This is a genomic window from Actinomadura craniellae (genome assembly GCF_003289645.1).
GTDB classification, from domain to species: domain Bacteria; phylum Actinomycetota; class Actinomycetes; order Streptosporangiales; family Streptosporangiaceae; genus Actinomadura_D; species Actinomadura_D craniellae.
Genome location: NZ_QLYX01000022.1, coordinates 57,672 through 103,633, shown reverse-complemented (window position 1 = coordinate 103,633; position 45,962 = coordinate 57,672). Strand labels below are relative to the sequence as shown.

General features: G+C 71.0%; 46 protein-coding genes and 1 riboswitch (1 of these 47 only partly in view). Of the genes, 26 read left to right on the top strand and 20 right to left on the bottom strand.

The features are described 5' to 3' along the window. Nucleotides 1-148: 148 nt before the first annotated feature. Both DPM19_RS32715 and DPM19_RS32710 read right to left on the bottom strand, forming a co-directional pair. Nucleotides 149-334, bottom strand: a complete 186-nt coding sequence (locus tag DPM19_RS32715; RefSeq protein ID WP_111871962.1) for a DUF397 domain-containing protein — start codon at nucleotides 332-334, stop codon at nucleotides 149-151. Between the two features lie 26 nt (nucleotides 335-360). Further along, on the bottom strand, nucleotides 361-1,197 hold the full coding sequence (locus DPM19_RS32710) for a helix-turn-helix domain-containing protein (RefSeq protein ID WP_111871961.1): 837 nt from the start codon (nucleotides 1,195-1,197) through the stop codon (nucleotides 361-363). Between the two features lie 196 nt (nucleotides 1,198-1,393). On the opposite strand from DPM19_RS32710, the gene DPM19_RS32705 reads away from it, so the two are divergent. Next, on the top strand, nucleotides 1,394-2,212 hold the full coding sequence (locus DPM19_RS32705) for an ATP-binding protein (RefSeq protein WP_111871960.1): 819 nt from the start codon (nucleotides 1,394-1,396) through the stop codon (nucleotides 2,210-2,212). 51 nt (nucleotides 2,213-2,263) lie between these two features. Here DPM19_RS32705 and DPM19_RS32700 read toward each other — a convergent pair whose 3' ends face one another. Continuing rightward, nucleotides 2,264-3,310, bottom strand: a complete 1,047-nt coding sequence (locus DPM19_RS32700; protein WP_111871959.1) for a hypothetical protein — start codon at nucleotides 3,308-3,310, stop codon at nucleotides 2,264-2,266. 448 nt (nucleotides 3,311-3,758) lie between these two features. After that, a complete protein-coding gene (locus DPM19_RS32695) occupies nucleotides 3,759-4,454 on the bottom strand; it encodes a Mut7-C RNAse domain-containing protein (RefSeq protein ID WP_111871958.1) in 696 nt (231 codons plus the stop codon). 117 nt (nucleotides 4,455-4,571) lie between these two features. On the opposite strand from DPM19_RS32695, the gene DPM19_RS32690 reads away from it, so the two are divergent. After that, the gene (locus tag DPM19_RS32690; protein WP_111871957.1) at nucleotides 4,572-5,372 is read left to right on the top strand and encodes an MOSC domain-containing protein; all 801 of its coding nucleotides are present in this window, start codon (nucleotides 4,572-4,574) and stop codon (nucleotides 5,370-5,372) included. 3 nt (nucleotides 5,373-5,375) lie between these two features. On the opposite strand, the gene DPM19_RS32685 is transcribed toward DPM19_RS32690, so the two are convergent. The 3 genes from DPM19_RS32685 to DPM19_RS32675 form a co-directional block, all read right to left on the bottom strand. Continuing rightward, on the bottom strand, nucleotides 5,376-5,840 hold the full coding sequence (locus DPM19_RS32685; RefSeq protein WP_146779081.1) for a hypothetical protein: 465 nt from the start codon (nucleotides 5,838-5,840) through the stop codon (nucleotides 5,376-5,378). A 203-nt stretch (nucleotides 5,841-6,043) separates the two neighbouring features. Then, nucleotides 6,044-6,715: a DUF7919 family protein gene (locus DPM19_RS35070; protein WP_146779080.1), complete on the bottom strand. Its 672-nt coding sequence runs from the start codon at nucleotides 6,713-6,715 to the stop codon at nucleotides 6,044-6,046. Between the two features lie 100 nt (nucleotides 6,716-6,815). After that, nucleotides 6,816-7,313 carry a hypothetical protein gene (locus DPM19_RS32675; protein WP_111871954.1) on the bottom strand — a complete coding sequence of 166 codons (498 nt, stop codon included), beginning with the start codon at nucleotides 7,311-7,313 and terminating at the stop codon, nucleotides 6,816-6,818. 203 nt (nucleotides 7,314-7,516) lie between these two features. Here DPM19_RS32675 and DPM19_RS32670 point away from each other — a divergent pair, with 203 nt between their 5' ends. Continuing rightward, nucleotides 7,517-8,248 carry an SMI1/KNR4 family protein gene (locus tag DPM19_RS32670; RefSeq protein WP_111871953.1) on the top strand — a complete coding sequence of 244 codons (732 nt, stop codon included), beginning with the start codon at nucleotides 7,517-7,519 and terminating at the stop codon, nucleotides 8,246-8,248. Between the two features lie 225 nt (nucleotides 8,249-8,473). On the opposite strand, the gene DPM19_RS32665 is transcribed toward DPM19_RS32670, so the two are convergent. The 3 genes from DPM19_RS32665 to DPM19_RS32655 form a co-directional block, all read right to left on the bottom strand. Next, on the bottom strand, nucleotides 8,474-8,971 hold the full coding sequence (locus DPM19_RS32665; RefSeq protein ID WP_146779079.1) for a hypothetical protein: 498 nt from the start codon (nucleotides 8,969-8,971) through the stop codon (nucleotides 8,474-8,476). 138 nt (nucleotides 8,972-9,109) lie between these two features. Further along, a complete protein-coding gene (locus tag DPM19_RS32660; RefSeq protein ID WP_111871951.1) occupies nucleotides 9,110-9,871 on the bottom strand; it encodes a hypothetical protein in 762 nt (253 codons plus the stop codon). A 2-nt stretch (nucleotides 9,872-9,873) separates the two neighbouring features. Continuing rightward, nucleotides 9,874-10,149 carry a hypothetical protein gene (locus tag DPM19_RS32655; protein ID WP_111871950.1) on the bottom strand — a complete coding sequence of 92 codons (276 nt, stop codon included), beginning with the start codon at nucleotides 10,147-10,149 and terminating at the stop codon, nucleotides 9,874-9,876. Between the two features lie 285 nt (nucleotides 10,150-10,434). After that, a riboswitch (TPP riboswitch) is annotated at nucleotides 10,435-10,548 on the top strand. Between DPM19_RS32655 and thiC the strand changes: the two genes are divergently transcribed. Next, complete coding sequence (thiC, locus tag DPM19_RS32650) at nucleotides 10,542-12,263, top strand: phosphomethylpyrimidine synthase ThiC (protein WP_111871972.1); 1,722 nt, start codon at nucleotides 10,542-10,544, stop codon at nucleotides 12,261-12,263. (Overlaps the previous riboswitch by 7 nt.) A 44-nt stretch (nucleotides 12,264-12,307) precedes the next feature. Here the strand turns inward: thiC and DPM19_RS32645 are convergent, their stop codons facing one another. Together DPM19_RS32645 and DPM19_RS32640 are read right to left on the bottom strand one after the other, a co-directional pair. Beyond that, on the bottom strand, nucleotides 12,308-12,814 hold the full coding sequence (locus DPM19_RS32645; protein WP_111871949.1) for a pyridoxamine 5'-phosphate oxidase family protein: 507 nt from the start codon (nucleotides 12,812-12,814) through the stop codon (nucleotides 12,308-12,310). Continuing rightward, on the bottom strand, nucleotides 12,814-13,869 hold the full coding sequence (locus DPM19_RS32640; protein WP_111871948.1) for a tetratricopeptide repeat protein: 1,056 nt from the start codon (nucleotides 13,867-13,869) through the stop codon (nucleotides 12,814-12,816). Before DPM19_RS32640 ends, DPM19_RS32645 begins: the two co-directional genes overlap by 1 nt. Nucleotides 13,870-13,908: 39 nt before the next feature. On the opposite strand from DPM19_RS32640, the gene DPM19_RS32635 reads away from it, so the two are divergent. Continuing rightward, nucleotides 13,909-15,759: a M48 family metallopeptidase gene (locus DPM19_RS32635; protein WP_111871947.1), complete on the top strand. Its 1,851-nt coding sequence runs from the start codon at nucleotides 13,909-13,911 to the stop codon at nucleotides 15,757-15,759. A gap of 67 nt (nucleotides 15,760-15,826) precedes the next feature. Here the strand turns inward: DPM19_RS32635 and DPM19_RS32630 are convergent, their stop codons facing one another. Together DPM19_RS32630 and DPM19_RS32625 are read right to left on the bottom strand one after the other, a co-directional pair. Then, a complete protein-coding gene (locus DPM19_RS32630) occupies nucleotides 15,827-17,092 on the bottom strand; it encodes a hypothetical protein (RefSeq protein ID WP_111871946.1) in 1,266 nt (421 codons plus the stop codon). A gap of 56 nt (nucleotides 17,093-17,148) precedes the next feature. Next, on the bottom strand, nucleotides 17,149-17,670 hold the full coding sequence (locus tag DPM19_RS32625) for a SigE family RNA polymerase sigma factor (protein ID WP_199485409.1): 522 nt from the start codon (nucleotides 17,668-17,670) through the stop codon (nucleotides 17,149-17,151). Nucleotides 17,671-17,797: 127 nt separating this feature from the next. Between DPM19_RS32625 and DPM19_RS32620 the strand changes: the two genes are divergently transcribed. Together DPM19_RS32620 and DPM19_RS36875 are read left to right on the top strand one after the other, a co-directional pair. Next, nucleotides 17,798-18,859, top strand: coding sequence for a type III polyketide synthase (locus DPM19_RS32620; protein ID WP_111871944.1), 1,062 nt, complete (start codon nucleotides 17,798-17,800; stop codon nucleotides 18,857-18,859). A 42-nt stretch (nucleotides 18,860-18,901) separates the two neighbouring features. Continuing rightward, nucleotides 18,902-19,849 (top strand): DMT family transporter, encoded by a 948-nt coding sequence (locus DPM19_RS36875; RefSeq protein WP_111871943.1) that lies wholly within the window; start codon nucleotides 18,902-18,904, stop codon nucleotides 19,847-19,849. An 18-nt stretch (nucleotides 19,850-19,867) separates the two neighbouring features. Here DPM19_RS36875 and DPM19_RS32610 read toward each other — a convergent pair whose 3' ends face one another. The 3 genes from DPM19_RS32610 to DPM19_RS32600 form a co-directional block, all read right to left on the bottom strand. Next, nucleotides 19,868-20,518: an ATP-dependent Clp protease proteolytic subunit gene (locus DPM19_RS32610; RefSeq protein WP_233511057.1), complete on the bottom strand. Its 651-nt coding sequence runs from the start codon at nucleotides 20,516-20,518 to the stop codon at nucleotides 19,868-19,870. A gap of 221 nt (nucleotides 20,519-20,739) precedes the next feature. Then, complete coding sequence (locus tag DPM19_RS32605; protein WP_111871941.1) at nucleotides 20,740-22,098, bottom strand: hypothetical protein; 1,359 nt, start codon at nucleotides 22,096-22,098, stop codon at nucleotides 20,740-20,742. Between the two features lie 162 nt (nucleotides 22,099-22,260). Further along, complete coding sequence (locus tag DPM19_RS32600; protein WP_111871940.1) at nucleotides 22,261-23,499, bottom strand: PucR family transcriptional regulator; 1,239 nt, start codon at nucleotides 23,497-23,499, stop codon at nucleotides 22,261-22,263. A 428-nt stretch (nucleotides 23,500-23,927) separates the two neighbouring features. On the opposite strand from DPM19_RS32600, the gene DPM19_RS32595 reads away from it, so the two are divergent. From DPM19_RS32595 to DPM19_RS32505, 17 genes are all read left to right on the top strand, one after another. Next, nucleotides 23,928-25,511: a fibronectin type III domain-containing protein gene (locus DPM19_RS32595; RefSeq protein ID WP_199485408.1), complete on the top strand. Its 1,584-nt coding sequence runs from the start codon at nucleotides 23,928-23,930 to the stop codon at nucleotides 25,509-25,511. Between the two features lie 467 nt (nucleotides 25,512-25,978). Further along, nucleotides 25,979-27,280: a DUF6801 domain-containing protein gene (locus DPM19_RS35065; protein WP_146779078.1), complete on the top strand. Its 1,302-nt coding sequence runs from the start codon at nucleotides 25,979-25,981 to the stop codon at nucleotides 27,278-27,280. Between the two features lie 111 nt (nucleotides 27,281-27,391). Further along, nucleotides 27,392-28,639, top strand: coding sequence for a lipase family protein (locus DPM19_RS32575; RefSeq protein ID WP_111871935.1), 1,248 nt, complete (start codon nucleotides 27,392-27,394; stop codon nucleotides 28,637-28,639). Nucleotides 28,640-28,682: 43 nt separating this feature from the next. Beyond that, the gene (locus tag DPM19_RS32570) at nucleotides 28,683-29,228 is read left to right on the top strand and encodes a hypothetical protein (protein ID WP_111871934.1); all 546 of its coding nucleotides are present in this window, start codon (nucleotides 28,683-28,685) and stop codon (nucleotides 29,226-29,228) included. A 3-nt stretch (nucleotides 29,229-29,231) separates the two neighbouring features. Continuing rightward, nucleotides 29,232-30,020 (top strand): MlaE family ABC transporter permease, encoded by a 789-nt coding sequence (locus DPM19_RS32565; protein WP_111871933.1) that lies wholly within the window; start codon nucleotides 29,232-29,234, stop codon nucleotides 30,018-30,020. A gap of 2 nt (nucleotides 30,021-30,022) precedes the next feature. Next, on the top strand, nucleotides 30,023-30,853 hold the full coding sequence (locus DPM19_RS32560; protein ID WP_233511051.1) for an MlaE family ABC transporter permease: 831 nt from the start codon (nucleotides 30,023-30,025) through the stop codon (nucleotides 30,851-30,853). Then, complete coding sequence (locus DPM19_RS32555; RefSeq protein ID WP_111871931.1) at nucleotides 30,850-32,118, top strand: MCE family protein; 1,269 nt, start codon at nucleotides 30,850-30,852, stop codon at nucleotides 32,116-32,118. The genes DPM19_RS32560 and DPM19_RS32555 overlap by 4 nt, the downstream gene beginning before the upstream one ends. Then, nucleotides 32,115-33,155, top strand: a complete 1,041-nt coding sequence (locus DPM19_RS32550) for an MCE family protein (protein ID WP_111871930.1) — start codon at nucleotides 32,115-32,117, stop codon at nucleotides 33,153-33,155. The genes DPM19_RS32555 and DPM19_RS32550 overlap by 4 nt, the downstream gene beginning before the upstream one ends. Then, complete coding sequence (locus DPM19_RS32545; RefSeq protein ID WP_111871929.1) at nucleotides 33,152-34,177, top strand: MCE family protein; 1,026 nt, start codon at nucleotides 33,152-33,154, stop codon at nucleotides 34,175-34,177. Before DPM19_RS32550 ends, DPM19_RS32545 begins: the two co-directional genes overlap by 4 nt. Further along, nucleotides 34,177-35,202: an MCE family protein gene (locus tag DPM19_RS32540; RefSeq protein WP_111871928.1), complete on the top strand. Its 1,026-nt coding sequence runs from the start codon at nucleotides 34,177-34,179 to the stop codon at nucleotides 35,200-35,202. Before DPM19_RS32545 ends, DPM19_RS32540 begins: the two co-directional genes overlap by 1 nt. After that, entirely contained in the window at nucleotides 35,199-36,350 is a 1,152-nt protein-coding gene (locus DPM19_RS32535; protein ID WP_111871927.1) for an MCE family protein, read from the top strand. Before DPM19_RS32540 ends, DPM19_RS32535 begins: the two co-directional genes overlap by 4 nt. After that, the gene (locus tag DPM19_RS32530) at nucleotides 36,350-37,606 is read left to right on the top strand and encodes an MCE family protein (RefSeq protein WP_111871926.1); all 1,257 of its coding nucleotides are present in this window, start codon (nucleotides 36,350-36,352) and stop codon (nucleotides 37,604-37,606) included. Before DPM19_RS32535 ends, DPM19_RS32530 begins: the two co-directional genes overlap by 1 nt. Before the next feature lie 14 nt (nucleotides 37,607-37,620). After that, nucleotides 37,621-38,127 (top strand): hypothetical protein, encoded by a 507-nt coding sequence (locus tag DPM19_RS32525; RefSeq protein WP_111871925.1) that lies wholly within the window; start codon nucleotides 37,621-37,623, stop codon nucleotides 38,125-38,127. 31 nt (nucleotides 38,128-38,158) lie between these two features. Continuing rightward, the gene (locus DPM19_RS36615) at nucleotides 38,159-38,980 is read left to right on the top strand and encodes a hypothetical protein (RefSeq protein WP_233511048.1); all 822 of its coding nucleotides are present in this window, start codon (nucleotides 38,159-38,161) and stop codon (nucleotides 38,978-38,980) included. 31 nt (nucleotides 38,981-39,011) lie between these two features. Continuing rightward, a complete protein-coding gene (locus tag DPM19_RS36610) occupies nucleotides 39,012-40,361 on the top strand; it encodes a hypothetical protein (RefSeq protein ID WP_233511033.1) in 1,350 nt (449 codons plus the stop codon). A gap of 35 nt (nucleotides 40,362-40,396) precedes the next feature. Further along, nucleotides 40,397-40,927: a hypothetical protein gene (locus DPM19_RS32510; RefSeq protein ID WP_111871924.1), complete on the top strand. Its 531-nt coding sequence runs from the start codon at nucleotides 40,397-40,399 to the stop codon at nucleotides 40,925-40,927. Between the two features lie 356 nt (nucleotides 40,928-41,283). Next, nucleotides 41,284-42,522, top strand: a complete 1,239-nt coding sequence (locus tag DPM19_RS32505) for a YcaO-like family protein (RefSeq protein ID WP_111871923.1) — start codon at nucleotides 41,284-41,286, stop codon at nucleotides 42,520-42,522. 16 nt (nucleotides 42,523-42,538) lie between these two features. Here the strand turns inward: DPM19_RS32505 and DPM19_RS35960 are convergent, their stop codons facing one another. Together DPM19_RS35960 and DPM19_RS32495 are read right to left on the bottom strand one after the other, a co-directional pair. Further along, on the bottom strand, nucleotides 42,539-42,691 hold the full coding sequence (locus DPM19_RS35960) for a hypothetical protein (RefSeq protein WP_199485407.1): 153 nt from the start codon (nucleotides 42,689-42,691) through the stop codon (nucleotides 42,539-42,541). A gap of 219 nt (nucleotides 42,692-42,910) precedes the next feature. Then, entirely contained in the window at nucleotides 42,911-44,044 is a 1,134-nt protein-coding gene (locus DPM19_RS32495; protein WP_111871922.1) for a serine hydrolase domain-containing protein, read from the bottom strand. A 135-nt stretch (nucleotides 44,045-44,179) separates the two neighbouring features. On the opposite strand from DPM19_RS32495, the gene DPM19_RS32490 reads away from it, so the two are divergent. Continuing rightward, on the top strand, nucleotides 44,180-44,719 hold the full coding sequence (locus tag DPM19_RS32490; protein WP_111871921.1) for a PadR family transcriptional regulator: 540 nt from the start codon (nucleotides 44,180-44,182) through the stop codon (nucleotides 44,717-44,719). A gap of 292 nt (nucleotides 44,720-45,011) precedes the next feature. On the opposite strand, the gene DPM19_RS32485 is transcribed toward DPM19_RS32490, so the two are convergent. Then, the gene (locus DPM19_RS32485; RefSeq protein WP_111871920.1) at nucleotides 45,012-45,407 is read right to left on the bottom strand and encodes a RidA family protein; all 396 of its coding nucleotides are present in this window, start codon (nucleotides 45,405-45,407) and stop codon (nucleotides 45,012-45,014) included. Nucleotides 45,408-45,534: 127 nt separating this feature from the next. On the opposite strand from DPM19_RS32485, the gene DPM19_RS32480 reads away from it, so the two are divergent. Next, a protein-coding gene (locus DPM19_RS32480) for a helix-turn-helix transcriptional regulator (RefSeq protein ID WP_111871919.1) crosses the window boundary here: on the top strand, nucleotides 45,535-45,962 show its start. It continues 595 nt past the right edge of the window; 428 of the gene's 1,023 nt are visible here — the first part of the coding sequence; it begins with the start codon at nucleotides 45,535-45,537; its stop codon lies off the right edge, out of view.

Below are 45,962 nucleotides of genomic sequence, written 5' to 3'. Positions count from 1 at the left end.
ACCCACGCGTGATCAAACGAGGTCGCCACAACGCTTATATCGTCAAGAAACCCCATCATCGCGGAACTCGACACAATGAGCCGCCTACCATCCGCGTCCTCGCAACATGCCTAACTTAGTGGCATTGTCCTCTAAGTGGGTGGGGCCCTCAGGTTTTTTTTAGTGTTTCGGTGAAGATGCGGAAGATTTCTCTAGTAAGAATGAGGGTTCCGCCCTGGGGATTCTTGCTGTCGCGGATGGCTACGACGCCGGGGAGGGCGGCTAGTTCGACGCAGTTGTCGCCGGTGCCGCTGTGGTGAGACTTACGCCAGATGGCGTGTGACAAGTCGATCATGTTGGCGGCACTCCTTGGGGCCGGGGTTATCTTCCGGTGAGTGTGGCGATGAGGCGTAGTGACTCGTCCGGGGGCAGCGCGGTGTCGTGGACGGACTTGAGTGCCAGCCTAATGCGGGTCACCTCTTCTGTACTTTCGAGGTAGATGTCGCCCATCGGTCCTTCGGCGTAGGCGACGTCCAGTTCGGCGTCGTCGGCGAAGCAGAGCAGTTCCATCGCTCCTTCGATGCCCAGATGAGCGCCCGCGTCGAACGGTACGACCTGGATGGTGATGTTGGGTCGGTCGGCGGCCTCGAGGAGCGCGGTCAGTTGCTTGCGCATCACCTTGGTGCCGCCGATGTTCCGGCGGAGTACGGATTCATCGAGGGTGGCGTGGAATCTTGGGGCGTTCGGGCGGCGTAGGAGCATGCCGCGGTTCATGCGGGCGACGATGCGCCGGTGGGTGGCGGCGGGATCCTCGTTGCGCAGGTTCATGATTTCGCGGGCGTAGTCCTCGGTTTGGAGGAGGCCGGGGATGAGTTGGGGTTCCCAGGCGGTGATCTGGGCGGCTTCGTCTTCGAGGGCGACGATGCTGCCGGCGAAGACGTCGGCGTAGGCGGTCCACCAGCCGCGTCGCCAGGAGTCCTTGCCGAGTTGGACGAGTGAGGCGTGGGTGGCGCTGTCGGCCCCGTACAGGGCGAGGGCGGCGGTGATGTCGGTGCTCTTGGGCTGGGTCTGGGCCTTCTCGATCCGGGTGAGTTTGCTCAGCGACCAGCCGAGTTGGCGGGCGGCCTGGGTGGGGGTCAGCCCGGTCTGCTCGCGCAGCCTGCGGAGTTCGAAGGCCAGGCGACGGCCTCGGGTGGTGGGGCTGGAGACGACCGCCATGAAAGTGATGCCTCCTATGTAGGCATTAGTCCGAGTTGCTGGCCGAATTCGTTCAGGCAATCATGCAAATCCCATTGAGGTCATGCGACTTGCACGCTCATCATGTCAGTGGCCGGATGCGCACACAGCGTAGATCTCTGGTCACGGCAACGGGCGGAGAACCGGGAGGTTCCCGCCCGGGGATGGAGGCGGGTCCATGGTCGAAGAAGATCTGCGGCATCTGGGTGCGGGTGCGTTTCCGGTGTGGGCGTTGCCGCCGGATGAGTCCGGGGCGGGGTTCGCGCGGGCGGTGGTCAGGTCGGTGTTCGGTGGGCTGGGGTTTCCCGCCGAGGTGACCTATGACGTGGCGGTGGTCGCCTCGGAGTTGGCGACCAACGTCCACCGCCACGCCTACGCAGGGCGGGCGCCGGCCGGGGAGCGCGGGCCGGGGTGGCCGGAGGTGTGGGCGTACCTGCGGTGGAAGCCGTGCCCCCAGGTGGTGGTGAAGGTGTTCGACGCCGCACCGTGGCTGGCCTACCGCTCCTACACACCGGTACGCCCGCCGGCACAGGCCGAGGGCGGGCGGGGACTGGAACTGGTGGACGCCCTGACCGCCGAACACGGCGGCCAATGGGGCGTGCACCGCACCCGCTCCCGCCTGGGCGACCGGCCTGTACCAGGCAAAGCGGTCTATCTGACCCTGCCCCTACCAACCCACCGGCTGCCACCGGCCCACCCGCCCGCGCTCCAGGCCACCACCCAGACCGCCACCCGGATGCACACCTTGCTGTCAGCCCGGGGACTGGGCCGCATCCACGGCGCCCACCACCCACAGATGGCCGTGCTGTGCGTCCGGCCGGGTGTGCACGTGTGGATCCGCCCAGACGCCCTGACCTACCGCACCCCCGGCCACAGCACCCACACCCACCCGCCGCACGACACCGTGGAAGTCACCGAACAGATCGTCCGCCACTGCACCGAACACGACGACCACCAGCCCCGCCCGGGCTCCTCGCCCAAGGCGGGTGATCCTTGAGGATCCAGGGGGCCATGGCACTTCGAATCCTCAAGGATCACCGGGTGGTGCTCACAGCGGCGGGCCGCCCGGGATGTGGCCGGAGCGGATGGCCGCCGACTGTTCGGGGGTGAAGGGGGGCTGGTGCAGGCAGGGGTCCTGTTGCCAGAGGCGGAACAGGTCGGCGAGGTAGTTCAGCCGCTCGGCCAGGACGGTCCAGTCGGTCGCGGCGCTGCCCAGCAGGCTGTCGGGGGTGCGGTCAAGGTCGTACAGCAGGGCCTTGAGTTCGACGTCGTCGAGTTCGGCCAGGTCGGCGGGGTAGTCGGTGGAGCCGTGCGCGCCGCCCACGTCCCGGCCCAGGCGCAGCGGGATCAGGACGCGGCTGGTGGTGAAGTCCGCCGCGGGCATGTTCAGGTCCATCAGCAGGCCGGTGGCGAACCGGCTCCAGACGCGCGCCGCCAGGGCCTTCACCGGGGCGGGGGTGAAGGGGGCGCGCAGCGGCGGGGCGAGCGAACCGGCGATCGCCTCCTGGAGGCGGGTCTGCTCGTGCAGGCTGATCTGCAGGTTGGCCAGTAGCACTGCCTGCGCCCGCGCCGCGGGGCCGGGGGCCGACAGCGCCCGGTGGTAGGAGCGCATCCCGGCGATCAGCAGGTCCTGGCCGCCGGTCTCGATCGGGCCGGGGGTCAGCGTCTCCAGGACGCGGGCCAGCGCCCGTTCCCGGTCGGTCTCCTCGGCGTACGCGGTGATCGTCGTGTGGAACAGCGGGCCCAGTTCCGCGAAGACCAGCCGGTTGCCCTCGGCCACGTTGGCGCCCACGTGTGGGGCGACGGTGTGCAGCAGCCAGCGGCCCGCCCAGGCCGGGAGCGGGCCGGGCAGCGGCCGGATCCCGCCCAGGCCCAGCTCGCCGCGGATGAACCGGCCGGCCGTCCGGGACGCCCACGTGCCGAAGAGGCCCCAGGTTGCGTCCCGGCCGCCCAGGACCCCGGCCATTCCCACGGCGAGCAGGTGGTAGGCGTGGGTGATCCGCAGGTTCCGCAGCGCCGGGTCGGCGGTGCGCTGGATCTGCACGATCTCCTCGGCCGACAGCGGGCTCTCCCGCTCCTCGTGGGGGTGCGCCATGCGCCAAGAATCGCACGGGACGCCCGCGTGGCCACGGGGTTTCCGCGTCCGGCTACGGCCAGGGCGCGCGGCCGGCTACGGCATGTCCCATGGCGGCTCTCCCGGGACGGAGGCGGCCACGGCCTCCTGCCCGCGCGGACCGGAGGCACTGCGGGGGACACCGCGCCGACCCGCCCGTGCGAACCGGGGTCAGGCCCGGCGGCCGGTCCTCGTCGTTGGAGTCCGGCGCCCCGCCCGCACGGACCGGAACGCCGGCACGCCGCCCGCCCGCGACACGTCGTCTCCGGAGCCCCGCCCGCGCGGACCGGAATCGCGGCGGAGGACGGACGCCGCGCCGGGCGGCCGGGTGCCGCGCCTTCGTGGACCGGAGCCGTTCCACCGGGCGCCGCGCCGTCCGGTGCCGGTGTCCCCGGCGACCGGTGCGCGGGCGGAGCCGCGGGACGCCCCGTCAGGAACCGGTGCGGCGGGCCGCGGCGATGATCGACTCCAGGTGTTCGCTGTGCGCGCCGGGCCAGTAGACCTGGTCGCAGTCGCGGCAGCGGGCGAACTCGTCCTGGGTGCGGCGGGTTCCCTCGGGGACCAGGTGCGCGACGTCGGCCTTGGCGACCGGGTCGAGCAGGCCGTTGCAGGCGGTGCAGCGGGTGCGCGGGGCCAGCGGCGGGGCGAACCGGTCGAGCACGTCGGCGAACTGGTCGTCGGGGCGGGAGCCGCGCACGTACGCGCCGAACCACAGGGCCCGGCGCCGCAGCAGGCCGCGGTCCTGGGTGAGCAGCACCCGCCGCTCGGTGTTGGCCTGGACGACCAACTCGGGGTCGTCCATGTCGTTGTGGTAGGCGGTGTCCAGGCCGACCAGGCGCATCCGGCGGGCCAGCGTGCCCAGGTGCACGTCCAGCAGGAACCGGGGCGGGGCGGGCTGCGGGCGGGTCACCGCGTGCACGTGGACGATCTCCGCGGCGGCCGGGCGGTGGCCGGCCGTGACCTCCGTCCCGTCCACGACCAGGCGGCCCACCTCGGGCAGCGGCACCCCCAGCGCCTCGACCACGTGCCCCAGGGAGGACGTGCCGTCGGCGTCCACCCGCACAGGGCCGTTCCGGTCCCGGGCGGGCAGGAACAGCGTGAGCTCCGGAGCGAGCCTGATCTCCATACCGCCGATCATCCTCCTCGGGCGGGCGGGACGCACCCCGATTGATACCTGACGGGATCGTGTCAGGTAACGCCGCTTTCCCTGGCCTTCCCTGGGAGGTGGCCGTACGGTGCGGTCATGGGCCCGCTGCCAACGATCACCGTCGCCGAGCTGACCGCCTACCCGCTGAAGGGCGCGGCCGGCACGTCATTGACCGCCGCCGGGCTGACGCCGGCCGGGTTCCGCCACGACCGCGAGTTCATGCTGGTCAGGCCCGACCGGCGGCACCTGTCGCAGCGAGAGGTCCCCCGGCTGGCGACGCTCGAACCGGCCCGCGACGAGGCGAAGCTCACCGTCCACGCCCCGGGCGAGGTCACGCCCCTGGTCCACGAGGTGGTGGACGGTCCGCCGCTCGACGTCACCGTGCACGGCCGGCCCTGCCGGGGGACGGACCAGGGCGACGAGGCCGCCGGCTGGTTCTCCGCGTTCCTCGGCCGCCCCTGCCGCCTGGTCAGGTTCACCGGGACGCGGCCCACCACGCGCCGCGACGGCACCCTGCGGTTCGCCGACGGGTACCCGCTGTCGGTGCTGTCCCGAGCCTCCCTGGACGACCTGAACGGGCGGCTGGCCGAGCCCGTCCCGATGGACCGCTTCCGGCCCAACCTGGTGCTGAGCGGCCTGGACCCCTACGGCGAGGACGGCATCACCACCCTGCGCGTCGGCACCGCCGTGATCGACCTGGTCGCCCCCTGCGCCAGGTGCATCGTCACCACCGTCGACCAGCGCACCGGCGAGCAGACCCGCCGCGACCCGCTGCGCACCCTCGCCCGCTACCGGACCCGGGCCTTCGAAGGCGGCTGCGGGGTCATGTTCGGCCGCCTCGCCGTGCCCCGCGTCCCGGGGACGGTCGCGGTGGGCGATCCGGTCGACGCCCGCTGAACCTCACTGCGGGGCGTCAGATACCGGGCGGGTGCGGCGGCCGATCTCGCCCTCGACGGCCGCCACCTTCTCGGCGAACCGGGCGTCCGGCTCCAGCCCGCCGTCCCGCGGGGCGCCGAGCACCACCCGGCGTCCGTCGGTCAGGTGCAGCGCCAGCCGGGACGACCCCAGCCGGCGGAACACCTCGGTGTGCGAGATCTCCTCGTACGCCAGCGTCCTGGCGCCGGCCCAGCCCGTCACGGTGACGCCCGCGCCGTCCATCACGATGCCGCGCCGACGGTCCACCGCGAACGCCCACAGGGACCCGCCGGCGAGCGCCAGTTCGACGGCCGCGACCAGCAACCCCAGGCCGAGGTGGTAGCGCGCCACGACGAGGTACCCGACCACGGCGTACACCACCAGCAGCCCGGTCGACACCGGCCACAGCGCCGCCTGCCGGGACACCGGCCGGATCACCACGTCCCCCACGGCCACCCCCTCCGCCGCGGTACCCGATGGGGCCGGAGCATAGCCCCGAACATCCTGCCAGGACGTCAAGCCGAAAGATCTGGGTCTTGGTGCGGGTCGAGCCCGACCGGCCAAGTCTGTTCTGGAGAACGGGCCACGGGCCGGTTGGGTGAATGCCTCGCCCCTGCGCAGGCGGCTGGTATCGCAGGTCCAGCGCGCCGGTATCAGCAGACTCCAGGCTGACCTGGAACAGTCGCCTCGCGACGGGTTTGGCTGATTCCGAACCTGACAAAGTCGGAAAAGTCTTCGATGTGAAGATCGGCCGCAAACTCACAGTCCAGAAGCAGCCCCAAGGAGCGGCCGATTTCGTCTCCCGCGATATCGGCCAGCTCTTCGTCCTGGGCTGCACGTTTCAATGCGTCTAGAGTTCGGGAGTCCTTCCAGTTTGCGAGATCAACAATGCCACGGGATCGAGAGATCAGATCCTCGGACTCGTCTAGCAGTATCTTGGCAAGACGCTCCGCACGCCAATCCCAGTCCAATTCGCCGATTTCCTTCAATTGCTCCATAAATTCCACTGGTGGTCGGTATGCATGCTCCTCGACGTAATGCGTAATCATCATCGGGGCGGAGTAAACATCGCCGTTTTTCATATAGTAATGATATTCTCCATTTCCTTTGAATGTTGAACCTTTGGGGCAGAACTCGCACTCGTGCCAACCGAGAGTAAGGCTCACCTCGGGCCAGGAAGCGGCTTTGAGCTGCTCCAGATCCGTGGCCGCCGGAGGGGGTGCACCGGCGTCTTGCACGCCATGTTCGTGACCCAGCCAGCCGATGGAGCACATTGGAATCGGAAACTCCAAGTACTCGTAAGACGAGAGATCGAGGTATTCCATGTTGCGCCGCATTTCCTGGATCGGCCAGAGTTTCTTTTCGAAGTGGTCGATCGGGATCGTTGCGGGCCCTGTCCTCGCGTTCTCGGGAACGGCGTCCGGTTCAGCCCGCGCTGACCGTCGTGGTGCCGCCCGGCCGGGCATGCCGGCCGAGTTGCCCTTCGATGACCGCGAGTTTCTCGGCGAAGCGGGCGTCCGGCATCAGCCGCCCGTGCTTGGGGGCGGCGAGCAGCACCTTGCGCCCGTTCGTCAGGTGCAACAGCACCTGGTCCGTCCCGAGCTTGCGGCGCACCTCGGCGTGCGAGATCTCCTCGTACGCCAGCCTCCTGGTGCCGGCCCAGCCCATCACGGTGACACCCGCGTCGTCCATCGCGATCCCGCGCCGCTGGTCGGCCCGGAACGCCAGGAGGAAGGCCGCCAGGACCGCCAGGTCGAAGAGCAGGCTGTCCGGGCTGAACCCGAGATCCTCCATGCTCGTCGCCCCGTCGAGGAGGACGGCGCTCGCCACGGCGTGGAGCACGGCACCGCCCACCCAGATCCCCGCCGCGACCAGCCAGGCCGCGGTCTGCGCACTCGTCGGCCGGAACACCACATCGTTCATTCCCAGTCCCTTCCTCCTGCCGCCTCCGGGCATCGGCGGTCCTGGAAGTCCACCACCGGAAGATCCCACCCCAGTGCCGTCCGGATAACCGTTTGGTGATCGTTCGGACAGGTGTCACGGCCTCCGCCTGATCGTCGAGTGCCGCGCGGTGGGGAGAAGCCGGCCACCACGGGTCTGTCGCCGGAGGCCGGTACCTTCCCGGCATGGCGCAGAAGTTCGATCTTGTGCAGGAGGTGTCCGCGGGCGTCGAGGACCGTGCCGCCGCCTGGCGGTTCGTCCGGGGGTTCGCCCGCGACTGGGCGTCGCCCCTGACGGACGGGGACGGCTGGAGCGAGGAGGACCTGGCGGCGGCCGAGGAGAGGTTGGGCGTCCGGCTGCCGGTGGCCCTGCGCGAGGCGTACCTGCTGCTGGGGCGCCGCGAGGATCTCACCAGCAACCACGACACCCTGCTGAGCCCCGCGGAGCTCTACCTGGACGACCGCAAGGAGGCCCTGGTCTTCCGGCAGGAGAACCAGGGCGCCGCCTCCTGGGGCGTTCTCGTCGCCGACCTGGGTGAGGCCGACCCCGCCGTGTTCGTCCGCATGGACCTGGCAGACAAGCGGAGCGAGATCTGGGAGCGCTGGCTTGACCGGCTCTCCCTGACCTTCATCGAGATCGTTTTGTCGGAGTCGGTCCAGGCCCCAGGGGAGCTCACCGACTTCCTCGGCGAACTCGAGGAAGAGGACCTCGAGACGCTGGAGCGGGACTGCACGCGGCTGCCCTTCCCCGAGTACCCGCTCTGCCAGCAACCCCCGGGCACCCGCTGGTTCACCGGCCCCGGCGTGCTCCTCCGCGAGGACGACCGCGCGGTCCTCTACGCGAGGGGACGGACGCCGGAAGCCCTCGACGAGGTCCGCGACCAGATCGCGGGCGACTGGCTCAACGACTACCGCTGAACACGCGCGGCTCACGTGGCCGCGGTCCCCAGCAGCGGATATCCGATCCGGTTCAGCGGTGCGCGAGCTGTCGGCACCGGGCCCGATGCGGGTGACGCGACGCAGATGCGCCCGCAACTCGCCTTGGTCCCGGGTCTCGAAAATCACTTCCCAGCGCCTGCCCTCGGGGGGCGTGGCCGAGCGGCATCGGTCGACCCGCTCTCGGTGTCAGGAGAGGCCCTGGTCTCAACTCGTGCCAAGTATCGGCGTGCCGCCGGGGCGGGTGTGGCGGCCGAGTTCTCCCTCGATGGCGGCGACCTTCTCGGTGAACCGGGCGTCCGGCTCCAGCCCGCCGTGCCGTGGAGCGCCGAGCACCACCCGGCGTCCGTTCGCCAGATGCAGTGCCAGCCGGGACGACCCCAGCCGGCGGAATACCTCGGTGTGCGAGATCTCCTCGTACGCCAGGGACTTCGTGCCGAAACAGCCCGTCACCACCATGTTCCCGTCCCGCATCGTGATGCCGCGCCGACGATCGACCCGGAACCCCACGAGATAGAGCGCCGCCATCGCCATGGCAGGCAGGAAGATCGGCGGGCGGAATCCGAGCAGCATGGTGCCCGTCTCCCGGCTGAGAACGAGGGAACTGGACACCACGTCGAGAACGCCTATGCCTGCGAAGACCGCCGCCCCGATCGGCCAGGCTATGGTCTGGATGCTCGTCGGCCGGATCGTTGTGCAGTTCATCTCGACCACTCCCGTCCACCGGTCCGCGTCCGGGCGCCGATGATCCCGAAAGCCCACCATCGGAAGGTTCCATCCGGATGCCATCCGGATAACCGTTTGGTGATCATTCCGGCCGGTGTCACGACACAGTGGGAGATTTCAGGAATCCTCGTCCAGGAGCTTGGCCGCCATGGTGGGGTCCATGATGTTGGACCAGATCTGCTCTTCGGGTGCCATGGCCCGCTCCGGCATGGCGTAATCCGACATCCAGCCGCCGGGGTCACAGCCGGGAACCAGGCTGATGATGGTGGCGACGAGGTGCTTGGGGACAGAACCGATGATGCGGATCGCGACGTAGGTCTCGTGGCCCTGATCGGCCAGGACGTGGATGCCGAGGGCCGCTCCATCGAGCATGGTCGCGTGCTCGTGCCCGTTGAGCAGGGAATGGCGGGTCAGTTCCCGGACGACTAAAGCCAGTCGGCGCTCGGCACGAGCTGCGCTCTCGGCTCGATATCGCAGGTCGTCCTCCTCACGGGGCAGCAAGTGTCCGCAGTGGGTCGCGGTGACGAGCGGCGGGGAGTGGTCGGCGTTATAACGGGCACGTGCCGCCTTTGCGCCGTTCTCCAACGTGGCGTAGAAGTCGTCCAGCGAGCCGTCTTCACGAAGCCCGCAGGCCACCAGCCATGGCAGGTCAACATCCACCCACACCGCTCCGCGCCATCGTTGTGCCTTGACCTTGAACAACACCTGGTCGTCGATGGAGCGGATTCGCTCGTGTGGTGTTCCTTCCTCGGCGAAACGCTCGGTGGCCTTGGTCAGTAACGGGTGCTCGAGTTCGTCGAGTGGACGGGTCACCGGCGGTATTGCGATCCGCAGGTCTTCACGCAGGCAGCGCAAGGTAGGCCGAACGGGTTTGGTCACGGTCAGTCGTCCTCCTCGACCCCGCCGACCGAATCGAGCTCTTCGCGAGTCATCCCGGCCAGCAGGGCTACCCGGGAGGCTCGTGTGCCGTCGAGTTGGCTCAACAGCTCTCGCATCCCGGCCTGCATCTCCTCGCGACGTGCGTCCAGATAGAACTGGACCGCCGCCTCGACCAGATCCTTTTTGCTCATGTGCAGGTAGTGCGCACCACTGGTGATCAGTTTGTCGGCTTCGGGAGAAATCTTGACCGCTACCTGCCGACGTGCATCATCCGTCATGGCTATGGGTCACCCCTTCGAGTGGAGCGGACCTTCATACGGTACCTCAGGTACCTCTAGTGCCTCGATTGGTTTCGCCCATGGATCTCTGCGCTGTGGCCGGAGGGACGAGGTTCTTGACTCGTGTTCATGTTCGCCCCCTTGGGTTGGCCCGTTCGGGGCCTGGCGCTGGGGAGCCGGTGCCTCGGGCGGTACGGATCGGTGTCTCGAAGGAAACGGGACGCTGCGTCCCATACCCCGACATAGGCGGTTGCGGCAAGCCCGGGGCGGCGGGTTAACGTCGGGGCGACAGCACGCGGGAGCCCGGCCGGTACCGGGCTGAGAGGGCGGCATCAGGGGCCGCCGACCGCTCGAACCTGACCGGGTAATGCCGGCGTAGGGAGCAGTTCGCCATGAGCGATGCCGTGATTTCCGCTGCCCACAAGACGTACCTGACGGGGACCCGTCCGGACCTGCGCGTCCCGATGCGGGAGATCCCGCTGACCAACGGCGAGTCCGTGGTGTTGTACGACACCTCGGGGCCGTACACCGACCCGGCGTACGAGGCGGACGTGCGGCGCGGCCTGCCCGCGCTGCGCGCCGCGTGGATCGCCGGGCGGGGGGACACCGCCGAGTACGCCGGGCGGCCCGCCCGGCCGGAGGACGACGGGCGGAAGGGGGTGGCGCGGGCGGCGTTCTCGGACCGGCGGCCCCGGCGGGCGAGCGGCGGGGCGGTGACGCAGCGCGCGTACGCCCGGCGCGGTGAGGTCACCGCCGAGATGGAGTACGTGGCGTTGCGCGAGGGGGTGGCCCCGGAGTTCGTCCGGGACGAGATCGCCGCGGGGCGGGCGGTGCTGCCGGCCAACGTCAACCACCCCGAGATCGAGCCGATGATCATCGGGCGGAACTTCCTGGTGAAGGTCAACGCCAACATCGGCAACTCCGTGGTGGCGTCCTCCATCGAGGAGGAGGTCGACAAGATGACTTGGGCCACCCGCTGGGGCGCCGACACGATCATGGACCTGTCGACCGGGCGGGACATCCACACCACCCGGGAGTGGATCCTGCGCAACTCGCCGGTCCCGGTCGGCACCGTGCCGATCTACCAGGCGCTGGAGAAGGTCGGCGGGAACCCGGCCGAGCTGACCTTCGACGTCTTCCGCGACACCGTGATCGAGCAGGCCGAGCAGGGCGTGGACTACATGACGATCCACGCGGGGGTGCGGCTGGCGTACGTGCCGCTGACCGCGCGGCGCAAGACCGGCATCGTCTCACGCGGCGGGTCGATCATGGCGGCGTGGTGCCTGGCGCACCACCGCGAGAGCTTCCTGTACGAGAACTTCCGGGAGCTGTGCGAGATCTTCGCCGCCTACGACATCACCTGGTCGATGGGGGACGGGCTGCGGCCGGGCTCCATCTACGACGCCAACGACGAGGCCCAGTTCGCCGAGCTGCGCACGCTGGGCGAGCTCACGAAGATCGCCACGGAGTACGACAACCAGGTCATGATCGAGGGGCCGGGGCACGTCCCCATGCACAAGATCAAGGAGAACGTCGACCTGCAGATGGAGCTCTGCGACGAGGCGCCGTTCTACACCCTCGGCCCGCTGACCACCGACATCGCGCCCGGCTACGACCACATCACCTCGGCCATCGGCGCCGCGATGATCGGCTGGTACGGCACCGCGATGCTCTGCTACGTCACGCCCAAGGAGCACCTGGGCCTGCCGAACCGGGACGACGTCAAGGCCGGCGTGATCGCCTACAAGATCGCCGCGCATGCCGCCGACCTGGCCAAGGGGCACCCGGGCGCGCAGGCGTGGGACGACGCGCTGTCCGACGCCCGGTTCGAGTTCCGCTGGGAGGACCAGTTCAACCTGTCCCTGGACCCCGACACCGCCCGCGCCTTCCACGACGAGACCCTGCCCGCCGCCCCGGCCAAGACCGCGCACTTCTGCTCCATGTGCGGCCCGCACTTCTGCTCCATGAAGATCACCCAGGACGTCCGCAGGTACGCCGACGAGCACGGGATCGACGCCGAGCAGGCGCTGGCCGAGGGGATGCGGGAGAAGGCAGAGGAGTTCGCCGCCGCCGGCGGCCGGGTCTACCTGCCCGTGGTCGCCGACGAGTCCTGAAAGCGGGTCCGGGCGGGCGGCGCCGGGGCCGCCCGCCCGGGACCTCAGGCCCGGGGCAGGTACTGGGCGGTGGAGCCGCCCAGCGGCAGGGCGGGCATGCCCAGCTTGCGGTGGTCCCAGGAGCGGACGCGCTCGGCGTCGACCCGGACGGCGACGCGCTTGTGGAGCATGGCCTCCACCATCGGGCGGGCCTCCTCGGTGTACTCGCCGGAGTAGCGCTCCCAGACGCTCACCCCGACCTGCCACAGCGCCTCGGGGTCGTCCACGATCACGCCGTGCCCCTCGACGGAGACGCCGCGCAGCGCGTCGTAGGTCCAGCCGTCCTCCATGCTCACGGTGATGCGGGGGTCGCGGCGCAGGTTCACCGCCTTCTGCGAGCGGGCCTTGGTCTCGAACCAGATCTGGCCGTCGATCACGGCGTACCACATGGCGACCAGGTGCGGGGTGCCGGTGGGGCCGAGCGTGGCCATCGTCGCGGTGCGGTTCCGCTCGATGAACTCGGTGACCTCGGCTTCGGTCATGGTGATGAGGGCGCGTTGGTTGGTTCCCATCAGGACTTCTCCCCGGACACGTGGGCTTCGATGTTGTCGCGCAGTTCCACGAATGCTTTCACGGGGTCGTCGGAGTTCAGAAGGTTCCACGGATAGCGGGTGACGTGTTTGCCGATGACCTCGTACTGTTCCATGGCGATGTGGACCTGGCCGGCCACGGCGAAGAAGAACAGGAACTTGTTGTGCAGGATCGGCCAGTCCCATGGCGGCCGGTAGTCGGGATCGCCGATCGAGAGGTCGTAGCCGATTTTCACTTCCACGAGTGTTCGCGGGGTGCGGAAATACGCTATCTGTTCCTCGGCGGGCACAGAGCGCAACTGCTCGAAGTGGGCGTCCAGCATGAGGACCCCGAGTGCGCTGCCGGGCGGTACGGATTGTATCGACTCGCGGGCGAAGTCGAACATCTCCTCGTGGCTGCCGTGCCACTTCTTGGTGAGGTACTCCTGCATCTGCGAGTGCGCCAGCATGTTCTCGGGGTCGCACCGGACGGCCGCGTCGAACCGGCGCTGCGCCTCGGCCCGGTCGACCCCACGGCCGCGGGCGGACATGACCAGGAAACTCCACGCCGTGGCGTCGCCGGGATCGCGCGCGACGACCTCGTCGAGGCAGTCCTCGGCGAGTTTGAGCCGCCGACGGAAGACCCTGAACTGCTCGTCGGAGGTCTGGGAAGCCACGGCGCCGCCGCGCGCCTCCCACGCCCAGTGGACGGCGTGGGCGCCACGGACCAGCAGCGGCAGGGTCGAGCGGGGCTCCGCGTCGATCCATTCCTGAATCCAGTCCTGCAGGCCGGAGACTTCCGCGCAGAGGGACACATAGAACCCTCGTTTGTCGAAGTCGTCCAGGGAATGCAGGAAGTCCCTGGCCTCCTTCCAGTCACCCTTTTCCATGGCTTCGTACAGCCAGGGCGCGTCGGGGTCGTAGTCGAAGGGGTCGAGCTGGATCGTGGCTCGGTTAACAGCCCGTTTCCGCCGGTTGAACAGCCCCATCCTGCGCTCCTCATCTGTGAGTGAGGTGATCATAGTGGCTTGCGAATAACGGTTGTCGGTCTTGATCATCACGGATAGGGTTCCTCCGCTCTCGGTGGAAGGAGCCCCATGACCAGCGCGTTCCGCGCCTTGATCTGTGCCTGCATGCTCGCGGGTTTCTACCTCGTCGGCCTCGTCGAACTCTCGCTGGTGATCGGGCTGATCGTGTGGGTCAGCATCGCCACCAGCCCGTTCGTCGCCAAGCTCTTCGCCGGGGCGCTGCTCGGCGCCTTCGGCGCCATGGCGGTGGCCGCCTGGCGGGCGATGCGGGCGAAGCCGGAGCCCCCGCAGGGGCTGCCGGTCGGCCGGGCCGACGCCCCGCTGCTGTGGTCCACGGTGGAGGACCTGGCCCGCGAGGCGGGCACTCGCGCGCCGGACGAGATCAGGCTCGTCCCCGACGTCAACGCCGCGGTGACGGAGGACTCCCGGCTGCTCGGCCTGGTCGGCGGGCGCCGCTACCTCTACCTCGGGCTGCCGCTGCTCCAGGCGATGCGCGTCGACCAACTGCGCTCGGTGATCGCGCACGAGCTGGGGCACTACTCCGGGCAGCACACCCGGCTGGGCGGGGTCGCCTACCGCGGCCGGCTGGCGATCGCCGGCACCGTGGGCGGCATCGGGGGCGCCAACCCGATCGGCTGGGGCTTCAAGGCCTACGCCAACCTCTACCTGCTGGTCGACAACGCGCTGACCCGCCGGCAGGAGCACGAGGCCGACCGCACGGCGGTGCGCGTCGCCGGCCGGACGGCCGCCGCGAGCGCCCTGCACGACATCCCCGTGCTGGACGCCGCCTGGGGCTTCTTCTTCGACTCCTACGTCGCCGCCGGCTGGGAGTACGGCTACCTCCCCGACGACCTCTTCGGCGGGTTCGCGCAACTGGTGGCGGCCCGGCAGGAGGAGATCGCGGCACTGCGGGAGAAGGCGCCCCCGGGCGAGCGGTCCAAGTGGGACACCCACCCGCCGGTGGCCGAGCGGATCGCGGCGATCATGGCTGCCCCCGAGGCGCCCGAGGCCGCCGACCCGCGCCCCGCCGGCGTACTGCTCACCGACCCCGTGGCGGCCGGTCGGGCGATGCAGCAGACGATGGTGGAGGTGGGTGACCGTACCGTGCTGCCCTGGCCGGAGTTCACCCACGCGGCCCTCACCGCGCGCATGCAGCGCGGAGCCGACCGGATCCTCCGTTCGGCCACCCGGACCGCCGGCGTCACGGAGCCGGGACTGCCCGGGATCCTCGCCGCCGTCGCGGCCGGCCGCTCTACCGATCTTGCCGCGCCGTTCTTCCCCGACGCGACCCGGCGCGAGCTGGGGGCGCGCTTCGCCGAGCCGCTGGCGGCGCTGCTGGAGCTCGCCGCCGTCCGGTCCGGCGTCGCCCGCTGGCGGCACTCGTGGTCGGCACCGGCCGAGCTGCTGTACCGGGACGGGACCCCGCTGGAGCTCGGGGAGATCGCCGATCGGGCGGTCGCGCCCGGCGGGCTCGACGAGGCGCTGCGCCGGCTCGCCGCGCTCGGGATCGACCCGGGCACGGTCACCCAGGTCGACCGGTCCGAGAGCGCGATCGGCGCCCGGATCATCGCGGGGATCGCCAACTGCAAGGTGGACGACGTCCCCCACGACGTCTTCGCCCTCACCAACGGGTTCGTCTTCGTCGCCGACCCCGGTGACGCGGACGAGGGGAAGCGGCGGCTGCGGGAACTCGCGTCGGCGGCGCCGGCGGCGGAGCTCGCCGCGCGGAACCGGTTCCTCCCCTACGAGGAGATCGCCACGGCGCGGGTCATCAAGGAGGTTCCGCTGCGGGCGGAGCTCACCCTGCACGGCGGGACCACGGTCGTCGTCCGCGAGCAGTGGTCCAGCGAGACGATCAGCAAGAAGTGCCAGGACGCCTTCGCCGAGATCATCGAGGGGCTGGCTGAGGAAACGCGCTGACCCGGGGCGGGGCACGGCCCCGGTCGCCCGGCGCGCGGAGCAGGGGACGCGCGCCGGGCGACCGGGGTCAGGACCGCCAGACCGGGGCGGTGGCGATGGTGAGGAGCTGGTCGAGGGCGAGGATCGGTTCGGGGCGGGTCCTGGGCCCGCTCTTCAAGGTCTTCCCGTTCGATACCCGGATCGCGACGCGCCGGCCGTCGGGGTAGAGGACGTCGACGACCCGTTCCGTCGCGCCCCGGTCGTCGATTTCCAGGGGTCCCTCTTCGAGGTGGACGACGGCCCCGTTCGGGCCCGACGACCTGCCGCAGGTGCGCTCGCCGGGGCCGTGCAGGCGGCGCTGGTCGCAGGTGATGCCGATGACGGACTGGTACATGCCGTTCTGGACGCTGATGGAGAGCAGGGACGTCCCGCGGCGGTCGGCGAGCAGCATTTCGCCGCCGTTGTCGTGATCGACGACGCGGACGTTCCGCGGCAGCAGGCCGGTCAGCAGGCTCACGATCTTCCCGTCCGGCATCGCCACGAACGGCGCCCCTCTGGCGCCCTCCGGCTTCTTGGGACCCGGCTGCTCGCGCGCGGGAGGGGGGAACGGGATCGCGGCCAGGGCCCGGTTCCACTGGGGGCTGGTCACCACGGCCGACATCTGGGCGGGCGTCAGCACCGGCTCGGGCCGGGTGGGCCCGGCGGCGCTCTTCTCCTCGGCGGAGTTGAACTGATCCAGCCTGACCTGGCGGCCGTCCTTGTGGGTCAGCACGGCGTACCAGAACTTCTCCCCGGTGTTGGTCTGCGGCCGGGTGTAACCCTGGTTGACCAGCAGGACCGAGCCGTCCGCGCGGGGCGTGGCCGAGCAGCGGTCGTAGGGCTGGGTGAACTTCGGGGGGCAGGAGGCATCGCCGCGGGAGTTGGAGGGCGGCAGCCGGTACAGGCTGAGGGTGATCCGGGACGGGCCCGCGCCGTCGTCGTAGCGGACCGAGACCATCGCGTTCCGGGGCTTGTCGGCGTGTTCGGTGCCCTTGGCCTCCGTCACCTTGATCTGCCCGCCCCGGGGGAGCAGCCCGGTCAGCGTCCGGGTCAGCTCCTGCGCGCTCACCGGGGCCGGGCTGGGCGGCGCGACCACCCGGTCGGGAGAATCCGGGCCGTCGAGCACGGCCGGGCCGAGCGTCGCGGCGGCCACGGCGAGCGCCGTGGCGGCGGCCGTGGCCCCGGCGGTCCGCAGCCGGTGCCGGCGGCGCATCCGCCGGCCGCGGGCCGCGCCGGCCTCGGCCAGGTCGGGCGGCGGCTGGAGGTCCGCCACCGCCTGGCGCATCGCGCCGGACAGCTGGTCTTCGATGGACATGGCTGATCACCGCTTTCGTGCAGAGCAGAGAGGTGTGAGGTCGTCGCCGGGCCGGGTCAGCCGAGCCGTCTTCGGATGAGGTCGGGGGAGTGGTCGCCGAGGACTCCGCGCAGCCGGTCCAGCGCCCGCGCCGACCGGTTGCGGACCGCGCCGGGGCTGACCCGCATCGCCTGGGCGGTCTCCTCGACGCTGCGGTCCTCCCAGTAGCGCAGTACCAGCACCGCCCGGTCCTGCACGGGCAGCCGCGCCAGCCCGTCCAGCAGTGTCAGCCGCAGCGCGGCGCCGGAGATCGGGTCGGCGGTGTCGGGGACGTCCGGCAGCACGGCCGCGGGGCGCTCACCCGAGCTGCGCCGCCGCCGGTACGACAGGAACGTGCGCACCAGGACCGTGTCGGCGTACGCGGCCGGGTTGTCGACGTCGCGGACCCGGCGCCAGGACCGGAACAGCTTCCCGAGGGTCTCCTGGACCAGGTCCTCGGCGAGGTGCCGGTCCCCGGTCAGCAGGAACGCCGTGCGGAACAGGTGCGGGCCGCGGGCCGACGCGAACTCCAGGTAGTCCGCGTGCGATCTTCCTGTCACCGTTCCTCCGTTCGCCTGCCTCCACCCCTCATGACGCCGCGGGGCCGGGGTCTTGTCACGCTTTTCCGGTCGGACGTTCCGCCGGCGGGTAGGGCAGGGACGACGACCGGCCGGACCCGGGAGGGCCATGACCGTTCTCCTGAGCGTCGAGAAGGTCCTGCCGCCGTACCGCTACACGCAGGAGGAACTGGCCGCGGAGCTGGCCGCGGCGATGCGGCTGACCGGGCCGCGGCGCGAGCTGTTCCTGCGGCTGTCGCGGAACGTGCGGGTGCGGACCCGGCACACGGCGCTGCCCAAGGCCGAGTACCACCGGTTGCGCGACTTCGGCGCGACCAACGACGCCCACCTGCGGGCCGCGGCCGACTACGCCACCCGGGCCGTGGACGGGGCGCTGCGCGCGGCGGGGGTCGCCGCCGCGGAGGTGGACCTGCTGCTCACCCAGTCGGTGACCGGCATCGCCGTCCCGCCGTTCGACGTGGACGTGATCGAGCGGCTGGGCCTGCGCCCGGACGTCCGGCGGCTGCCGCTGTTCGGGCTGGGCTGCGGGGGCGGCGGGGCGGCGCTGGCCCGGGTGCACGACCATCTGCGCGGGCATCCCGACCAGGTGGCCGTCGCGGTCTCGGCCGAGCTGTGCTCGCTGACGGCGCAGCGCGACACGCACACGGCGCAGATGCTGCTGGGGTCGGCGCTGTGCGGGGACGCGGTCGCCGCGGTGGTGGCGTGCGGCTCCCGGCGGGCGGGCGCGCTGGGCGCGACCGGCCCGCGGATCGTCGGCAGCCGGTCCCGGCTGTACCCCGGCAGCCGGCACATGGCGGGCTGGGAGATCGGCGCGAGCGGCCTGCGCATCGTGCTGGCCCCGGACGTCGCCGAGGCGTTCGGGGCGCGGATCGGCGCGGACGTGCGGGCCTTCCTGCGCGACCACGGGCACACCGTGGACGAGGTCACCGGCTGGCCGTGCCATCCCGGCGGGCCCAAGGTGCTGGAGGGGGTGGCCGCGGCGGTCGGCCTGCCCGCCGGCGCCCTCGACCGGAGCTGGGAGCATCTGGCGGCCTGCGGTAACTGCTCGTCGGCGTCGGTGCTGCACATCCTCGCCGACACGATCGCCGGCGGGCCGCCCGCCGGAACGCCGGGGCTGCTGCTGTCGTTCGGCCCCGGCCTGTTCAGCGAGCTCGTCCTGCTCAACTGGTGATACTCGCTTTCCGGGGCGACATGGACTAAATAGGGTTCGCTCATGACGGAAACGAAGGCGGGGCGGCCCGACCGGCGGGCGCTGGCGGCGGTGGGCGTGACGGTGGTGCTGTGGGCGTCGGCGTTCGTGTCGATCCGCAGCGCCGGGCGGCACTACACGCCGGACGCGCTGGCGCTGGGACGGCTGCTGGCGGGCACGGCGGCGCTGGTACTGATCCTGCTGATCCGGCGGGAGGGGTTCCCGCCCCGGGCCGCGTGGCCGGGCATCGCGGTCTCCGGGGTGCTCTGGTTCGGGGTCTACATGGTGGCGCTGAACTGGGGCGAGCAGGAGGTCGACGCGGGCACGGCGGCGATGGTCGTCAACGTGGGCCCGATCCTGATCGCCCTGCTGGGCGGGTGGCTGCTGAAGGAGGGGTTCCCGCCCCGGCTGCTGGCGGGGCTGGCGGTGTCCTTCGCCGGTGCCGCGGTGGTGGGCCTGTCCATGTCGGGGGAGGGGCGGGCGTCGGTGGTCGGCGTGCTGCTGTGCCTGGTCGCCGCCGTGACGTACGCGGCGGGCGTCGTCGCCCAGAAACCCGCGCTGCGGCACGCCTCGGCGCTCCAGGCGACCACCTTCGGCTGCGCCATCGGGGCGCTGGCCTGCCTGCCGTTCGCGGGCCGGCTGGCTGCGCAGCTTCCGGACGCGCCGCTGCCGGCGACGCTGAACATGGTCTACCTGGGGGTCTTCCCGACCGCGCTGGCCTTCACCACCTGGGCCTACGCGCTGGCCCGCACCTCCGCCGGCCGGATGGGCGCCACGACCTACGTCGTCCCGGCCCTGGTGGTGGTGATGTCGTGGGTGGCGCTGGACGAGGTGCCCGGCGTGCTGGCCTTCGCCGGCGGGCTGCTGTGCCTGGTGGGCGTGGCGGTCTCGCGGGGCCGCCGCCCGGCGGGCCCGGCGGGCGAGGCGGGCGCCGCTCCCCGGGCACTCCTCCGGCAGGGCGCGGAGGAGTGAGCCCGGGCCGGGGCCGGCTCAGCGCCGCTTGATGCTGGTGAAGACGTCGTCGATCAGGCCGTACTCCTTGGCGTCGGCGGCCGTGAGGAACTTGTCGCGCTCGATGTCCCGGCTGACCTCGTCGATGGGGCGGCCGGTGTGCTCGGCGAGGATCTGCTCCATCCGCTCGCGGATCCGCAGGATCTCGCGGGCCTGGATCTCCAGGTCGCTGCCGGTGCCCCGGCCGCCCTGCGTGGCGGGCTGGTGGATCAGGATCCGCGCGTTGGGCAGCGCCGCCCGCTTGCCCGGGGTGCCGGCCGCCAGCAGCCAGGCCGCGGCCGAGGCCGCCTCGCCGATGCACACCGTCTGGATGTCGGGCTTGACGAACTGCATCGTGTCGTAGATCGCGGCCATCGCGGTGACGGAGCCGCCGGGGGAGTTGATGTAGATGCTGATGTCACGGTCGGGGTCGATCGACTCCAGCGTGATCAGCTGGGCCATCACGTCGTTGGCGGACGCGTCGTCGATCTGCACTCCGAGGAAGATGATGCGCTCCTCGAAGAGCTTGTTGTACGGGTTCATCTCCTTGACCCCGTACGTCGTCCGCTCCACGAACGAGGGAAGGACGTAGCGGCCCTGCGGGGCGAAACCGGAGGAGTCGGGGGAACCGGGCGAGTAGCGCGTGCTCACTGGATGCCTGCCTCTGCTGGACGGCCGCTGGACGGCCTGGGTGGCCTGGACGGCATGGTCGTGCACTCGATCACCTGCGACGTTAACCCGGTACGGCCGGTGATCCGGCATCGTTTCGCCGCCAGCACATTTCGCTGTCGGCGCAGCCCGCCCGGCGGGCCGGCATCCGCGCGCCCGCGCCGGCGGCGGTGCGAGCACACCGCCGCCGGCGTTCGCCCTCGTCAGGAGCGGGCGGACGACGGCAGCCACACCACCTGGACCAGGGGCGCGGCCGGGGGCCGCTCCAGCGCGGCGGGCCGGGGGGCGGAACTCGGCCTGCGGGCCCGGCTCGCGGGGCCGGCGGCGGACGGCCGGGGCCTGCCTGAAGCCGCGACCGCGGCCCGGCGCCCGGCCGCGGGGGCGGTGCGCTTGGCGGCGGGGACGGTGCGTTCGGCCGCAGGAACGGGACGCCCGCCCGCAGAGGCAGCGCGCTTGGCCGCTGGGGCGATGCGCTCCACGGCGGGAGCGGGACGCCGACCCGCGGCGGCGGGACGCCCGCCCATGGCGGCGGGCCGGCGGCCGGCGGTCACGGTGCCGGAGACGGAACGGAAGGCGGTCGCCATGCCGGCCGCGCGCGGCCGGACCACCAGCGAGGGAGCCCCGCGGCGCCGGGCGGTGCGCGAGGCCCGGCGGGCCGCCCGCAACCGGAGCAGCAGCAGCCCGTTGCCGGTCAGCAGGGCCGCCAGCCAGCCGGCCTGCAGGGCGGACAGGTCCTCCAGCTTGAGCGTCTGGGCGGCCCCGCCGTCCCCGTGCAGCAACGTGACAGGGGCGATCTTCGGCGCGGTGCCGGGGGCGACGACGGGAGCGATCGGCGGCGGCACGGCCTGCGGCAGCGCCGGGAGCTGCCCGGCGGGCAGGCCCGGGGGGAGCAGGGCGCCGCCCGGCGGCAGGAGGGCCCCGGGCAGGGCCGGGACGGCCGGGATCGGCATCACGGTGATCGTGGTGGTGGCGGTCTTCGCGGCGGCCCCGGTGGCGGCGACCTTGGCGGTCACGGTGATGGGGCCCGCCGGGGCGTTCAGCGGGACGGTCACGGTGGCGGACGCCGAGGTGTCCGTGGCGGTGACGTCGCCCAGCGTGCGGTCGCGCGGGGCCACCACGGCGGATCCGGCCGTCACGCGCAGCCGGGCGCCGCGCGCCACCGCCCGGGCCGCGCGCACGGTGGCCGTGACGGTCACCGCCCCGCCGGGGGTCACCACCGCGTTGGAGGCCGCGACGCGCAGGCCGAGGACGGGCCGCTCGGCGGGCTTCGTCGGGGTCGGCGTGGGCGTCGGGGTGGCGGTCGGTGTCGGGGTGGGCGTCGGCTCCGGGGACGGGTCGGGGGACGGCTCCGGGTCCGGTGACGGCTGCGGGTCCGGTGAGGGCTGCGGGTCCGGGGAGGAGGGGGCCGGGTCGCCGGTCCCGCCACCCGAGGTGGGGCTCGGGGTGGGCGGCTCGGGCGTGGGTGTCGGGTCGGCGGCCAGCGCCGCCACCGGACCGGTGGTGACGATCACCACCGCGCCGAGCATCGCGATGAGCGGGGTTCCCGCCGATCGGAACGTCATTGCCTTGCACCTCCGCCGTGTCGCCGTTCCCGACCGAGGTTTCATAAACCTCAGGAATTTGTCGGCGACGATCGGATCATGAGTCGGTCGGTTGTCACAAGCCATACGGTCGAACGCTATTCGGAAGAGCGCGTTCCCCGTTCGGCCCGGCCCTCGGATTTATCAGGTTCCATGCATCGGCCCCGCATCGTCCGAAGCGGCCTTCATACGGTCGTGCAACTGCATTGCGCGGAGCGCGATTTCTATCTCGAATCGCGCGTCCGGGTCCTCGAGTTGTTCGCCGAGGGCTTCCTGGATCTTGCGCATCCGGTAACGCACGGTCTGCGGGTGGACGTGCAGCCGGTCGGCCATTTCGGTCGCCGTGCCCCGGGCGATCATCCAGGCCCGCAGCGTCTCGGTGAGCCGGTCCCGCCGGCCCGGGGTCAGGCCGTCCAGGACGTCGAGCCGCCGCCGGGCGAGCTGCTCGATCAGTGCGGGGTCCGAGAGCAGCCAGAGCTTCACCAGGTGGTCCTCGCAGTCGACCAGCCGGCCGTCGCCCAGGACGCCGGTGCGGGTGAGGGCCAGCGCCTGGCGGGCCCAGCGCAGGGAGTCCGCGGCCTGGTCGATCGGCACGGTCAGCCCCACGGCGATCCGGTGGTCGGGGATCGCGGTGCGGAGCATGTCCCGCCGGACGGTGTCCGCCGGGCCGGGCATCAGCAGGTGCGGCTCGGGGGACTTGAAGTCGAGCAGCAGGTCGGGGGCGAGGGCGGTGACCGAGTACCGGGCGCCGGGCTCGGCCGCCACGAGGGTCACCTCCCGGGGCGGCGGCCAGCCGGCGGACTCCGCCAGTTCGGCGACCGCCCGCGGCTGCGCGGTGGGGCCGCCCAGCAGGAGGCGGAGCAGCCGCCGGCGCCGCTCGTCCAGCGCGGCGACCGACCCGGCCTTGGCCTCCAGGTAGCCGTCCAGGGAGAGCGCGGCCAGCCGGTCGAGGTAGTGGAACAGGGCGTCGGCCAGCCGGGACATGACCGCGGAGGAGACGTCGTACCTGGGGGCGACCTTCATGATGCGCCGCCAGGCGACCTGGCCGCCGATCCGGTAGGCGGCCTGGAGGTAGTCCAGGCTCCGGCCCTCCTCGGCCTCGAACCGGCCGAGCCGCCGGAAGATGTCGTCGGTGCCCTCGCGGTTGGTCGGGACCCCCGCGATCTGGTCGACGAAGGCGGCGAGGCTGCCGCCCACGCCCAGCCGCAGCGCCTGGCCGTAGGGGCCCTCGACCGACCGGGCGTACTCGGGGATGGCGCGGCGGATCTCGGCGATGATCTCCTCCGCGAGGGAGGGCAGTTCCGCCCGCATGAGCGGTGCGAACTGCCGGGTGACCGAGCACGCCGGATCCGCGACGTCCCTGGGCTGGAAGGTCCGCGTCATGAACACCTCCGTACACGGTGGGCGGCGGCGCGGGGATCACGGCCGGGACAACCGAAAGTTATATGATCCGCGACTTGAAAAGGACTCGGCTGAAAACAAATCCGCGGAGCCGTTGCTCACCTGGTGACAGGTATACGGCCGGAACGGGCCTGGAGCCGGCTTTGCCGAATCCCATTCCAGTGTGGTGCTCCGCCATTGATAACGGGCGGATGGGTGCTTGTCACTTGAGTGATAAGTGGATTTGTTTGAAGTCAAGTGACAAATCCGCGGCCAGTGCGACTCAATCGGCCTAGAAATCCGAAGATTTCTTTGACCCCGGGGAAGTCGCTGAGTAGCTTACGGGCTCGAACCGCAGTCTCCCCATGTCCTCACGAGCAAGCCGACGATCCCGGCCGGCCGTGCTGAAGCCGCTCATCGAGGTGCGCCACGTGAAAGCCAGCTCAGGAAAGATCAGGGCGATCGCGGCCTCGGCCGTCCTCGCCGGGAGCCTCGTCGGCATCACGGGATCCGGCGCGGCCCAGGCCGCTCCGGCGTCGTTGACGCTGAACTACACGTGCCCGTTCCCGCTGATCGGGACGCAGCAGATCAGCGTGCGGATCCAGACGGACATCCCGCCCACCATCGGCGTCGGCGAGCAGACACCGGAGATCATCGTCAACACGGTGACGACGGTGCCCGACACCGCCACGCAGGGCATGGCCCTGGTGGGCGCCAAGACGCTGGAGGGCGACGCCCTCGCCGACTCGACGATCGCCGCGCCGGGCATCACGCTCCCGGTGAAGGTGCCGGCCCCGCTGGAGAAGACGAACGTCCCCGCGTCCGGGACGTTCGAGGTGAAGGCGACGGGCAAGGCCCCCGCGCTGACCTTCACCCAGCCGGGCTCGGCCAAGATCACCGTGGGGAACATCCTGCTGAAGCTGGCGCCCAAGGACGCGGCCGGCGGGCTGACCGGCCTGGGCGAGTTCGACGCGCCGTGCACCCAGGTGCCCGGCCAGAACAACCTGCTGGCCACCTTCCAGATCACCGACGGCTCGTCCGGCGGCGACACCCAGGCGCCGAGCGCGCCCGGCACGCCGAGCGTGACCGCCAAGACCGCCAACAGCGTGTCCCTGACCTGGGGGGCGTCGACCGACAACGTCGGCGTCGCCGGCTACGACGTCTACTCGGGCACCACCCTGGTCGCCAGCGCCACCGGCACCAGCACCCAGGTCGCCAACCTGACCCCGGGCACCCAGTACTCCTTCACGGTCAAGGCCAAGGACGCGGCGGGCAACGCCTCGCCGGCGAGTCCGCCGGTCGCCGTGACCACCGAGCAGGGCACCACCGAGCCACCGCCCGGAAACCCGCCGCCGCCCGAGTGCGGAAAGATCGACTCACCGGGCGCGACGACCTACGCCTGCACGTACATGTCCGGTTTCGCGAATGCCGCGAAGCTCGGCGGTGCGGCGATCGTCAACGATCCCGAGCAGCGCCCGGTGCTCACGAACGTCGCGATCCGGGTCAGGTCGGAGCCCCCGCTCATCACCACGGACACCGACTTCCAGTTCGTGGCGCCCCTGCGGACCAGATCGACGTTCCTCACCTTCGGCTTCATGCCCACCGTCGCGACGATGGAGATGACGCAGGTGGGAACAGGAAAGCTGACGGCGAGCAGCAACACCGGTAATGGCGAAATGAAGGTCACCGCCACGACGAAGATGAATGTGCGTATCTATGACGCCATAGTCAACGGAACCCCGCTGGACGTGGGGGAGAACTGCCGGATGTCCCAGCCGATCGAGCTGACGGTGGGTGGCGGTCCTCCCGATTACACCAACGTTCTCGGTGGCGGAGTGCTACGCGGGTCGATCACCTATCCTCCGTTCCGCGGTTGTGGGGTGACGGAGAATCTTGATCCCGTTTTCACGGCTGCTATCTCCGGTAAGGGAAACGACATAAAAATGACTCAGGGAGCGGTGTGCATGCCGGGTGCGTCGACTCCTCCGTGCGTGCCGCCGACGCCACGGCGTTGAGCGGTTGACGGCCGTGCCGGCACCGCTAGGCGGTGCCGGCCTCTCGGCATGCTCGCAGCTCAGAAGGCTGTTTCGGGGAGCTTCCGCAGGGTTGCGGGCCGGTGAGCGGCGGGCCGGCGAGGACTTTGTAAGGCGCTGACAAACCACTTCGAACAAAAGCTTCCCGGGTGACAACCGATCACTTGTGTCGGACGTGTAGCCTCGGTTTTCCCGAAGGGCCGATTCGGTGAGGAATGACAAACGTCTGACCCGCTTGCTCATCCCCGCTCAATAATTTGATAAATCCAGAGAACCGTTGACTCCCGAGATACCGGTGAGTAGTTTACGCATCCGAAACCTAGTCGATTCGGTTTCAGAGAAGCCGACTGGTCATTCGTGGCGGAGGTGAACTGAGTTCTCTGGTCGCGCGAGAAGCACTGGCGCGGTGAGATGCGCCAGGACCGGTTCCGCAACATGAGAGGTAAGCGGTGAAAACCAAGACAGGCAAGATCAAGGCGACTCTGGTGACGGCTGCCGTCACCGGACTCGCGGCCGGTGGTATCGGCATTCTCGGTGCCGGTACTGCTTCGGCGGCCCCGGTGTCGCTGACGCTGAACTACACCTGCCCGTTCCCGCTGATCGGGACGCAGCAGGTGACCGTGAAGATCGACTCGGACTTCCCGACGTCGATCGCGGTGGGCGAGGCCAGCCCGGCGATCGTGATCAACACGACGTCGACCGTGCCCGAGACCGCCACCCAGGGGCTGACCCTGGTCGGCGCCAAGACCATCGAGGGCACCGCCCTGGCCGACTCGCAGGTGGCCGCCCCCGGCATCACCCTGCCGGTCAAGGTCCCGGCCCCGATCCCCTCCACCCCCGTCCCCGCCTCCGGCGCCTTCCAGGTGCCGGCCACCGGCAACGCCCCCAGCCTGACCTTCACCCAGCCGGGCACCGCCACGGTCACGGTGGGCAACATCCTGCTGACGCTGTCCCCCAAGGACGCCAACGGCAACCTGACCGGCCTGGGCACCTTCGAGTCCCCGTGCACCCTCGTCCCCGGCCAGAACACCACCCTGGCCACCTTCGAGATCACCGGCAGCAGCCCGAGCCCCAGCCAGAGCCCGAGCCCCAGCCAGAGCCCGAGCCCGAGCCAGAGCCCGAGCCCCAGCGAGAGCCCGAGCCCCAGCGAGAGCCCGAGCCCGAGCCAGAGCCCGAGCCCCAGCGAGAGCCCGAGCCCCAGCCCCAGCCCGACGAGCAGCCCGACCGGCGGCCCCGGTGGCGTGAACTACAGCTACGGCCTGTCCGGCCAGACGGTCATCAAGGCCGCCAACGGCACGGTCCCGCTGACCGGTGGGATCGACGCCAACCTGGACCTGGCCAGCGGTAACTTCACCGCCGACCTGACGCTGAACCCGACCTCGGGCAGCTTCAAGCTGCTGGGCTTCCTGCCCTCCAGCGCCGACATCGCCTTCGCCCCGCAGGGCAAGGCGACCGGATCGCTGAAGGACGGCGTCCTGACCGCGAACTCCAAGGTCGCGGTGAAGCTCCCCTCGATCAAGCTGTTCGGCCTCGGCATCGCCGGCGGTGCGAACTGCGCGACCTCCACCCCGGCCGACATCAACCTGAAGTCGACCGACCCCTTCTTCAACCCGCTGTCCGGTGGCAACGTGACCGGCACCTACACGCTGGCCAGCCTCAACAACCAGTGTGGCTTCCTCGGCGGCATCGCCAGCATCTTCATGGCGGGCCCCGGCAACACCATCGCGCTGAAGCTCACCCCTAAGAGCTAAGGCGGATTTCCCGCACCAGGTCGGTCCCCGTCGCGGGCGCGGCGGGGACCGACTCTGATGCACCGATCGCACGCCACCGGAAGCCAACGCAAGCCAGTGGAAGCAGGAGAGATGCGCGCACTGTCCCCCCTCCCGCCCGGCGGGCGCCGGCCACGGTCCGGCACGGTCCTCGCGCCGGTCGCGGCGGCCCTCCTGCTGCTCGGCACCGCGGCTCCGGCCTCGGCGGCCCCGGCCGCTCCCGCGGCCCCCGCGGCCGCCCCGGCCCCCGACGACTTCTACGTCCCGCCGTCCCCGCTGCCCGCGGGGGCGCCCGGTGACGTGATCCGGGCCCGCCGCTCGGACGCGGGCACGCCCACCGCCACCCGCCTCGCCGACGCGTGGCAGGTGATGTACCTGTCCACCAACGCGACGGGCCAGCGGATGGCGACCACCGGCACGGTCCTGGTGCCCAAGGGCGTGGACCGGACGAAGGCGCCGATCATCGGGTTCGGCCCGGGCACGCAGGGCCCGGCGTTCCGGTGCGCGCCGTCGAAGATGATCGAGTCCTCGGCGTTCTACGACCAGTCGGCCCTCAACGACCTGCTGACCAAGGGGTACGCGGTGACGGTCCCCGACTACGAGGGGTACCGGCAGCAGCCGAAGTCCACCTACGTGGTGGGCCGGTCGATGGGCCCGGCGATGCTCGACCTCGTGCGCGCCGCGCAGCGGATGCCCGACACCTCGCTGGCGCCGGGCGCCAAGGTCGTGTTCCGCGGCTACTCCCAGGGCGGCGGCGCCGCCCTGTGGGCCGGCGAGCTCCAGCCGGCCTACGCGCCGGAACTGAACCTGGTGGGCGTGTCCGCGGGCGGCGTCCCGGCGGACCTGGTCCAGGTGTCGCTCCCGCTGGAGGGCAAGGCCGGGTTCGGCGTGCTGGCGTACGCCCTGAAGGGGCTGGACAACGCCTACCCGGAACTGAAGCTGGACACCTTCCTCAACGACGCCGGCCGCGCCATGTACTCCCGCATGGAGAGCGGCGAGTGCCTGCTGGAACTGCTGCTCGGCTACCAGGGCAAGCGGATCCAGGACTACATGACCAGGAGCCCGGTCCTGGACCCGCCCTGGCTGGCGCGCATCGCCGAGAACAAGCTGGGCGCGACCCCGCCGAAGGTTCCGGTGTTCCAGTACCACGCCGACCAGGACGAGCTCGTGGCGTTCCCCCAGGCCCAGGCCCTGCGCACCACCTACTGCGCCGCCGGCGTCCAGCTGACCTGGAAGGCCTACAACAGCGGCCACATCTCCCTCGTCTACCACGGCAATGCCGACTCGCTGGCGTTCATCGCCGACCGCCTGGCCGGCACGCCCGCAACGACCAACTGCTGAGATCCCACCGGCCCCCAAGGCGCGAAGAGCAAGGAGTAACACCATGGTCCGACACCTCATCCTCGGAGCCGTGTTGACCGCGATCACCGGCACCGCCCTCACCGGCTGCGGCGGCGGCGACTCCGACGAGCCACCCGTCCCCCCGGAGGTCGCCTGGGCCGGACGCTTCTGCACCACCATCGGGGAGAACACCCAGCTCAGCCTCCCGCAGGTCGACCTGAACAAGCCGGCGGAGGCCAAGGACGCCCTGGTCGCGTTCCTGGACAGCGTCTCCACCAAGCTCAAGGCCCAGGCCGGCCGGCTGCAGAGCGCCGGGGCGCCCCCGGTCAGCGGCGGCCAGACCGCGATGGACCAGGCGCTCAAGAAGCTCAACGACACCCAGGCCGCCGTGAACGCCGCCAACACCAAGCTGCGCGCCACCAAGGTGACCAACCAGGCCGGTCTCAAGACCGCGTTCACCCGCGCCGGCCAGGACATGGCCAAGTTCGGCTCCTACCAGGGCCCGGTCCGCGACCTCGGCGCCAGCAACCCCACCCTCGGCCAGGCCTTCAGCAAGGCGCCCGCCTGCAAGTCCCAGGTCAGCGGGTAGGGCATGGCCGCCCAGGAGATCTCCTTCCCCGGCGCCGGCGGGCTGCGGCAGACCGGCCGGCTGTTCGCGCTCGCCGCCACCGTGCTGGGCATGATGTTCCGCCGGCCGTTCCAGGTGCGCGAGTTCGTCGAGCAGTTCTGGTTCATCGCCGCGGTGACGATCCTGCCGACCGCGCTGGTGTCCATCCCGTTCGGCGCGGTGATCGCGCTGCAGGTCGGCTCGCTCACCCAGCAGCTCGGCGCGCAGTCCTTCACCGGCGGCGCGAGCGTGCTCGCGATCCTCCAGCAGGCCAGCCCCCTGATCGTGGCGCTGCTGATCTCGGGGGTGGCGGGGTCGGCGATCTGCGCGGACATCGGTTCCCGGACGATCCGGGAGGAGATGGACGCGATGGAGGTCCTGGGCATCTCCCCGATCCAGCGGCTGGTCGTGCCGCGGGTGCTCGCGTGCATGGCCGTCGCGGTGCTGCTGAACGGGCTGGTGTCGGTGGTCGGGGTGGCGGGCGGCTACTTCTTCAACGTGGTCATGCAGAGCGGCACGCCGGGCGCGTACCTGGCGAGCTTCTCCGCGCTGGCCCAGCTCCCCGACCTCTACATCAGCGAGTTCAAGGCACTGATCTTCGGCTTCATCGCCGGGGTCGTCGCCGCGTACCGGGGGCTGAACCCCGGGAGCGGCCCGAAGGGCGTCGGCGACGCGGTCAACCAGTCGGTCGTCATCACCTTCCTGCTGCTGTTCTTCGTCAACCTCGTGGTCACCGGGATCTACCTGCAGGTCGTCCCGCCGAAGGGAGGATGATCGTGGGTCTCGTCTCCGGCGCGCGGAAGGTCGGCGGGTTCACCTGGCTGGACCGGCCGGGCGACCAGCTGATCTTCTACATCCGCGCCCTGCTGTGGATCCCGCGGGTGGTCCGCCGCTACCTCAAGGAGGTGCAGCGGCTGCTGGCCGAGGTCGCCTTCGGCAGCGGCGGGCTGGGCGTCATCGGCGGCACGATCGGCGTGATGATCGCCATGACGCTGTTCACCGGGACGGTCGTCGGCCTGCAGGGCTACTCGGCCCTGCAGCAGATCGGCACCTCGGCGTTCACCGGGTTCGCCTCGGCGTACATCAATACACGGGAGATCGCCCCGCTGGTGTCGGGGCTGGCGCTGTCGGCCACCGTCGGCGCCGGGTTCACCGCCCAGCTCGGCGCCATGCGGATCAACGAGGAGGTCGACGCCCTGGAGGTCATGGGCATCCCCAGCCTCCCCTACCTGGTCACCACGCGGATCGTGGCCGGGGCCGTGGCGATCATCCCGCTGTACGGGATCGGGCTGCTGAGCTCGTACATGTCCTCGCGGGCGGTCACGGTGTACTTCAACGGGCAGTCGGCGGGCACCTACGACCACTACTTCGGGCTGTTCCTGGCCCCCACGGACGTGTTGCTGTCCTTCATGAAGGTGCTGATCTTCAGCGTGATGGTGATCCTCGCGCACTGCTACCACGGTTTCCGGGCCGCCGGCGGGCCGGCCGGGGTGGGCGCGGCGGTCGGCCGCGGGGTGCGCACCTCGATCGTGCTGATCAGCGTCACCGACTTCTTCCTGAGCCTGGCGATCTGGGGCACCACGACGACGGTGAAGGTGGCGGGATGAACGAGGGCGTTTTCCGGCGACGGGCCGCGGGAGTCGTGTTCCTGCTGCTCCCGGTGCTGCTGATCTGGCTGTCGGTGGCCATGTACGACAAGCGGTTCACCGAGATCTCCAAGGTGACCCTGCACACCGCCAGCGTCGGCAACGAAATGCACCTGCACGCCGACGTCAAGCTGCGCGGCGTGGTGGTCGGCGAGGTGCGGAAGATCTCCGCCAGCGGCAGCGGCGCCACCCTCGAGCTGGCGATCCAGCCCGAGAAGGTGCGCCTGCTGCCGGCGAACGTGTCCGCGCAGATGCTGCCCACCACGCTGTTCGGGCAGCGGTACGTGGCGCTGATCCCGCCGGACCAGCCCAGCCCGCAGCGCCTGGTCGCGGGCAGCGTCATCCGCCAGGACCGCTCGACCAACGCGATCGAGATCCAGCAGGTGCTGGACAACCTGCTGCCGATGCTGAACGCGGTGCAGCCCGCCAAGCTCGCCGCCACGCTCACCGCGCTCTCCCAGGCGGTGGACGGGCGCGGCACCAAGATCGGCACGACCCTGGTGGAGCTGGACGCGTACCTGAAGAAGGTCAACCCGAACCTGCCCCAGTTCAACCGCACCGTGCGGGAACTGGCCGAGGTCAGCCACCACTACAGCGCCGCCGCGCCCGACATCCTGCAGGCGCTCAACGACCTCACCTACACCAGCCGGACGCTGGCCGAGCAGCAGGCCAACCTGAGCAGGCTGTACTCCTCGGTGACCGGCGGGTCGCAGCGGCTGTCGGACTTCCTGCGGGAGAACTCCGGCAACATCATCCGGCTGTCGTCCAGTAGCCGGCCCAACCTGCGGCTGCTGGCGAAGTACTCGCCGGAGTACCCCTGCGTGCTGGAGATGCTGGCCGACTTCGTCCCGGTGATGGACAAGGTCCTCGGCAAGGGCACCCGGGAGCCCGGCCTGCACGTCCAGGTCAGGTCGGTGCCCGCGCGCGGCAAGTACGTCCCCGGCCGGGACCGCCCGGCGTACGGGAAGGGTGGCGGCCCGCACTGCTACCCCGTCCCGTACCGCGGCGGCGCCGGCCCGGCGTCCGTCAGGGTGGCGCCGGCGAACGCGGCCACCCCGGTCGCCGTGTCGCCGGGCGGGCTCGGCCTGCCCAACTCCCCGCAGGAGAACGGGCTGGTCAACGAGCTGCTGGCGCCCGGTCTCCAGGAGGTCCCGGAGGCCCTGCCCGACTGGAGCACCGTGCTGGTCGGCCCGATCTACCGGGGTACGGAGGTGAGGATCAAGTGAAGCAGCGCAGCCTCGCCGGACCGCTGGTCAAGTCGGCCATCTTCGTGGTGGTGACGATTCTGGCCACCGCGGTCCTGGTGGCCAGCATCGCGCAGAGCGGCGTCGGCGACACCGCCGACTACCGGGCCCGGTTCACCGACGCGTCCGGGCTGCGCGAGGGCGACAGCATCCGGATCTCCGGCGTCCAGGTCGGCCGGGTCGAGAAGATCAAGGTGGTGGACCGGCGGCTCGCCGAGGTGGAGTTCACCGTCGAGCGGGACCGGCGGCTGCCCGCCTCGACCACCGCCACGATCAAGTACCTCAACCTGGTCGGGCAGCGCTTCGTCGAGCTGGGCCAGGGCACCGGCACGGTCGGCACGATGCGGCCCGGCGCCACCATCCCGACCGAGCGCACCGTTCCGGCGCTGAACCTGACCCAGCTGTTCAACGGCTTCCAGCCGCTGTTCCAGGCTTTGTCGCCCAAGGACGTCAACCAGCTCGCCGGCCAGATCATCCAGGTGATGCAGGGCGAGGGCACCACGATGGAGAGCCTGCTCGCCACCGTCGGATCGCTGACCAGCACCCTCGCCGGCAAGGACCAGGTGATCGGCCAGGTGATCGACAACCTGAACGAGGTGCTCGACACCGTCAACGCGCGCGGCGACGAGCTCGGCGACCTGATCAACACGCTGAGCCGGCTGGTCTCCGGGCTGGCGGCCGACCGCACGTCGATCGGCAACGCGATCGGCGCGCTGGACGACCTCACCCACACCACCGCCGGCTTCCTGAAGCAGGGGCGCGACCCGCTCAAGCGGGACATCGCCCAGCTCGGCCGGCTCTCCGACAACCTGGCCGACGAGTCGGGGACGATCGACCGGTTCCTGCGGAACCTGCCGATCAAGATGGAGGGCATCGCCCGGCTCGGCTCGTACGGATCGTGGATGAACTTCTACCTCTGCGAGGCCACCGTGACAGGTGCGACCTACCGGCAGTTCCCCGGCGAGAACCACCCCGCGCCGAAGGGGATCCCGAACACGGCGGCGAGGTGCAAGCGATGAGACGGCCCCGGCTGAAGCCGGTCCGCGAACGCAACCCGATCATCGTCGCCGTGGTCGGCGTCGTCGCCATCCTGGTGTCGTCGCTGGTCGCCTACTCCGCCGACGACCTGCCCGTCATCGGCGGCGGCACCACCTACACCGCCGAGTTCACCGAGGCGGCCGGGCTGCGGTCCGGCAACGAGGTGCGGGTCGCCGGGGTGAAGGTCGGCAAGGTCACCGGGGTGGAACTCGACCGGGCCAAGGTGAAGGTGTCCTTCCGGGTCAAGGACGCCTGGATCGGCAACGCCAGCACCGCCGCGATCGCGATCAAGACGCTGCTCGGCGACAAGTACCTGGCCGTCGATCCGCTCGGCCCCGCCGCGCAGAACCCCGACGCCCGGATCCCGATCTCGCGCACCACGTCCCCCTACGACGTGACCAAGGCGTTCGACGACCTGGCCGGGACCGTCGGGCAACTCGACGCCCAGCAGCTCGCGCTGAGCCTGGACACGATCTCCACCACGTTCGCCAACACCGGGCCGAGCGTCCGCACCACGCTGGACGGCCTGTCGGCGCTGTCGAAGACCATCGCCTCCCGGGACGACCAGCTCGCCTCACTGCTGGCCAACACCCGGAAGGTCTCCGGCACCCTGGCCGGGCAGAACGCCCAGTTCGAGGCGCTGCTGCGGGACGGCAACCTGCTGCTGGGCGAGCTGCGCCGGCGCCGGGACGCCATCCACGGGATGCTGGTCGGCACCCAGACGCTCTCCGTCCAGCTCTCCGGCCTGGTCAACGACAACCAGCGGCAGATGGAGCCCATGCTGCGGGCGCTGGACCGGGTCACCGCGCTACTCGAACGCAACAAGCGCAGCCTCGACCGGGCGATGGCCCTGACCGGCCCCTACACCCGGCTGGTGGGCAACGCGCTGGGCAACGGGCGGTGGATGGACGGCTACCTGTGCGGCCTCGTCCCCAAGAGCTACCTGCCGGCCGGCACGGGACCGAAGACCGGATGCATGCCTCCGAAGGGAGGGGGACGCTGATGCTCACCAAGTCGCTGCGGCGCCGCGGCACCCTGGCCGCGGTGCCCATCGCCCTGGCCCTGGCCGCGGCCGGGTCCCTGGCCGCCGGATGGGGCCCGGGCGGCACCCGCGTCACCGCCCACTTCACCGCGGCGATCGGCGTCTACCCGGGCTCGGACGTGCGGGTGCTCGGCGTCAAGGTCGGCACGATCGACTCCGTCGAGCCGGAGGGCACCGGGGTCAGGACGACCATGACGGTGGACCACGGGGTGGACGTCCCGGCCGGGGCGCGGGCCATCGTGGTCGCGCCCAGCCTCGTCGCCGACCGGTACATCCAGCTCACCCCCGCCTACACCGGCGGGCCCAAGCTCGCCGGCGGCACGGTGATCCCGGTCCAGCGCACCGCCACCCCGATGGAGCTCGACAAGCTCTACGACAGCGTCAAGAACCTCTCCACCCAGCTCGGCCCGGAGGGGGTCAACAAGAACGGGGCGCTGTCGCGGGTGCTGGACACCGGCGCGGCGAACCTGCGCGGCAACGGGCAGGCGCTGCGCACCACGATCGAGCAGTTCGGCCAGGTCGCCAGGACGCTCACCGACTCCAAGGACGACCTGTTCGGCACCATCACCGACCTGCAGAAGTTCATGACGATGCTCAAGAACAACGACGGGCAGGTCCGGACGGCCGAACGGCAGCTCGCCGACGTCACCGGCTTCCTGGCCGAGGACAAGGAGAACCTGGAGGCCGCGCTGCGGGAGCTGGCCCGGGCCCTGGTCCTGGTGAAGGACTTCATCGAGGACAACCGGGCGCTGCTCAGCGCCAACATCAACAAGCTGGCCTCGATCACCCAGGTGCTCGTCGACCAGCGGAGGGCGCTGGCCGAGGCGCTGGACGTGCAGCCGCTCAACGTGGGCAACGTCCTCAACGCCTACGACCCGGCCACCCGGACCCTGATGGGCCGCGGCAACCTCAACGAGCTGACCCCGACCGGCCCGCCGCTGCCGCTGCCGGCGGCGGGCCCGACACAGCCCGGGAGTGGCGGATGACGCGCAGGACGTTCCAGACCGGGATGCTCGCCGCCGTGGCCGCGGTGACGGCGGCCGGCTGCGGGCTCGGCGTGCAGGACATGACCCTGCCCGGCGGCGCCGACGTGGGCGACGACCCCTACACCGTGACGGCGCAGTTCGCCAACGTGCTCAACCTGGTGCCGCAGTCGGCGGTGAAGGTCAACGACGTCGCGGTCGGCCGGGTCACCAAGGTCACCCTGCCCAGCAACGGCTGGACGGCCACCGTCACCATGATCGTCCACGGCGATGTGCGGCTGCCCGCCAACGCGTCGGCCCGGCTGCAGCAGTCGAGCCTGCTCGGCGAGAAGTACATCGAGCTGGCCGCCCCGCCGCCCGGGCAGGCCGCCGGCAGGCTGGCCGACGGCGCCACGATCCCGGTGGCCCGCACCAACCGCAACACCGAGGTCGAAGAGGTCTTCGGCGCGCTGTCGATGCTGCTCAACGGCGGCGGCCTGGCCCAGCTGCGCACCATCACCACCGAGCTGAACAGCGCGCTGGAGGGCAACACACCGCAGATCAAGTCGCTGTTTCAGCAGATCAACAAGCTGACCACCGACCTCAACACCAACCGCCAGGGCATCGTGGACGCGCTGGACGGGATGAACCGGCTGTCGGCCACGCTGAGCGACCGCAAGGGGCAGCTCGCCACCGTGATGGACGACCTCGGCCCCGGCCTGAAGACGCTGGAGAGCCAGCGCAGTTCGCTGGTCAGGATGCTGGAGTCGCTGGACACCCTGTCGGACGTCGCGGTCAAGACCATCGACCGCAGCCAGGACGACATGATCGCCGCGCTCCGGGAGCTGGAACCCACGCTGCGCAAGCTCTCCGACGCCGGGCGGGACCTGCCCCGGTCGCTGGAGGTGCTGTTCACCTACCCGTTCACCGACGCGGTGCTGCCGGCGATCAAGGGTGACTACCTCAACGCCTACCTGACGGTGACGGCACCCGCCGGCACCGAGATCATCCCGCCGATCAAGCCGGGCGAGGCGCCGAAGCCGCCGGCTCCGGCCCCGTCCTCCGCGCCACCGCTGCCGCTGCCCCCGACCAGCGCGCCCCCCGGGCCCACCCCGTCGGGCGTCCCGTCACCGCCGCCGACCTCGGCGCCGCCCACCGGAGGGGGGAACTGATGCTGACCCTCGGCACCAGGCTGAAGAACCTCGCATTCGTGATCATCGGTACCATCACCCTCTTCTACATCGGTACCAACTACGCGAACCTCGGCCGGTACGTCGGGCTGAGCGGCTACTACGTGGTCAAGGTGGACCTGCCCCAGGCCGGCGGCCTCACCACCAACGCCGACGTCACCTACCGGGGGATCTCGGTCGGCCGGGTCGGGCCGCTGGAACTGACCTCCGACGGCGTGCTGGCGAACCTGCACATCGACAACTCCGCGCCGAAGATCCCGGCCAACACCCAGGCGGTGGTCGCCAACCGGTCCGCGGTCGGCGAGCAGTACATCGACCTGCGCCCGGCGACCCGCGGCGGGCCGTACCTGGCCGCCGGCACGGTGATCCCGCGATCGGCCACGCAGACCCCCGCACCGGTGACCGACCTGCTCGCCAGCGTGGACGGCATGGTCTCCTCGGTCCCGCTGGAGTCGCTGCGGGTCGTGGTGGACGAGCTCGGCCGGGCGTTCTCCGGGCAGGGCCAGAACCTGGGCGCGCTGCTGGACAACGGCGCCGACCTCACCCAGGCCGCCAGCCGGCACGTCGAGCCCACCAACCGGCTCATCACCGACGGCGCGATCGCGCTGCGCACCCAGAACGAGGAGGCCGACGCGCTGGCCGCGTTCGGCCGCAACGCCCGGCTGCTGTCGGCGCAGCTGCGCGCCTCCGACCCCGACCTGCGCAAGGTCATCACCGCCGGGACGCCGGCCGCCGAGCAGTTCGCCGGGCTGCTACGGGACGTCGACCCGTCCCTGAGCGTGATGCTGGCGAACCTGCTGACCACCTCCGACCTGCTGTTCACCCGGTACCAGGGGATGGAGGAACTGCTGGTCAAGGTGCCGGCGGCGGTGGCCGCGGGCTCGACCGTGGTCGGCGGCGGCAAGCTCAACTTCGGCATGGTGACGACCTTCTTCGACCCGCTGCCCTGCACCCGGGGGTACGGCGGCACCCGGTACCGCAACGGCCTGGACACCTCGCGCGGCCCCGCGCTGAACACCGCCGCCCGCTGCACCATGCCGGCCTCCAGCGGCGTCAACGTCAGGGGCGCCGGCAACGCGCCCCGCGGCCGCGCGCTGCCGCCCCCGGCCCGGCCCGGCTCGGTCGGGATGAACGCCTCGGCGAGGTCGGCGCTGCCAGGCGCGCTCGGCCTGCCCGCGCTGCCGGCCGCGGGCCCCTCGGACATGAGCGGGCTGCTGGGCCTGCGGGGAACCGGCTGAGAACGGAGCACGAGATGATCGCGATACGGAGGTACGCCGGCCCGGTACTGATCGGGCTGGCCGCGCTCCTCCTGGCCTGGGCCGGCTGGTCCTACTGGCAGGCGGGCAACTCCCCCGAGGCGGAGTCCGGCCACGACCGCGACCTCGCGCTGAGCGCCGGGAAACAGCAGATCGCCGCGCTCAACAGCATGGACCACGCGCGGGTCGACGCCGGGCTGCGGCAGTGGCTGAACGCCTCGACCGGGCCGCTGCACGACCAGCTGCGGCGCGACTCGGCGCAGAGCAGGCAGCGGATCCTCCAGGCCCGGACCAGCGCGGAGGGCAGCGTCACCGCCGCCGCACTCACCGAACTGGACGGCCGGGCCGGCACCGCCCAGGTCATCGCGTCGGTGGAGATCCGGCTCACCCCGCAGGCCGGCGCGCCCAGCGTCCAGCGCAAACGCTACGAGGCCGGGCTGAGCCGCACCCCCGGCGGCTGGAAGCTCACCTCGCTCACCGCGATCCCGGCCGGAGCGCGCTGACCGCCACCGGCAGGGGAGAGGACGACACGCAGTGAACACCACCGGAGAAGACCAGGAGCAGCACTTCCGGGTGCGCTGGGACCACACGGAGCCGCCGGAACCCGCGGACGGGTACGAGGACCACACGGAGGCCGAGGAACCCGCGGGGCCTGCGGAGTTCGAGGAGCTCGAGGAGGCCGAGGCCGAGGCCGAGGAGTTCGCGGAGGCCGGGGAGCCCGAGGAGTTCGCGGCGGTGCCCGCGGAGCGGCCGCGCCGCGCGCCCCGGCAGGCGCCCCGCCGGGCGCCCCGGCGGGCGTCTCGCACCCGCCGGGCCCGCCGCCCGGCACCCCGCCTCCGCGTGCCCCTGCCCCGGGTACCGACCGGACCGGTGGCGCAGCTCGTGCTCGCGGCGGTCATCGCGCTGGCCGCGGTCGTGCTGCTCGTCCAGGCCGGGCAGCAGCGCGAGACCTCCCCGGCCGTCAACCGGGCACTGCTGGACGACGCCGCCACCACCCGGGTCACCGACTCGGTCGGTGACGCGCTGACCAGGATCTTCTCCTACTCGCCGACCGACACCGCGGCGACCGAGCGGGCCGCCGCCGAGGTCCTCAGCGGCCGGGCGGCCGAGCAGTACCGCCGGCTGTTCGGCCAGGTGAAGCAGCAGGCGCCGGCCCAGCGGCTGACACTGACGACCCGGGTGGTGCGCACCGGGGTGACAGATTTGTCCGCTGACACTGCCCAGCTGCTGGTCTTCTTGGATCAGGTGAGTACTCGCAACGGCAGGCCCAACGGTACCGTCGCCGCGGCGCAACTGTCGGTGACCGCGAAGCTGATGGACGGCCGGTGGAAGATCACCGACCTCCGTTCCAGCTGACCTCCGGTTCCCGCAGGGAGAGGTGACACGGGTGGCGAGGACGAGGACCGGCGTCCGCGACGACGCCGGAACGGCCGAAGAGACCGGGACGGCGAACGCGGTGGACGAGCAGGACGAGATCACCGAGCCGACCGGAGCGGACGAGGCCGCGGCGAGCACCGGAGCCGCGGCGGCCGCGCCGGCCGAGGAGCGGGCCGAGGGGCCCGAGCCGGTGGAGAAGAAGGCCGAAGGGGCGGACGCCGAGCCCGCCGGAGCGCGTGCGGGGACCGCGGCGAGCGCCGAGGCCGCAGAGCCCGGACCGGCTGCGGAGGCCGTGCCGGCTGCGGAGCCCGAATCGGCAGCAGAGGAGGCCGAGCTGGCCGCGGAGCCCGAGCCGGCTGCGGAGGCCGCGGAGCCCGAGCCGGCTACGGCGGCCGCACCGGCGGCGGAGCCCGAGTCGCCAGGGAAGGAGGCCAAGAAGGCGGATGCCGAGCCTGCGAAGGCTGAGCCGGCGCAGGCCGGGACCACCAAGACCAGGAGCACGGCGGCTGGCGCGAAGAGAACCGCGGGCGCCAAGGCTAAGAAACCCAAAGCCGAGAAGCCCAAAGCCGAGAAGCCCAAGGCCAGGAGGGCCGAAGCCGCGGCCGAGGAATCCGAGCCGGTGAGCGAGAAGGACAAGGTAGCCGACACCACGGTCGAGGAGACCGAGCCGGTGGTGGCGAAGACCAAGACTGCGAGCGCCGGGACCGGGAAGGCGGGCGCGAAGAAGGCCGCGACCGCGAAGACGGGGAAGGCCCGGGCTGCGAAGGCCGCGCTCGAGGACGGCGCCGAGGCCGACGAGGAACCCGCGCCGCGGCAACGGGCGAAGGCATCCGGCGAAATGTCTCGGACGTCCGATCCGTTGCTCGTCACGGCGACCGTCCTCGTGATCGTCGCGGCGCTCTGGGCGGCCTGGGCCGGATGGTCGTGGTACTCGGCCGCGCACGACGACTCGCTGCGCTACTCCCAGCTGCGCGACGAGGTGCTGCGCAGCGGCGGGCAGGCGGTCCAGAACCTCAACACGCTGGACTACCGCGACCTCGACCGGGGCCTGCGGCTCTGGCAGGACTCCTCCACCAGCGAGCTGTACGAGCAGATCGTGCAGGGCCGGGAGAAGTTCGAGGAAGACGTCACGAAGGCCAAGACGATCACCACCGCCAGGATCCTGGAGGGGGCCGTCACCGAACTGGACGACCACGCGGGCAAGGCGAGCGTCATCATGGCCGTCCAGATCACCGTCACCCTGCCGGGCGAGGCCCCGGCCACCAAGCAGACCCGGCTGATGGGCGAGCTCACCCGGACCGCCTCGGGCTGGAAGCTCAACGCCCTGGGCCAGGCCCCGGCCGGTTCCGCCGGCTCCTGACCCGGCCCGCAGAACGCGCGAGAGGACGTCCGATCATGAAGGTTTCGAGCGTGGGCGCCTGGGTGCGGCGGCCCGCGGTGCTGGGCGTGGCCGCGGTGCTGCTGGCCGGGGCCGGCGGGTGGTCCCACCAGCAGGCCCGCGACCTGCGCGACGACGTGTCCGCGCGCAACGCGGCCCTCACCGACAACGCCCGCACCAGCGAGGTCAAGGGCGAGATCTCCGACGCGGTGAACACGATTTTCTCCTATAACTACACCGACATGGGCAAGACCGACCGCGCCGCCCGCACCCTGCTCACCGGCCGCGCGGTGCGGCAGTACGACTCCCTGTTCGACGAGGTCCGCAAGCAGGCGCCGCAGCAACGCCTGGTGCTCACCACCACGGTCACCGACAGCGCCGTCAAGACCCTGGAGGACGACCGCGCCCGCCTGCTGGTCTTCGCTGACCAGCGCAACACCCGCGTCTCCGACGGCAAGACCTCCTATGCCGCCGCCATGCTCGCCGTGGACGCCGTCCACCAGGGCGGCCGCTGGAAGATCTCCAACATCAACACCTTCAGCTCCTGACCCTGCCCGGGGCCGGTCCGGACTTTCCCGTCCCTTCTAGATCGTTTTGGGGTGGGTGATCGTGTGAGTCCTGGTGCTGGGGGTATGTCTGATTCTGGCGATGCTCACCGAAAGTAGAGGAGAGGTAGCTATGGGTGCTGCGTACGAACCTGCTTTCTGCGCCGAGAGCAAGGCGCCCCTGACGGAGACCGAAGAGCAGCAGCTCGCCGAGCTGCAGGCCGTGGAAGAGACCACGCAGGAAGACTGACCTGCCCGGTCCATCGCTGGTAACGATCGAGTGGGTGGCCTTCAAGCGCCCACTCGATCCCGCGACAGGGCTCCTGCCCGCGTTCCCGTCCGGGGGTCGAGGCACACCGATGAACCCGTCGAGCACCACCCCGCGCGGCACGGCCGTGGTCCAGGCCGGCGAACGCCAGTTCTCCCTGGCCGAGGCCCGGCGCCTGGGACGGCAGGCCGTGGCCGAAGCCGGCCTCTCGGCGCGCCTGTGGGATCTGCGTGACGCCTGGCGCTGCCGGCTCTACCGTCCCGACGGCTCCGCCCCCCACAACGCGATGGGCAACGGCAAGGGCCCCTCCGACGCCGCCCAGGTCGGCGCGCTGTTCGAGGCGCTGGAACACTGCCACAGCAGCGCGACGCGCCTTGCCGCCGACCACCTGGTACTACGGAGCCCCGACGACCTGCGGGACGGGCCGCTGGCCGACGCCCTGACCGGACTGCGTCAAACACCCGGCACCCGCCTGGCCTGCCGGACCCACCTCTCCCTGACCGGCTCCCCACCACTGGACGTGCCGGTTTTCCTGCAGTGCCCCGACTACCCCGGGCGGACCGCACTGCGCCGCCAGGCCGGGGACACCTGCGACTACACCTCGGCCACCCGATACAGCACCAACAGCGGCACCGCCATCGGCGCCACCCGCGCCGAAGCCCTGGTCCACGCCCTGGCCGAGGCGATCGAACGCGACGCACTGTCGCTCCTGGTTGCCGCCACCTTCCTGACCGCGGCCCCGCCGCCCCTCCGGGTCATCGACCCCGCCACCCTCCCCCCGGACCTGGCCGACCTGCACCGCTACGCCGAGCGGCGCCTCGCCGCCCCCGTCCACCTCATCGACATGACCACCGACCTGGAAGTCCCCGCCTACTGCGCCCACACCCCCGACCACCAGGGCCGGCCCCTGCACGGAACGGGCGCCTCCCTGTCCTCGGCCCACGCCGCGCACCGCGCCCTGAGCGAACTCCTGCAGAGCGCCGTCCTCAGCGACCACCTCCGCGCGACCCCCCGCGACCTGTCACACCTGCGCCGCTACCCCCGCCTGCTCGCCGCGGCCGGCGCCGACTTCACCCCCCACCTGCCCGACACCGGCACCACCGACTTCACCCCCACGACCGCCCCCACCACCCCCCGGCAGCACGCCGAACACCTCACCGCCCGGCTCACCCGGCACGGCCACACCCCCTACGCCCGGACCCTGCACACCGCCACCAACGGCGTCACCACCCTCAGCGTGATCGTCCCCGGCCTCGACCGGTTCTTCACCGTCACCTACGGCAACGCCGTCCTCCCCGGCCCCCGCGCCCGCCGGCTCCTCACCCGCTGAGCCGGCGGAACGGCGGTCAGGAACCGTCCAGCCAGAAGCGCTGGAGCCGGGCCACGGCTTCGTGCCTGCTCATCTCGGAGACCTGCCGCTCGGTGAGCCGGACCCGGGTGATGAGCAGGTGGACCAGGTCGGCGACGGCCTCGTCGAAGGTGGCCCCGCCGGCCGCCACGGGCAGCCTTGGGATGAAGACGGACCACCCGTTTCGAGACATGGAGTACGTCAAGTACGTGACGTACCTTCCTCTTCCCAGGCGTGACCCGCTGTTTTGAGACCCGAGCGGCCATCGAGTCGCCGCGTAGCCGCACATGTTCATCCGGTGCCTACGAGTCTTATACAGCGCGATGCCCCCACCCCGCACCACCCGGGTGGACGGAGAGCCTTTCCGCTCTCATGAACGCCAGGCGCTCAGGCACCGTGCCATGAACCGGAAGGGGATGGCCTGCCCCTTGGTCTGGTCGACGGTGCCGGCCAGGTGCAGGTCGAGTTCCGGACAGTGGAAGAGCCAGGTCCCGGTGACTCCCGAGTGGCCGACGAGCGTGACAGGGCGGCGCCCCGGTGCCATGAGCCGACCGATCTTGAAGAACATGGTGCCCAGTCCGTACCGGAGGACGGGGATATTGCGCAGCCGGTTGCGCCGCTTGGTGAGCGACTCCAGTGAGCGGGGGTCGCCGAAGAGTTCGCCGTCGAGCAGCGCGCGCTGAAAGGTGAGGAGATCGCCGGTGGTGCTGTACAGGTCGTTGCTGGACTCGATCATCGACGGCAGCTCCACCCGGCGCTGTTTCGCGTAGAGCGGCGAGGGCGCCGCGGTCGCCGGATCCGGCGGGCGGTGTCCTGGGAGCCAGGTGCGCGTCAGGCCGAGCGGGCCGAGGATCCGCTCGGTCAGCAGATCGGCGAACGACTGGTCGGTCACCGTCTCCACGATGCGGATGAGCAGTTGGAAGCCGGTGTCGGAGTAGCGGGCCTTCTGCCGGGCGGCGGTCAGATCCTGCGGCTCGAAGTGCGGGCGCTGCTGCTCGCGCGTGGTCCGCAGCGTGTCCTCGAAGGTCCAGGCCAGATCCTGACCGGCGGCGAGGCGCTCGTACAGGCTGGGGCCTCCACGACGTTTCTCGAAGTGGTCGGGCAACCCGGAGGTGTGACTCGCGAGGTGGCGCACCGTGATCGCGGAGGTGCGGTCGATCCCCTTGAGGACATGGAGCCCAGTGGTCACCTCCGTCGGCAGATAGCTGTCGATCGGCGCGGCCAGATCGAGTTCGCCGCGCTCGTGTGCCTGCAGCACCAGCGTGATGATGAAACGTTTGGTGACGCTCGCGATGAAGAACGGGGTATCGGGACGCGGCAGGTGATCGGCGGGACCCGAGGCGGCGGACCAGCGCCGTTTCCCGTCGCCGCTCGTGACGGCGAGGTTGGCGTGGTGTACGCCGCGTCGTGCGACCAGGTTCTCCAGGAGGCCGGTCAGCCGCGCGTCGACGTCGTCGGGAACGTGATTGTCAGGAGCGGGGGTCGTGACGAGCGGCGATGGCACGTGGATGTTCCTTGTCTCCGTTCCGGCCGTGAGGCGTCACGGGGTGCGCTGGTGTCGGCGGACGGCGAGGGTCTCAGGGATGAGGATATATCTAATAGACATATCTATGAGAGTCAAAGGGGCTAAACTCGCCCAATGGCCCATGTGATCCTCGGTCTGCTCCTGATCGCCCCGCAGAGCCTCTACGACCTCATCAAAGGATTCGAGGCCGGCGTCGCGCTCTTCTACAGCGCCAGCTCCGGCAGCATCAAACGCGCGCTGGACACCCTGCTCGCGCGGGGCCTCATCGAGGTCGCCAGCGTCGAAGCCGGAGGTCGGGGGCGGAAGGTGTACCGCCTGACCGACGCCGGTCGGCACGAGTTCCACGCGTGGATGACAGGGGAACCGGTCGGGCCCGATCTGGAGACCGCGGCGCTCTCCAGGCTCTACTTCCTCGGCCTGCTGGAGCCGGCCGAACGCGCATCGGTGCTCCGCCGTATCACGGCTCGCATCGAGACCGACCTCGCCGGCCTCTCGGCCCTCGACAGGCACCTCGACACCCTGGACGTCCCCGAGGAACACCGCGACCTCGCCACCCACCAGCGCGCGGCGCTCGAATACGGCATCGCCGCACACCGCTTCGCGCTCGACTGGTTCCGCGATCACATCGACCGGCACGAGTCGCCGAGCCGCTGACACCGCACACAGGCCAGAGCGTTCCGTCCTTGATGTCTGACCGGTCTGTCGACATGGGCCCGCTGACCACGAACGTTTGCCGGGTTTGATCACGCCGCTCGTGGGCGGCCCCAGCGTGTCGTCGTCCGCTGCAGATACGGGCGCGTTCGCGGCGAACGTTCGTGGTCACCGAACTAGAAGGGGTAAGCCGGGGTCTGCTGCGGACGGTGCCCCAGCGGGTCTCGGTGAAGGCTTCGATGCTGGCGGCGGCGGCGCCGAAGCGGGAGCCGGTGCCGGAGGCGCCGAGGCCGCATCACGCGACGGCGGTCCCCTCGAGCTCGACCATCAGGGTGGGGATCGCCAGCCGGGTCACCCCGAGCATCGTGGTGGCCGGCGCCACCCCGGCGGCGCCCAACCGCGACGCCAGCACGCCGTAGTGCCGGAAGAGCAGATCGACGTCGGTGGTGTAGACGTTGAGCCGGACGAGGTTCGCGAGGGACATGCCGGCCTCGCCGAGAACGGCCTCCAGGTTGTCGAGGCTCAGCGCCAGCTGTGCCGCCATGTCGTCGGCATGCTGAGGTTCGCCTTCGCCGCTCATCGCGGTCTGCCCGGAGCAGTACAGGGTCCGGGTGTGCCCGGAGACGATCTCACCCTGGTTGAACCCCATCTCCATCGACCATGTCACCGGGTTGACCGCCGTTCGCTGCATTGCCACATCAGCTCCGTTCGATTCATCGGGAGTAGGTACGTCCAACGGCTCGGTGGCCGCTGTCGTGCGACGAGCCTCCCCGTAAATCACGACATCCTCGGTCGTGTTTTCTGGGAGGGTTCTTCGTATGCGCGCCGACCGGTTGGTCTCGCTGGTGCTGCTGCTGCGCCAGCGCGGCCGGCTGACCGCGGCCACGCTGGCCCGCGAGCTGGAGGTGTCCACCCGCACCGTGCTGCGCGACATCGAGGCGCTGTCCGCGGCCGGCGTCCCGGTCTACGCCGAACGCGGCCGGCACGGCGGTTTCGCGTTGCTGCAGGGTTTCCGGACCGACCTCACCGGGCTGAACCACGACGAGGCACTCGCCCTGCTGGTCGCCGGATCGCGGCGCGGCGCGCAGGCCTTCGGCCTCGGCTCGGCGCTCGCTTCGGCCATGCTCAAGGTGGTCGACGCGCTACCCGAAGGCCATCGGGACACCGCGGCCGGCGTGGCCCAGCGATTGCTCATCGACCCGGAGATCGACCTGCTCTCACGCCGGCTGGTCACCGAGGAGGTGCC

What these genes read in the sequence shown, in the direction of transcription:
- DPM19_RS32715 (WP_111871962.1), bottom strand. Translation starts at nt 334, where the DNA reads ATGATCGACTTGTCACACGCCATCTGGCGTAAGTCTCACCACAGCGGC.
- DPM19_RS32710 (WP_111871961.1), bottom strand. Translation starts at nt 1,197, where the DNA reads ATGGCGGTCGTCTCCAGCCCCACCACCCGAGGCCGTCGCCTGGCCTTC.
- DPM19_RS32705 (WP_111871960.1), top strand. Translation starts at nt 1,394, where the DNA reads ATGGTCGAAGAAGATCTGCGGCATCTGGGTGCGGGTGCGTTTCCGGTG.
- DPM19_RS32700 (WP_111871959.1), bottom strand. Translation starts at nt 3,310, where the DNA reads ATGGCGCACCCCCACGAGGAGCGGGAGAGCCCGCTGTCGGCCGAGGAG.
- DPM19_RS32695 (WP_111871958.1), bottom strand. Translation starts at nt 4,454, where the DNA reads ATGGAGATCAGGCTCGCTCCGGAGCTCACGCTGTTCCTGCCCGCCCGG.
- DPM19_RS32690 (WP_111871957.1), top strand. Translation starts at nt 4,572, where the DNA reads ATGGGCCCGCTGCCAACGATCACCGTCGCCGAGCTGACCGCCTACCCG.
- DPM19_RS35070 (WP_146779080.1), bottom strand. Translation starts at nt 6,715, where the DNA reads ATGGAATACCTCGATCTCTCGTCTTACGAGTACTTGGAGTTTCCGATT.
- DPM19_RS32675 (WP_111871954.1), bottom strand. Translation starts at nt 7,313, where the DNA reads ATGAACGATGTGGTGTTCCGGCCGACGAGTGCGCAGACCGCGGCCTGG.
- DPM19_RS32670 (WP_111871953.1), top strand. Translation starts at nt 7,517, where the DNA reads ATGGCGCAGAAGTTCGATCTTGTGCAGGAGGTGTCCGCGGGCGTCGAG.
- DPM19_RS32665 (WP_146779079.1), bottom strand. Translation starts at nt 8,971, where the DNA reads ATGAACTGCACAACGATCCGGCCGACGAGCATCCAGACCATAGCCTGG.
- DPM19_RS32655 (WP_111871950.1), bottom strand. Translation starts at nt 10,149, where the DNA reads ATGACGGATGATGCACGTCGGCAGGTAGCGGTCAAGATTTCTCCCGAA.
- thiC (WP_111871972.1), top strand. Translation starts at nt 10,542, where the DNA reads ATGAGCGATGCCGTGATTTCCGCTGCCCACAAGACGTACCTGACGGGG.
- DPM19_RS32645 (WP_111871949.1), bottom strand. Translation starts at nt 12,814, where the DNA reads ATGGGAACCAACCAACGCGCCCTCATCACCATGACCGAAGCCGAGGTC.
- DPM19_RS32640 (WP_111871948.1), bottom strand. Translation starts at nt 13,869, where the DNA reads ATGATCAAGACCGACAACCGTTATTCGCAAGCCACTATGATCACCTCA.
- DPM19_RS32635 (WP_111871947.1), top strand. Translation starts at nt 13,909, where the DNA reads ATGACCAGCGCGTTCCGCGCCTTGATCTGTGCCTGCATGCTCGCGGGT.
- DPM19_RS32630 (WP_111871946.1), bottom strand. Translation starts at nt 17,092, where the DNA reads ATGTCCATCGAAGACCAGCTGTCCGGCGCGATGCGCCAGGCGGTGGCG.
- DPM19_RS32620 (WP_111871944.1), top strand. Translation starts at nt 17,798, where the DNA reads ATGACCGTTCTCCTGAGCGTCGAGAAGGTCCTGCCGCCGTACCGCTAC.
- DPM19_RS36875 (WP_111871943.1), top strand. Translation starts at nt 18,902, where the DNA reads ATGACGGAAACGAAGGCGGGGCGGCCCGACCGGCGGGCGCTGGCGGCG.
- DPM19_RS32605 (WP_111871941.1), bottom strand. Translation starts at nt 22,098, where the DNA reads ATGACGTTCCGATCGGCGGGAACCCCGCTCATCGCGATGCTCGGCGCG.
- DPM19_RS32600 (WP_111871940.1), bottom strand. Translation starts at nt 23,499, where the DNA reads ATGACGCGGACCTTCCAGCCCAGGGACGTCGCGGATCCGGCGTGCTCG.
- DPM19_RS32575 (WP_111871935.1), top strand. Translation starts at nt 27,392, where the DNA reads ATGCGCGCACTGTCCCCCCTCCCGCCCGGCGGGCGCCGGCCACGGTCC.
- DPM19_RS32570 (WP_111871934.1), top strand. Translation starts at nt 28,683, where the DNA reads ATGGTCCGACACCTCATCCTCGGAGCCGTGTTGACCGCGATCACCGGC.
- DPM19_RS32565 (WP_111871933.1), top strand. Translation starts at nt 29,232, where the DNA reads ATGGCCGCCCAGGAGATCTCCTTCCCCGGCGCCGGCGGGCTGCGGCAG.
- DPM19_RS32555 (WP_111871931.1), top strand. Translation starts at nt 30,850, where the DNA reads ATGAACGAGGGCGTTTTCCGGCGACGGGCCGCGGGAGTCGTGTTCCTG.
- DPM19_RS32545 (WP_111871929.1), top strand. Translation starts at nt 33,152, where the DNA reads ATGAGACGGCCCCGGCTGAAGCCGGTCCGCGAACGCAACCCGATCATC.
- DPM19_RS32540 (WP_111871928.1), top strand. Translation starts at nt 34,177, where the DNA reads ATGCTCACCAAGTCGCTGCGGCGCCGCGGCACCCTGGCCGCGGTGCCC.
- DPM19_RS32535 (WP_111871927.1), top strand. Translation starts at nt 35,199, where the DNA reads ATGACGCGCAGGACGTTCCAGACCGGGATGCTCGCCGCCGTGGCCGCG.
- DPM19_RS32530 (WP_111871926.1), top strand. Translation starts at nt 36,350, where the DNA reads ATGCTGACCCTCGGCACCAGGCTGAAGAACCTCGCATTCGTGATCATC.
- DPM19_RS32525 (WP_111871925.1), top strand. Translation starts at nt 37,621, where the DNA reads ATGATCGCGATACGGAGGTACGCCGGCCCGGTACTGATCGGGCTGGCC.
- DPM19_RS32510 (WP_111871924.1), top strand. Translation starts at nt 40,397, where the DNA reads ATGAAGGTTTCGAGCGTGGGCGCCTGGGTGCGGCGGCCCGCGGTGCTG.
- DPM19_RS32505 (WP_111871923.1), top strand. Translation starts at nt 41,284, where the DNA reads ATGAACCCGTCGAGCACCACCCCGCGCGGCACGGCCGTGGTCCAGGCC.
- DPM19_RS32490 (WP_111871921.1), top strand. Translation starts at nt 44,180, where the DNA reads ATGGCCCATGTGATCCTCGGTCTGCTCCTGATCGCCCCGCAGAGCCTC.
- DPM19_RS32485 (WP_111871920.1), bottom strand. Translation starts at nt 45,407, where the DNA reads ATGCAGCGAACGGCGGTCAACCCGGTGACATGGTCGATGGAGATGGGG.